At 64.5% G+C, this 56,492-nt stretch carries 54 protein-coding genes (1 of these 54 running past the window's edge); 28 read left to right on the top strand and 26 right to left on the bottom strand.

The genetic code is table 11. The features are described 5' to 3' along the window. The 4 genes from XH88_RS08295 to XH88_RS08280 form a co-directional block, all read left to right on the top strand. On the top strand, window positions 1-6,368 hold the 3' portion of the coding sequence (locus XH88_RS08295) for a non-ribosomal peptide synthetase (RefSeq protein WP_271614923.1). Its footprint begins 61 nt before the window's first position; the window shows 6,368 of its 6,429 coding nt (coding positions 62-6,429); its start codon lies beyond the left edge, outside the window; the stop codon is at window positions 6,366-6,368. Then, a complete protein-coding gene (locus XH88_RS08290) occupies window positions 6,328-6,672 on the top strand; it encodes a hypothetical protein (RefSeq protein ID WP_271614922.1) in 345 nt (114 codons plus the stop codon). The genes XH88_RS08295 and XH88_RS08290 overlap by 41 nt, the downstream gene beginning before the upstream one ends. Window positions 6,673-6,903: 231 nt before the next feature. Next, window positions 6,904-7,635, top strand: coding sequence for a 4'-phosphopantetheinyl transferase family protein (locus XH88_RS08285; RefSeq protein WP_271614921.1), 732 nt, complete (start codon window positions 6,904-6,906; stop codon window positions 7,633-7,635). Next, complete coding sequence (locus XH88_RS08280; RefSeq protein ID WP_271614920.1) at window positions 7,632-8,612, top strand: LLM class flavin-dependent oxidoreductase; 981 nt, start codon at window positions 7,632-7,634, stop codon at window positions 8,610-8,612. The genes XH88_RS08285 and XH88_RS08280 overlap by 4 nt, the downstream gene beginning before the upstream one ends. 105 nt (window positions 8,613-8,717) lie before the next feature. Here XH88_RS08280 and XH88_RS08275 read toward each other — a convergent pair whose 3' ends face one another. The 3 genes from XH88_RS08275 to XH88_RS08265 form a co-directional block, all read right to left on the bottom strand. After that, window positions 8,718-9,743 carry a histone deacetylase family protein gene (locus XH88_RS08275; RefSeq protein WP_271614919.1) on the bottom strand — a complete coding sequence of 342 codons (1,026 nt, stop codon included), beginning with the start codon at window positions 9,741-9,743 and terminating at the stop codon, window positions 8,718-8,720. 122 nt (window positions 9,744-9,865) lie between these two features. Further along, on the bottom strand, window positions 9,866-10,807 hold the full coding sequence (locus XH88_RS08270; protein WP_271614918.1) for an SMP-30/gluconolactonase/LRE family protein: 942 nt from the start codon (window positions 10,805-10,807) through the stop codon (window positions 9,866-9,868). Beyond that, the gene (locus tag XH88_RS08265) at window positions 10,764-12,839 is read right to left on the bottom strand and encodes a PQQ-dependent sugar dehydrogenase (RefSeq protein WP_271614917.1); all 2,076 of its coding nucleotides are present in this window, start codon (window positions 12,837-12,839) and stop codon (window positions 10,764-10,766) included. The genes XH88_RS08270 and XH88_RS08265 overlap by 44 nt, the downstream gene beginning before the upstream one ends. A gap of 206 nt (window positions 12,840-13,045) precedes the next feature. Here XH88_RS08265 and XH88_RS08260 point away from each other — a divergent pair, with 206 nt between their 5' ends. Together XH88_RS08260 and XH88_RS08255 are read left to right on the top strand one after the other, a co-directional pair. Next, window positions 13,046-13,279: a DUF6894 family protein gene (locus tag XH88_RS08260; RefSeq protein ID WP_128968079.1), complete on the top strand. Its 234-nt coding sequence runs from the start codon at window positions 13,046-13,048 to the stop codon at window positions 13,277-13,279. 9 nt (window positions 13,280-13,288) lie between these two features. Beyond that, window positions 13,289-13,462 carry a hypothetical protein gene (locus XH88_RS08255; protein ID WP_271614916.1) on the top strand — a complete coding sequence of 58 codons (174 nt, stop codon included), beginning with the start codon at window positions 13,289-13,291 and terminating at the stop codon, window positions 13,460-13,462. Between the two features lie 151 nt (window positions 13,463-13,613). Here XH88_RS08255 and XH88_RS08250 read toward each other — a convergent pair whose 3' ends face one another. Continuing rightward, window positions 13,614-14,387 carry an enoyl-CoA hydratase-related protein gene (locus XH88_RS08250; protein WP_271614915.1) on the bottom strand — a complete coding sequence of 258 codons (774 nt, stop codon included), beginning with the start codon at window positions 14,385-14,387 and terminating at the stop codon, window positions 13,614-13,616. A 118-nt stretch (window positions 14,388-14,505) separates the two neighbouring features. On the opposite strand from XH88_RS08250, the gene XH88_RS08245 reads away from it, so the two are divergent. Further along, window positions 14,506-16,095 carry a gamma-glutamyltransferase family protein gene (locus tag XH88_RS08245; protein ID WP_271614914.1) on the top strand — a complete coding sequence of 530 codons (1,590 nt, stop codon included), beginning with the start codon at window positions 14,506-14,508 and terminating at the stop codon, window positions 16,093-16,095. Between the two features lie 189 nt (window positions 16,096-16,284). After that, window positions 16,285-16,503 (top strand): hypothetical protein, encoded by a 219-nt coding sequence (locus tag XH88_RS08240; protein ID WP_271614913.1) that lies wholly within the window; start codon window positions 16,285-16,287, stop codon window positions 16,501-16,503. Between the two features lie 54 nt (window positions 16,504-16,557). Here the strand turns inward: XH88_RS08240 and XH88_RS08235 are convergent, their stop codons facing one another. Genes XH88_RS08235 through XH88_RS08220 form a run of 4 tightly spaced genes read right to left on the bottom strand, consistent with a single transcriptional unit; the run spans window position 16,558 to window position 20,022 of the window. Next, entirely contained in the window at window positions 16,558-17,841 is a 1,284-nt protein-coding gene (locus XH88_RS08235) for an NAD(P)/FAD-dependent oxidoreductase (protein WP_271614912.1), read from the bottom strand. 12 nt (window positions 17,842-17,853) lie between these two features. Then, complete coding sequence (locus tag XH88_RS08230) at window positions 17,854-18,585, bottom strand: amino acid ABC transporter ATP-binding protein (protein ID WP_271614911.1); 732 nt, start codon at window positions 18,583-18,585, stop codon at window positions 17,854-17,856. Next, complete coding sequence (locus tag XH88_RS08225) at window positions 18,582-19,235, bottom strand: amino acid ABC transporter permease (protein ID WP_271614910.1); 654 nt, start codon at window positions 19,233-19,235, stop codon at window positions 18,582-18,584. Before XH88_RS08225 ends, XH88_RS08230 begins: the two co-directional genes overlap by 4 nt. Window positions 19,236-19,263: 28 nt before the next feature. After that, on the bottom strand, window positions 19,264-20,022 hold the full coding sequence (locus XH88_RS08220) for an ABC transporter substrate-binding protein (protein WP_271614909.1): 759 nt from the start codon (window positions 20,020-20,022) through the stop codon (window positions 19,264-19,266). Between the two features lie 179 nt (window positions 20,023-20,201). On the opposite strand from XH88_RS08220, the gene XH88_RS08215 reads away from it, so the two are divergent. After that, window positions 20,202-20,843, top strand: a complete 642-nt coding sequence (locus tag XH88_RS08215; protein WP_271614908.1) for a helix-turn-helix domain-containing protein — start codon at window positions 20,202-20,204, stop codon at window positions 20,841-20,843. A gap of 112 nt (window positions 20,844-20,955) precedes the next feature. Here the strand turns inward: XH88_RS08215 and XH88_RS08210 are convergent, their stop codons facing one another. Then, entirely contained in the window at window positions 20,956-22,221 is a 1,266-nt protein-coding gene (locus XH88_RS08210; protein ID WP_271614907.1) for a D-amino acid dehydrogenase, read from the bottom strand. A 70-nt stretch (window positions 22,222-22,291) separates the two neighbouring features. Then, window positions 22,292-23,620 (bottom strand): aspartate aminotransferase family protein, encoded by a 1,329-nt coding sequence (locus XH88_RS08205; protein WP_271614906.1) that lies wholly within the window; start codon window positions 23,618-23,620, stop codon window positions 22,292-22,294. A 149-nt stretch (window positions 23,621-23,769) separates the two neighbouring features. On the opposite strand from XH88_RS08205, the gene XH88_RS08200 reads away from it, so the two are divergent. From XH88_RS08200 to XH88_RS08190, 3 genes are all read left to right on the top strand, one after another. Beyond that, a complete protein-coding gene (locus XH88_RS08200) occupies window positions 23,770-24,318 on the top strand; it encodes a cupin domain-containing protein (protein ID WP_097665749.1) in 549 nt (182 codons plus the stop codon). 185 nt (window positions 24,319-24,503) lie between these two features. Further along, window positions 24,504-24,656, top strand: coding sequence for a hypothetical protein (locus tag XH88_RS08195; RefSeq protein ID WP_271614905.1), 153 nt, complete (start codon window positions 24,504-24,506; stop codon window positions 24,654-24,656). Window positions 24,657-24,757: 101 nt separating this feature from the next. After that, window positions 24,758-26,272: a lysozyme inhibitor LprI family protein gene (locus tag XH88_RS08190; RefSeq protein WP_271614904.1), complete on the top strand. Its 1,515-nt coding sequence runs from the start codon at window positions 24,758-24,760 to the stop codon at window positions 26,270-26,272. Window positions 26,273-26,332: 60 nt separating this feature from the next. Here the strand turns inward: XH88_RS08190 and XH88_RS08185 are convergent, their stop codons facing one another. Genes XH88_RS08185 through XH88_RS08175 form a run of 3 tightly spaced genes read right to left on the bottom strand, consistent with a single transcriptional unit; the run spans window position 26,333 to window position 30,136 of the window. Next, window positions 26,333-28,594, bottom strand: a complete 2,262-nt coding sequence (locus XH88_RS08185) for a xanthine dehydrogenase family protein molybdopterin-binding subunit (RefSeq protein WP_271614903.1) — start codon at window positions 28,592-28,594, stop codon at window positions 26,333-26,335. Further along, window positions 28,587-29,642, bottom strand: coding sequence for an FAD binding domain-containing protein (locus XH88_RS08180; RefSeq protein WP_271614902.1), 1,056 nt, complete (start codon window positions 29,640-29,642; stop codon window positions 28,587-28,589). Before XH88_RS08180 ends, XH88_RS08185 begins: the two co-directional genes overlap by 8 nt. Then, window positions 29,639-30,136 carry a (2Fe-2S)-binding protein gene (locus tag XH88_RS08175; protein WP_271614901.1) on the bottom strand — a complete coding sequence of 166 codons (498 nt, stop codon included), beginning with the start codon at window positions 30,134-30,136 and terminating at the stop codon, window positions 29,639-29,641. The genes XH88_RS08180 and XH88_RS08175 overlap by 4 nt, the downstream gene beginning before the upstream one ends. Window positions 30,137-30,380: 244 nt before the next feature. Between XH88_RS08175 and XH88_RS08170 the strand changes: the two genes are divergently transcribed. Further along, window positions 30,381-31,016, top strand: coding sequence for a TetR/AcrR family transcriptional regulator (locus XH88_RS08170; RefSeq protein ID WP_271614900.1), 636 nt, complete (start codon window positions 30,381-30,383; stop codon window positions 31,014-31,016). 13 nt (window positions 31,017-31,029) lie between these two features. After that, window positions 31,030-31,434, top strand: a complete 405-nt coding sequence (locus tag XH88_RS08165; protein WP_271614899.1) for a DUF4864 domain-containing protein — start codon at window positions 31,030-31,032, stop codon at window positions 31,432-31,434. On the opposite strand, the gene XH88_RS08160 is transcribed toward XH88_RS08165, so the two are convergent. Beyond that, window positions 31,431-32,618 carry an MFS transporter gene (locus tag XH88_RS08160; protein ID WP_271614898.1) on the bottom strand — a complete coding sequence of 396 codons (1,188 nt, stop codon included), beginning with the start codon at window positions 32,616-32,618 and terminating at the stop codon, window positions 31,431-31,433. The genes XH88_RS08165 and XH88_RS08160 overlap by 4 nt on opposite strands. A 250-nt stretch (window positions 32,619-32,868) precedes the next feature. On the opposite strand from XH88_RS08160, the gene XH88_RS08155 reads away from it, so the two are divergent. From XH88_RS08155 to XH88_RS08120, 8 genes are all read left to right on the top strand, one after another. After that, on the top strand, window positions 32,869-33,285 hold the full coding sequence (locus tag XH88_RS08155; protein ID WP_271614897.1) for a hypothetical protein: 417 nt from the start codon (window positions 32,869-32,871) through the stop codon (window positions 33,283-33,285). A 77-nt stretch (window positions 33,286-33,362) separates the two neighbouring features. Next, window positions 33,363-33,644, top strand: a complete 282-nt coding sequence (locus tag XH88_RS08150) for a hypothetical protein (protein ID WP_271614896.1) — start codon at window positions 33,363-33,365, stop codon at window positions 33,642-33,644. A 9-nt stretch (window positions 33,645-33,653) separates the two neighbouring features. Next, the gene (locus tag XH88_RS08145) at window positions 33,654-35,078 is read left to right on the top strand and encodes a TolC family protein (protein WP_271614895.1); all 1,425 of its coding nucleotides are present in this window, start codon (window positions 33,654-33,656) and stop codon (window positions 35,076-35,078) included. A gap of 13 nt (window positions 35,079-35,091) precedes the next feature. Then, a complete protein-coding gene (locus XH88_RS08140) occupies window positions 35,092-36,423 on the top strand; it encodes a copper oxidase (RefSeq protein WP_271614894.1) in 1,332 nt (443 codons plus the stop codon). 33 nt (window positions 36,424-36,456) lie between these two features. After that, window positions 36,457-36,912, top strand: a complete 456-nt coding sequence (locus XH88_RS08135) for a cupredoxin domain-containing protein (RefSeq protein WP_271614893.1) — start codon at window positions 36,457-36,459, stop codon at window positions 36,910-36,912. Window positions 36,913-36,928: 16 nt separating this feature from the next. Further along, window positions 36,929-37,228 carry a copper-binding protein gene (locus tag XH88_RS08130; RefSeq protein WP_271614892.1) on the top strand — a complete coding sequence of 100 codons (300 nt, stop codon included), beginning with the start codon at window positions 36,929-36,931 and terminating at the stop codon, window positions 37,226-37,228. A 325-nt stretch (window positions 37,229-37,553) separates the two neighbouring features. Further along, complete coding sequence (flhA, locus tag XH88_RS08125) at window positions 37,554-39,695, top strand: flagellar biosynthesis protein FlhA (RefSeq protein ID WP_271614891.1); 2,142 nt, start codon at window positions 37,554-37,556, stop codon at window positions 39,693-39,695. Between the two features lie 294 nt (window positions 39,696-39,989). After that, complete coding sequence (locus XH88_RS08120) at window positions 39,990-40,190, top strand: hypothetical protein (protein ID WP_271614890.1); 201 nt, start codon at window positions 39,990-39,992, stop codon at window positions 40,188-40,190. A gap of 482 nt (window positions 40,191-40,672) precedes the next feature. On the opposite strand, the gene XH88_RS08115 is transcribed toward XH88_RS08120, so the two are convergent. The 5 genes from XH88_RS08115 to fliI all read right to left on the bottom strand — a co-directional run bounded on the left by XH88_RS08115 (window position 40,673) and on the right by fliI (window position 45,607). Beyond that, a complete protein-coding gene (locus tag XH88_RS08115; RefSeq protein ID WP_271614889.1) occupies window positions 40,673-41,632 on the bottom strand; it encodes a helix-turn-helix transcriptional regulator in 960 nt (319 codons plus the stop codon). A 208-nt stretch (window positions 41,633-41,840) separates the two neighbouring features. Beyond that, window positions 41,841-42,929: an anti-sigma factor gene (locus XH88_RS08110; protein ID WP_271614888.1), complete on the bottom strand. Its 1,089-nt coding sequence runs from the start codon at window positions 42,927-42,929 to the stop codon at window positions 41,841-41,843. Window positions 42,930-43,003: 74 nt separating this feature from the next. Continuing rightward, window positions 43,004-43,549 carry a sigma-70 family RNA polymerase sigma factor gene (locus XH88_RS08105; protein ID WP_271614887.1) on the bottom strand — a complete coding sequence of 182 codons (546 nt, stop codon included), beginning with the start codon at window positions 43,547-43,549 and terminating at the stop codon, window positions 43,004-43,006. 179 nt (window positions 43,550-43,728) lie between these two features. After that, a complete protein-coding gene (gene fliJ / locus XH88_RS08100; protein ID WP_271614886.1) occupies window positions 43,729-44,148 on the bottom strand; it encodes a flagellar export protein FliJ in 420 nt (139 codons plus the stop codon). 133 nt (window positions 44,149-44,281) lie between these two features. After that, complete coding sequence (gene fliI / locus XH88_RS08095) at window positions 44,282-45,607, bottom strand: flagellar protein export ATPase FliI (protein WP_271614885.1); 1,326 nt, start codon at window positions 45,605-45,607, stop codon at window positions 44,282-44,284. Window positions 45,608-46,051: 444 nt separating this feature from the next. Here fliI and ctrA point away from each other — a divergent pair, with 444 nt between their 5' ends. Beyond that, window positions 46,052-46,753 (top strand): response regulator transcription factor CtrA, encoded by a 702-nt coding sequence (gene ctrA, locus XH88_RS08090; protein WP_016848562.1) that lies wholly within the window; start codon window positions 46,052-46,054, stop codon window positions 46,751-46,753. Between the two features lie 88 nt (window positions 46,754-46,841). Here ctrA and XH88_RS08085 read toward each other — a convergent pair whose 3' ends face one another. Next, window positions 46,842-47,912: a hypothetical protein gene (locus XH88_RS08085; protein ID WP_271614884.1), complete on the bottom strand. Its 1,071-nt coding sequence runs from the start codon at window positions 47,910-47,912 to the stop codon at window positions 46,842-46,844. A gap of 34 nt (window positions 47,913-47,946) precedes the next feature. On the opposite strand from XH88_RS08085, the gene XH88_RS08080 reads away from it, so the two are divergent. Then, a complete protein-coding gene (locus tag XH88_RS08080; protein WP_271614883.1) occupies window positions 47,947-48,378 on the top strand; it encodes a hypothetical protein in 432 nt (143 codons plus the stop codon). Window positions 48,379-48,493: 115 nt separating this feature from the next. Here the strand turns inward: XH88_RS08080 and XH88_RS08075 are convergent, their stop codons facing one another. Next, window positions 48,494-50,320, bottom strand: coding sequence for a CHAT domain-containing tetratricopeptide repeat protein (locus tag XH88_RS08075; protein WP_271614882.1), 1,827 nt, complete (start codon window positions 50,318-50,320; stop codon window positions 48,494-48,496). Between the two features lie 56 nt (window positions 50,321-50,376). Here XH88_RS08075 and XH88_RS08070 point away from each other — a divergent pair, with 56 nt between their 5' ends. The 4 genes from XH88_RS08070 to XH88_RS08055 all read left to right on the top strand — a co-directional run bounded on the left by XH88_RS08070 (window position 50,377) and on the right by XH88_RS08055 (window position 52,696). Beyond that, window positions 50,377-50,556, top strand: a complete 180-nt coding sequence (locus XH88_RS08070; RefSeq protein WP_271614881.1) for a hypothetical protein — start codon at window positions 50,377-50,379, stop codon at window positions 50,554-50,556. A 148-nt stretch (window positions 50,557-50,704) separates the two neighbouring features. Continuing rightward, window positions 50,705-51,109 (top strand): DUF350 domain-containing protein, encoded by a 405-nt coding sequence (locus XH88_RS08065; RefSeq protein WP_271614880.1) that lies wholly within the window; start codon window positions 50,705-50,707, stop codon window positions 51,107-51,109. 12 nt (window positions 51,110-51,121) lie between these two features. Further along, a complete protein-coding gene (locus XH88_RS08060; protein ID WP_271614879.1) occupies window positions 51,122-51,532 on the top strand; it encodes a hypothetical protein in 411 nt (136 codons plus the stop codon). A gap of 3 nt (window positions 51,533-51,535) precedes the next feature. After that, window positions 51,536-52,696, top strand: coding sequence for a glutathionylspermidine synthase family protein (locus tag XH88_RS08055; RefSeq protein WP_271614878.1), 1,161 nt, complete (start codon window positions 51,536-51,538; stop codon window positions 52,694-52,696). Window positions 52,697-52,753: 57 nt separating this feature from the next. On the opposite strand, the gene XH88_RS08050 is transcribed toward XH88_RS08055, so the two are convergent. From XH88_RS08050 to XH88_RS08030, 5 genes are all read right to left on the bottom strand, one after another. Next, window positions 52,754-53,179, bottom strand: coding sequence for a hypothetical protein (locus XH88_RS08050; protein WP_271614877.1), 426 nt, complete (start codon window positions 53,177-53,179; stop codon window positions 52,754-52,756). 313 nt (window positions 53,180-53,492) lie between these two features. After that, window positions 53,493-54,365 (bottom strand): CheR family methyltransferase, encoded by an 873-nt coding sequence (locus XH88_RS08045; RefSeq protein WP_271614876.1) that lies wholly within the window; start codon window positions 54,363-54,365, stop codon window positions 53,493-53,495. Further along, a complete protein-coding gene (locus XH88_RS08040; RefSeq protein WP_271614875.1) occupies window positions 54,362-55,555 on the bottom strand; it encodes a protein-glutamate methylesterase/protein-glutamine glutaminase in 1,194 nt (397 codons plus the stop codon). The genes XH88_RS08045 and XH88_RS08040 overlap by 4 nt, the downstream gene beginning before the upstream one ends. A gap of 74 nt (window positions 55,556-55,629) precedes the next feature. Continuing rightward, a complete protein-coding gene (locus XH88_RS08035; RefSeq protein WP_007600538.1) occupies window positions 55,630-55,995 on the bottom strand; it encodes a response regulator in 366 nt (121 codons plus the stop codon). Between the two features lie 71 nt (window positions 55,996-56,066). After that, window positions 56,067-56,492: chemotaxis protein CheW (locus XH88_RS08030; RefSeq protein ID WP_271614874.1), on the bottom strand; the 426-nt coding region annotated here is incomplete at its 5' end.

Raw genomic sequence — 56,492 nt, 5'->3', positions numbered from 1 at the left:
CCGATACGATCGGCGGCCTTCTCGCCTTCCATGCGCGAACGATACCGTCGGCGCCTGCCCTGCTTGCCCCTGGTCGGCCGCCTTTGAGCTATGGCAGGCTCGGCGCCACGATCGAGCATCTCGTCGGTACGCTACGCGGGCTCGGCATAGCACCTTCCGACCGGATTGCTGTTGCGCTGCCGCGCGGGGCCGACAGCGCGCTGGCTCTCATCGCGGTTGCCTCGGCCTGTGCCTGTGTCCCCGTCAATCCCGATCTGACCGGCGACGAGCTGCAACGCTATTTCCGCGAGATGAAGCTGACGGCGCTGGTGACGCGGTCCGACGCGAATTCGCCGAGCCGCGACATCGCCCGGACGCTCGACATTCCGGTGATCGATTTCGTGCCAGGACCGGAGACGGATCTCGGCGACTGCGGATTCTTCGGCCCGACAATCGGTCCAGCCAGCGCAGGCGGCAGCGCGCGCGCCGAGGACGATGCATTCATCCTGCTGACATCGGGCACGGCGGCGCGACCGAAAATGGTGCCGCTGACCCATCGCAACGTTTGCCTCTCCGCCCAAAATGCCGGCCGCGTGCTGTCGCTCGCATCGCAGGATCGCCTGCTCAACGTCCTGCCGCTGTTTCACGCCCACGGCCTGATCTCCGGCTTGCTGACGGCGCTCGCGGCGGGCTCCAGCGTGATCGTGACTGGCGGATTCGACGCACCGTCCTTTTTCGGCTGGATGCGCGATCTGCAACCGACCTGGTACACGGCAGTGCCCACCATTCATCGCGCACTGCTGACGGCTGCGGAAGCCAGCCCCGAACGCGTCCGATCGTCATCGCTACGCGTCATTCGCTCTGCTTCGTCTTCGCTCGCGCCCGCCATCCTCAACGGGTTGGAGGCAACGTTCGGTGTTCCCGTGCTCGAGACCTACGGGATGACCGAAGCGGCTTCGCAGATTGCTGCCAATCCGTTCGAACTGCGCAAGGTCGGATCGGTTGGCCGCGCCGCGGGTCCTGAGATCGCGATCATGGACGAGACCGGCCGCACGCTCGCGCCCGGCGAGCGGGGCGAGATCGTGCTGCGCGGACCGAACATGAGCCGCGGCTATTATAATGACGAAGCGGCCACACAGGCCGCCTTCCGCGATGGCTGGTTCCGGACCGGCGATCTCGGCCATCTCGATCCCGACGGCTATCTCTTCATCGTCGGCCGCATCAAGGACATCATCAACCGCGGCGGCCAGAAAGTGTCGCCGCTGGAGGTGGAAGAGGTTCTGCTGGCCCACCCGGCGGTGCTGGAAGCCGGAGTCTTCCCAGTTCCGCACGCAAAGCTCGGCGAGAATGTCGCCGCCCTCGTGGTTTTGCGTCCCGATTCCGAGGCAACCTCCGATCAATTGCGCCAGTTCGCACGCAAGCGTCTTGCCGCCTACAAGGTGCCGAGTCTGATCCGCAGCGTGGCGGCGCTGCCGAAAGGCGCGAGCGGCAAGGTCAAGCGCAATGCGCTGGCCGAGCTGATTTCGGCCGCACATCATGACGATCATACGGAGCTGCCGCGCAACGCGCTGGAGGCCCAGCTCGCGGATATCTGGGCCACTCTGCTCGAGCTTCCGCAAGTCGGCGTCGATCAGGACGTGTTTGCGCTCGGCGCGGACTCGCTCGCGGTGACGCAAATGCGTTCGCGTCTGCGCGAGCGCTTCAACGTGGACTTCTCGTTCGAGGACATTTTCGATTGCGCCACCGTCGGTGCTCTTGCGGCCCGGATCGAGGCGACGACGCATCGCGATGGGGTGCTACCGGCATGGCGCCAGACGGCTTCCGAGGAAGACGCGCCGCTCTCGTTCCAGCAGCAGCGGATGTATGTGCTCTCGCGGCTCGACCTGACGCGCTATAATTACAACGTGGTCGAGGTCGCTCTCCTCAAGGGCGCGGTGGACTTCGCCGCGCTCGAGGCCGGCCTTGCTGCAATCTGCGCACGTCACGAGGCGCTGCGCTCGGTCTTCGTCGAATGCGAGGGCGAGCCCGTGCAGCGCGTGCTTCAGGCCCGGCCGCGGCTCGCGCGGATCAAGCTCAAACCCTGTCCTGCGCACCGGCGGCCTGCGGTCGTCCGGCGCGAGGCGCTGAAGCTCGCGCAATACGCATTTGATCTTGCCCGCGAACCGCCGCTGAAGGTCACGCTGCTCTCGTTCGACAAGTCCGGCCATGCGTTGGTGGTCAATATCCATCACCTCGTCACCGATGGCTGGTCGCAGCGGCTGTTCTGGGAAGCACTCGCCGCCGCATATTCTGCGGCACGCAAACAAAGCACGGCGGAGCTGCCCCAGCCGAGCTTCCAATATCGAGACTTTGCCTGTTGGCAGCAAAGCTGGGCGGAAACGCCCGCAGCAAAGGAGCAGCTCGATTACTGGCGAGTGCAGCTCGACGGCGTCACCACGCTGCCGCTGCGCACCGACCGGCCGAGGCCCGAAATCTGGAGCGGCCACGGTGCCCGCCATTATTTCGAATTACCCAGGAGCCTTTCGGCCGGCGTTCGCGCGCTGGGCCAGGATCAGGGGGTAACGCCTTTCATGACGCTGCTCGCGGTCTTTCAGTGTCTGCTGTTCCGTCATACCGGGCATGAGGATGTCGCGACCGGATCGTTGATCGCGAACCGCAACCAGATCGAGAGCGAGCGCCTGATCGGTCTGTTTGCAAACACGCTGATCCTGCGCAATGATTTCGGCGGTGACCCGACCTTCGGCGAAATGCTGCGGCGGGTGCGCCAGGTCACGCTCGATGCCTATCGCAACCAGGATCTTCCGATCGAGGAGGTCCTGCGCGCATTGCAGATCGCGCGCAGGACGGATGGCAATCCGCTGTTCCGGGTCATGTTCATCCTCCAGAATGCATCGATTGAGGCCGCGCGTTTCCCCGGGCTGTCGACGCGCCGGCTGGAGGTTGACCCGCAAGTCGCGCGCTTCGACATCACGCTGGAGCTGGTCGAGGCCGAGGGCCGCTTCACCGGCTTCTTCGAATATGCCACCGATCTGTTCGACGCGGGTACGATCGAGGGCATGGGGGATCAGTTCAAGACCCTGCTCAAGGCCGTCATCGCCAATCCCGAGCAGCGCATCTCGCGCCTGCCCCTGCTGACGGAGGCTGAACGCCGGCGGTTACCGGCAAAAGGCAGACCAGCCAATTTCGCCACGCGCGGCAATGTCTGCGAACTGTTCGAGCTGCAGGCGAAGAAGACGCCGAACGCCATCGCGGTATCCGATGGAGATCTCGTCCTGAGCTTTCGCGAACTGGCGCACCGCAGCCAGGCGATCGCGCGCTGGCTTATCCGCGAAGGCGTCGGTGCGGAAACCGTGGTCGCACTGCTGGCAGACCGGGGGCCCGATCTGCTCGCGGCGATGATCGCGGTGCAGCGCGCCGGCGCGGCTTTCCTGAATCTCGATCCCGAGCAGCCGCCGACGCGGCTCGCAACCATCCTCGGATCAAGCTGCGCAAGCGTGCTGCTTGTGGGGCGCGCACGGTCCGCCATGGTCGATGCGCTGCTCGAGCCGCTGGTCGGGGGCATCCGCGTGGCCAAGCTCGAGGACGCGATTGCGCTCGAACCGACGAAGGTCGCCCGTGCGGCGCAGCGCACAAGCTCGGACCTTGCCTATCTCGTCTACACCTCCGGCTCCTCCGGTGCGCCAAAGGGCGTCATGATCGAACAGCGCGGGCTGTCGAACCATCTGGCGTCGCTCATTTCCGCGCTCGGCCTGACGAGCAAGGACGTGATCGCGCAAACCGCACCGCAGAGCTTTGTCATCTCGGTCTGGCAGTTCCTCGCCGGTCCCATGACCGGCGCGCGTGTCCATGTCTGCGGCAATGCGGTCGTGCAGGATCCGATGCTGCTGGCGCGGGAGATCAAACGCGAGGGCATCACGGTGCTCGAGATCGTGCCTTCGCTGCTCCGCGTCATCCTGGAACGTCTCGACGAAGCGCCGATGCTGCGCGCCTTTGCCGAGCTGCGGCTGCTGATCTCGACCGGCGAGCCGCTGGCGATCGAGCTCTGCCGCGCCTGGTTCGCCCGCTGCCCGAATGTGCCGCTGATCAACGCCTATGGCGCTTCGGAATGTTCCGACGACGTCTCCCTGCACCGGCTGACCAAGGCGCCGGACACGGCGACGATCAATGTTCCGGTCGGAGCGCCACTGCCCAACACCCAGCTCTACGTGCTCGATCCGAACCTTGAGCCGCAGCCCATCGGCGTCGTCGGCGAGCTCTGCATCGGCGGCGCCGGCGTCGGCCGCGGTTACATCAACGATCCCGCGCAAAGCCGGCAACGCTTCATCCCCGATCCGTTCGCGCGCAGGCAGGGTGCGCGCCTGTATCGCACCGGCGACCTCGCCCGCCGGCGCGCCGACGGCACCATCGAATGCCTCGGCCGCGCCGATCTTCAGGTCAAGGTCCGCGGCTATCGCATTGAGCTCAAGGAGATCGAGGCCGCGCTTGCCGACCACGCAAGCGTGCGCGCCGGCATCGTCGAGCCGCGCCGCGACGCCAGTGGCGATGTCAGGCTGATCGCCCATGTCGTCGCCAAACCCGGCATACAGACCAGCGCCAGCGAATTGCGCGACTTCCTCAAGAGCCGGCTGCCTGTTCATGCGATCCCGTCCGCATTCCTGTTCCTGGACCGGGTGCCGCTCAATGCCCACGGCAAGCTCGATCGCTCCGCGCTACTGGCGCCCGCGGAACAGGAGAGCGTCGGGACCGAGGCAGCCGTGCCGGCGCGACGCTTCACCGAAAAGGTGCTGTCAGACATCTGGATCGATCTGCTGAGGGTCGAGAGCCTCGGTGTCACCGACAATTTCTTCGACCTTGGCGGTCATTCCCTGCTGGCGGGTCAGGCGATGGCGCGCGTGGCCCGCGCGCTCGGTGTCTCGCTGCCGATCAAGACCATCTTCGAGGCGCCGACGATCGAGCAGCTCGCCCGGCGGATCGATGAGGCCGTGGCAACGAAACCGCAAAGGCCTGCGGCCGGCATCCCCCGCCTCGCCGACAGCGGACCGCCCGCGCTGTCGATCACACAGGACCAGATGATAAGGATCGAGCAGAACCTGCCTGATCTACCGCTGTTCAACCTGCCCTTTGCCTTCAGGCTCGACGGTCCGATCGATCCGCACCTGCTGGCGCAGGCCTTCGATGACATCGTGCGTCGCCACGACTCGTTGCGGACCGCGTTCGGCTGGAATGGCGAGGAGCCGGTCAGCCACATCGTCGCGCCCGCTACGCTGGGCCCGGCGCTGACCGTCGAGACTATCGGCGACGGACAGCCCCACAACAACAAGCGGCGCAGGGCGCTCGAAGCAAAGAAGATCGAACTCCTGATCGCGCAGGAGGCATATGTCCCTGTTAACACCGCCCGGGCACCGCTGCTGCGGGCACGGCTCCTCCGGCTGCATGCCGACAATCACATCCTGCTGTTGACGCTGCATCATGCCATCGCCGACGGCTGGTCGATCGGCGTGCTGTTCGAGGAATTGTCGTGCCGTTATGCCGCGCTGGCAGGCCGTCCATCGGCGCCTCTGCCAACGGTGCCGCTCGCGTTCTCCGACGTCGCACGCTGGCAGCGCTGGTGGTGCAGCACCGAGGCGGCCCGCCGGCAGGCGGTCGACTGGACCGAGAATTTGCGCGGCGCAGCCCCCCTGTTCGAGGGCGAAGCGCGGCCGGGTGCGTCGACGGGCCATCATCCGTTGAGCTTGGAGCGCGATCTCGTCGCCCGCCTCACGGCCTATGCGCGCCAGCACAGCGCCACGCTCTTCATGTGTCTGCTGACCGGCCTGAAGGCCCTGCTGATGGCGCAGACCGGACGAACCGACATTTCGGTCGCCACCGCCATGGCCAACCGCGCCCAACCTGACACCGAACGGATCGTGGGTCCGTTCGAGAACACCGTGATCGTCCGCAGCCGAATCACGCCGGATCTGTCGTTTACGCAAGGATTGGCGCGGGTGCGCGAAGGCGTGCTCGAGGCCCATGCGCGACAGGAGCTGCCGTTCAACATCCTCGCCGACCATCTGGAGCAGGAGGGCATCGACCCGGCGTCGCTGCTCCAGGTCTATTTCACCTTGCAAAATCCATTGCGCCAGCCGCTCGACCTGCCCAATGTCGCAGTGCGATCGACCGGAGACGTCGCACGCGAGGGCCAACCCGTGCTGCCGGTCGACCAGACCTGGCTGTCGTTGATGTTGAAGGAGCGCCCGAGCGGGATCACCGGTTCATGCAATTACAAGCGCGAACTGCTCGACGGCGGTATGGTCGGCACGTGGATGGAGGATCTCGTCACGCTGCTGGGAGCGGCCCTCGCCCAGCCCCATGCACCGCTCCATCGGCTGCTCGATCGCCGCGCGGCGTGACCGGCCGTTCGTCGGCGCCGAACGGATTTCCACTCGCCAAAGCTGTGCATGGTCAAGTTGCATCTTGATTATTTGGCGCCAGCGCGCAAGATTATTCCCGTGTTTTGATCGGGACGATATTTTCAACCGGGGGAGTGTTATGGGTTTCATCAAATTTACCAAAGGCACCTCGTTGAGCGACAAGGACCGCAAGGCCCTGCAAAAGCTGCTCACCGACGAAAAGAAGAAGCTCCAGTCCGCGCTGAAGGAAGTCGATGCCAGCCTTTCGGTGCTGGGCGGAAAGAAGGCCAAGAAGAAAAAGTAAGACTCGTCGGCCGGGACGCCGCACGATTCTCCGGATTTAATTTTCGAATTTCGGCCGCTCGCCTGTCGAGTTGGGGTCTCGCACAAGCTTGCGGCTGTAAACCGGCCAGCAATTGACAAGAATTTGCCCGGATGGACCGCTAGGAGCAGTCCGCTCAGTCGCTTCCTGTTCGGTTGATTCTTCGGTCAGGGCCGGATTTGGCCTCCACCTGACACTATGGGCCCATTTTTAATGGCAGACGACGAGATCGAACTGTTTGTCGGACTGATCGAGAGCATTGGCTCGCCGGGTGTGGTCGATGGCTGCCGGCGACTGCTCTCGGCCGACGAACGCATGCGCGCCGACCGCTTCAAGTTCGAGCGGCATCAGCGGCAATACATCTTCGCGCACGCAATGTTGCGCATGGCGCTCTCGCATGCGGCGCCCGATGTCGCGCCGACCGACTGGTTGTTTTCGACCGGCCGCTACGGGCGGCCCTTTGTCGCTGCGCCCAGGCAGACAACGGCCCTGCATTTCAGCCTGTCGCATGCCGATGGCTGTGTCGCTTGCGTCGTGTCAAAGCACGAGGCGGTCGGCGTCGACGTCGAGACCGTGTCGCGGCGCGTCGCGCCGCTATCGACCGCGCTCCGCTTCTTTGCGCCGGAAGAAGTCGAAACGCTGCGTGGCCTGCCCGAACCGGCCGCAATCGAGCGCTTCTTCGACTATTGGACGTTGAAGGAGGCCTATCTGAAGGCCCGGGGTTTTGGGCTCAACCTGCCGCTCGATGCGTTCGCGATGCGGGTATCGCGGGATGCGATCGGGATCAGCTTCAAGCCCGACATCGCCGACGATCCCGCAGGCTGGCGCTTTTCGCTATGCTCGCCGTCGCCCTCGCACCGTCTGGCGGTCGCCGACGGCTCCCGTGCGGCTGGCGGCCTTCGCATCATTCGCAACACCTGGCCGCTCCAGGAAGCGGCGGAATGACGCCGGCGCGGCTGCGCGTCTTTCCCGCGATCTCGCGCAACCGCGATCCGAAGAAATATGTCGGCGAGCTGATGCAGGTGGCGGAGTTCGCCGACCGCAACGGCTTTGAGGGCATTCTGCTGTTCGAAGGCAACGACGTGTTTGTCGAGCCTTGGGCGATGGCCCAACACATCATGGCCGCGACGACGCGATCTTCGCCGCTGATCGCGGTCAATCCGGTCTACATGCACCCGTTCACGGCGGCGAAGTTCGTGTCGTCCTTGGCGCAGCTCCACGGCCGCAAGGTCTATCTCAACATGATCACGGGGACCGCGATCAGCGACCTGCGGGGGCTGGGCGATGAACAGTCGCATGCCGACCGCTACGTTCGCCTCGGCGAGTTCGTCGCCCTGATGCGACAACTGCTCACGAGCCCGCGCCCGGTGAATGTCGAGGGCCGATTCTATCGCGCCAGCAATTTGCAGCTGCGGCCACGCCTGCCGGCCGAACTGATGCCGGAATTTCTCATCGCGGGCCAATCTGATGCGGCACAGCGCGTCGCAGAGGAGACCGGCTGCATCAAGATGCAGATGCTGCCACCCGACCTCGATCGCGGTCTCGGAGCATCAGGCATGAATTTTGGTATTTTCGCGCGCGAGAGTCGCGACGAGGCGCGACGGGCGGCCAAGGCGCGCTTTCGCGACAACCCTGACGATCGCGAGCTGCTCGCGCTCACGGTGGAGAATTCGGATTCCGTCTGGAAGCGGAAGCTCTATGAGGGCCAGAGCGGCGAGCTTGCCGACAACGGCTATTGGCTGCTGCCCTACCTCACGTTCCAGTCCGACTGCCCCTATCTCGTCGGCAGCTATGCCGAGATCGGCGCCAAGCTGAAGGATTTTGCTGCGAAGGGACTGACCACTGTCATGCTCGACATGGTCGCAGACGAGACCGAGATGCAGCACGTCTGCAAGGCGCTCAGGGCGAGCGGGATGTTTTAGGTATCTTTCTCGTCATAGCCGGGCCTGTCCCGGCCATCCACGCCTTGCCACACAGCACGACGAACGTGGCGGGACAAGCCCGGGCAGGACGACCTTCGGCGCGACTCACCGCGCTTCTTCAAACCCCACCAGCACCGAGGTCAGGTTGGCACCGAGAATATCCGAGAGATACCCGCCCTCCTGCACGAACACGGTCGGCAGGCCCATCCTAGCAATAGCCTGGCCGATGCGGCGGAAGCCGGGTGTGGTCACGGCGAGGCCCTTCAGCGGATCATGCTCGGACGCATCGAGGCCGAGGGCGATCACGAGCGCGCCGGGCGCAAAGGATTCGATCGCCTTGCGGGCGACGTCCATCGCTTTGAGGTAGCCGTCGTCACCGGTGCCGATGGCCAAGGGAATGTTGAGATTGGCGCCGAGGCCGGGGCCCTCGCCGCGCTCATGCGCGTAGCCCCACACATAGGGATAATAAGCAATCGGATCGGCGTGGATCGAGATCGTGTAGACATCCGGGCGCGCGTAAAAGATGCCTTGCGTGCCGTTGCCGTGATGGACGTCGACGTCGAGGATCACGACGCGCTCGTGCTTCTTCCGCAGATGCGCGGCCGCGATGGCGCTGTTGTTGAGGAAGCAGAAGCCGCCGGCCATGTCGCGATAGGCGTGATGACCGGGCGGGCGGCAGAGCGCATAGGTCGCATCCTCGCCGTCCATCACCAGCTGCGCTGCGGTGACGGCGACATCCGTTGCGGCACAGGCCGCCGCCCATGTGCCCGGACCAATGGGAGCTGCGGTGTCGGCGGTGTGCCAGCCGAGCTTGCCGACGATATGGGTCGGATAGGTCGCAGCATGGCGCACCGGATGGATGTTGCCGATCATCTCGGGACCGGAATCGCCCAGCGCCGTCCAGGCCTCCCAGGCTTCGCTCAGGAACGACAGATATTCCGGACTATGAATGCGCGCGCGCGGCCCCTGCCCGAATGTGGTCGGCTCGACCAGTTGATGCTTGCCGTCCTTCAAGCCCTGCAGCAGACGATCAGCGCGCTCGGGCTGCTCGGTGGTGCGCTTGACGACGCCGCGAACCAGGAAGAATTGCGGATCGTGGCTGCGGTGCAGTTCGGTATGGACGGCTTTCACTCAAGACTCCGTGCTCTTCAACAGCGCCGCAGAGTACTTGATCCCTGCGGCGGCCAGATGCAAGCAAGAAGAATGCCGCCCGTGTCATTCCGCCCTGCACCGGAAGCAGATCGGCGTAAGGTTCAGCATCGCCCACGCTGGAGACAGGTCTCGCGGCCCTGCCTATCGGTGCGGAAGGACTCAATGAAGCCGCCCTGGCGCTGGGTGACGAAGACAGTCTTGCCGTCGCTGCCACCAAAGGCGAGATTGGTCGGCTCCTTGGCCTTCAGCGCGATCTCGCGCTCGACCGCACCGTTGGGCTTCATCAGCGATATCGTGCCCTTGAGGATGCGCGCGATATAGAGGCGACCGGCGACGTCGGTGCGCAGGCCGTCGATCGTATCAGGCTGAAACGCCTTGACGAGCTTTGCATCGGTGAGCGCGTTGCCATTGATGGTGTAGGACCAGACCTGGCCATTGCTGGATTCACCGACATAGAGCGTCCTGCCGTCTGGGCTGAGGTCGATGCCGTTGGTGGTGCCCATCGCACGCGGTGCCGACATGATTTGTCCTTGCACCATTCCATCGACGCCCTTGGCGATGCGCCAGATGTGGCCTTCCCGGCCCTTCCAGTTCGGATCGCTCGCATAGATCGTGCCGTCGCGGGCGATCGTGATGTCATTGGGCTGGTTCATCTCGTCCGAGTGAAACCAGACGACCGGCTCGGTTGCGCCCTTCGGGATCGCAAAGATGTTGTGCTTCTTGTAGTCGGCGATGAACATCGTGCCGCTGCGATCGAATCGGATGGCGTTGCCGATGCTGCCCTCGGGGAGTGTCGTGAAGGTTCCCGATGCTGCGCCGCCCGCGGGCAATCGACCGATCGTGCCGGGCGCGCCGAAATTGACGACGAAGAGGTTGCCATCGAGATCGACGGCGGGCCCCTCAATGCCATGTGTGTACTCGCCGGCGGGCGTCACCTGCACGCTTTCGAACAGCTTGGTCTCGGCTGCGAGAAGCGGCGTTGCCACAACAAGCAGAAGGCTACTGCACGGGCACCAGAAACTCCTGCCGGATGTAATAGCCATCGTCGTCGCTGCACTCGCCATTCAAATAAGGATCGGCCGGCCGGAAGAATCGACTGAAGCCCGGTTTGTCTACAGCGTTCCTTTGTGTCACGACGACGACCTTGGCAGCCGGTATTTCGCCGCATTCCTTGTTGGCTTTGCTGAAGAACTTACGCTGCGGCAGGCCGAGCCTGATGCGCATCGGTGTTCCCGGAACCATCTTGGCAACGAAGAGATCAGCCGTATTGAGCAGGGCCGGGTAGCCGGGCTCGGTCTTCGGCAATCCCTCGCCGCCCGGCGGCATCAGCCTCTCCGCGCCGATACCGCGCAGGCGCGTGCACAGCTTGCCGGAGGCGGGATCGCCCGGATAGATCCAGCCATCCTGCGACAGCATGAAACGGAGCGCGGCCGCGTCCTTGTCTGCATCAGACTGGCCTGCCTTCAGGCCAAAATCGGAATGGCAGCCGACGCAGTGCTTTTCGACAAGGTTCTTGCGCAGCGCGGTGAGCCGCATCTTGGACTGCGTATCCCTGGCGACGAAGGCAGCAAGCTGGTCGATCAGCGCCTGACTGCGCGTGTCGCAGGGCAGCGACGGCGGCGGATCGTCCGCAGCGCGATCGATGCGGATGATGGTCTGGTTCTTGTCCTCGACCAGCCAGATCGCACCATCGTCCGCAACCGTCATGCCGGCCGGCGCACCTTGCGGCCGCGCGCCGTTGACGCGGTGCCAGCCGGCGATCAGCTCCTCGAATGGCGCAGCAGCGACATCGCCGGTGTCAGTCTGAAAATTGTGGGTCGGGTCTGCCGCACAACTGACGTGATAGCGCACCGGTGCCGGAGCTGGCTTGGGGAAGCCGTGGTCGTCAACGTCGTAGATCAGCACGCGGCTGCCGGTTGGGCGATAGCCGTGCAGGCCGACCAAGAGCTTGCCTTCGAGCTCCGGAAATTTTGCCCCGTGATAATACAGCATCGCGAGTGGCGCGCCGTGCGGCGGCAGCAGCGAGAGCGGAGGCTTGTAGAGCGTGTTACTCGTACAAAGCGATTTGTAGACGCCGGATTGCAGCACGAGTTTGAACTCCGGGCTCGGCGTCGACAGGTCGTAACAATAGGGCCAGCCATAATGTCTGCCCTGCTCGATCGCATTGATCTCCTCGTTCGGCTTGAAGATATCGGGCAGGTCGCGGCCGTTCTCGCCTTGCAGGAAGGCGTAGCCGGCATCGGGAAAATTCGGGTGCAGCGCCAGCGCCATTGAATTGCGCAGGCCGCGCGCGTAGATCGTGTGCGGCGGATCGGGATCGTTCGGCTTCAACCCCGGGAAGATGCCGCCTGACGGCGGTGTGAACAGCCAGATCGCGGCCATGGCGGAGGCGCCTTCGGCCGCAGCGCAAGGTTTGGTGATCGGCGCCGGTGTGATGCAGTCGTCGCTGTGGGCACCGACATTGACGAACAGCCGCCCGTTGCGATCAAATACGAACTGCTTGAGCGGATGCGCGGCCTCGTCGAGCTTCGTCCCATCCGGCAGCGTGATGCGACGGCCCGGCATGTGACGAATGATGGTCTCGACCGTGCTGCGTGGATTGTCAGCGAGCGGATCGAATCGGAAGATGGTCTCGGCGGTCGAGGCATAGAGCTTCTTGTCCGGCCCGATCACGAGGCCGAACGGATATTCCACCCCGGTCAGGAGCTCCTTGAATCGCTGGCCACCGGCCGCGTGGGGATCGAGCAGCAGCAGCCGTCCATCGACGTGTCCCCAACCGCCCATATCGGCAACCACGAACAGGTCACGGCCGGGCACCTGGATGATCGACCGCGGAAATTTGAGATGGTCTTCCTCGCTGGCGACAAGGCCGGCGCAAAAGCCCGCCTTCATGTCGATCTGGAGCCTGGGAAAGGCGAGACCGCCGCCGCCGCAGGTCTCCGTTCCCAGCGTGTAGCCGCTTTTTCGCACAGGTTCGGACGCGGCCGGCGAGGCAAAGCCGAGAATGATCACGGCCAAGGCGGCGACACTGACACGCAAGCTTCGCCGTCCATTCCGGAATGTGAGCTGATTCACGGTGCCCCCCGACTTTTCGGTCGAAGCTTGTTCCACGCCATACGGGCGTCGTCCAGTTGAAGATCACTCCCCTGTGATCAAACCCGCGGAGTCCTTCGTGCCGACCAAACTCCGTAGATTTCCTTACCGGGCTTGACCCGAATATTTTTCGTTCGTTTCGGCTGGTATCGATATGCCATCCAAATCGCTTTCCAGAGGAGGCGTGTATGGTTCAGATGTACTTCCACTGCTCGAATGCCGAAGGCACGTTGATCGATCGCTACGGCACCGCAGTCGCCAACCTGACCGAGGCGCGGGACCGCGCCGCCCAGATCATGCGTTCGATGATCCTGACGCCCGGCGCTGAAGACTGGCGCGATTGGGTGATCCATATCAGCGACGACGACGGCGAAGAGATTCTGGATCTCCCCTTCACCGCCATGCTCGGCAAGCCGCATTGAGGTGATGCCATGCTCGCTTCCCTGAACCTGTTTCGCCAACCGCTCACCTTCGTCGCCAGCAAATGGCAGAAGCTGGTGCAGATCGCCGGCAACCCCTATCGCCCCGAGCTGCACTACATGCGTGGCCCTGGCCCGAAATGGCACGCCAAATATCAGGCCAGCCGGCTGAACCGCGGGCTCTGAATCGGGTTCGCAGCTTTTTTCTCAAATGATGTCTCTACGTCGCGATGGCCGGGCATGTCCCGGCCATCCACGTTTTTGGAGCGCGCGGCAAGACGTGGAGGCCCGGGTCAGGTCCCGGGGCATCCCGGGTGGGAGAAAAGCGCGGGCCGCCTCACCTTCCCGTGAACTTAGCCTTACGCTTCTCGACGAAGGCTTTGCGGCCCTCGATCGCGTCGGCGCTTTGGCGAATGGTGGCCTGAAGCTCGATCTCGCGGCGGAACTGCGCCTCGTAGCTGGTGTGCTCGCTCTCCTCGAGAAGCGTGCGGGTGGCCACCAGTGCACGGGTCGGCCCCTGAGCCAGACGGCGCGCCAGCGCCAAGGCCTCCGCCATCAGCTTCGCGTCCTCGACGACCTGCCGCACCAGGCCGATCTCCTGGGCGCGCTCCGCCGTCAGCGGCTCGTTGAGCAGCATCAGTTCGAGCGCGCGCTGCCGGCCGATCAGCCGCGGCAACAGCCAGGTCGAGCCCAGGTCGGGCACCAGCCCAATGCGGCTGAAGACTTGAATAAAATTTGCCGAACGCGCTGCAAGAATGATGTCACCGGCCATCGCGAGACTGAAGCCGCCGCCGGCCGCGACACCGTTGACGGCAACGACGACCGGCACCCGACATTCGCGCAACGCTCTGAAGGCCGGCCAGTAGAAGCGCGTCACGCCGGCGGCGAGGTCCTCTCCGAGCGCTCCGGCTGCCTTCAAATTCTGCCCTGAGCAAAATCCGCGCCCGGCACCGGTGAGGATGAGGGCGCGAACCTCCGCATCGGCCGTCATCTCGGCGACTCCGTTTGCGAGCGCACCGAGCAGGTCCGGCGTCATCGCGTTCAGGCTGGCCGGCTCGTCGAGCGTCAAGATCCCGACCGCGTCATCCCGCGCCTGTTTCACACCAGCCATGTCGTGCCTCCCTTTCGATGTTCTCGTTGGCGTCAATGTGCCATTCTTCGCGTGCTCCGCCAATTGCGGAGCTTCGACGTCCGCGCAACGAAGCCAAGACAGAGGTCAAGACGACATCATGCCTCATCAGTTCAGCCTCAACCAAGCCGTCCGCAAACCCGCCGTCACATCCAAGGGCGGCATTGTCGCTTCGCAATCGCGACGGGCGGCCGAGGTGGGAGCGCAAGTGCTGGCGGCGGGCGGCGACTGCGTCGATGCGATCGTGGCGACCACCTTTGCGCTGAACGTGCTCGAGCCCTGGAACAGCGGCATCGGCGGCGGCGGTGCGATGGTGCTCTACCGCGCCAAGGCCAATCGCTATGAGGTGATCGACTACGGCATGTGCGCGCCGCAGAGCTTGCGCGCCGCCGATTATCCCATCACCGGAGATCGCGTCGCTACCGACCTTTTTCCATGGCCGCGGGTGAAGGACGATCGCAACGTGCACGGACCCGGCTCGATCGCGGTGCCCGGTGTCGTCGCCGGCATGGAGGAGGCGCACCGCCGCTACGCCACCATGCCGTGGAAAGACCTGGTTGCTCCGGCCGCGGCGCTCGCCGGCGAAGGCCTGCTCGTCGACTGGTGGACCACATTGACGATCGCGGGCGCGGCGACGGATCTTCGGCGTTATCCGGCAAGCGCAGCTGCCTTCTTGAAGGACGGCCTGCCCCCGAGCGCGCCCTGGAGCATCGAGGCCGAGACGAGACTGCCGCAGGACAATTTGAAGGCGACACTGTTGCATCTCGCCGAGGCCGGACCACGGGACTTCTATCAGGGCGATCTCGCCAAGAGCATCGCATCCGACGTCAAGGCCGACGGTGGCTCGCTGTCGATCGAGGATCTCGCCGCGTTTCGTGCGCATCTGCGCGAGCCGCTGGCGATCCCCTATCGCGGCGGCAAGGTGCTTGCGACGCCTGAGCTCACGGCCGGGCCGACCATGGCGCATGCGCTGCGCCTGTTGCAGCAGAATTTGAAGCCGACAGGCGCGCCGGATACGGCCGCCTATGCCGAATATGCCGTAGCCCTGCAAGCGGCCTATGCCGAGCGGCTCAAGGACATGGGCGATGCCGAAGGCAAGCGCTCGCTCGGCGCCGAATATCTGGCGCCGGCCTGCACCACCCATTTCTCCGTGGTCGACCGGGACGGCAACATTGCCGCAGTGACACAGACACTGCTCTCTTCCTTTGGCTCGAAATATGTGACGCCGCACACCGGTATCCCCATGAACAACGGCATCATGTGGTTCGATCCGACGCCCGGCACGACCAACTCGCTCGCCCCGGGCAAGCGCTGCCTCACCAATTACACGCCGGTGATCGCCGAGACCAGGAATGGCAAGCGCCTCGCGGTTGGTGCCTCCGGCGGCCGCCGCATCCTGCCTTCGGTCATGCAGCTCGTGTCCTTCGCGATGGATTTCGACATGGACCTCGATGCCGCCATCCACCAGCCCCGCATCGATTGCAGCGAAGGCGCGATCGTGCTCGGCGACATCAGGCTGCCGGCAGATACACGCAAGGCGCTTGCCGCCCGCTTCGACTACAAGGAAGCGCCGGTGCAGACCTTGCCGATGAAATTCGCCTGCCCGAGCGTGGTGATGCGGGACGGCGACACAAATTCCGGCGCGGTCGAAATCTTCCAGCCCTGGGCGGACGCGGTGGCGGAAGGCTGAGCATCCGCGGGACAAGCCCCCGCCGGCGGCAACGACCCATGGATCAATGTGAGACGGTACCAGCGCGCGCTTGCGCATCTGCGCGAGAGCCACGACTTCCCCACATTTGCGGGGAACTTAGCTGCTCACGATTCGTTCATTGAACGGACGAATGCGCTTGCCCTGAATCGGGCCCACCTGGAGGACATGATGAAAAGACTCGCGCTCGCCGCATCGCTGATCGTTGCAGCCGGCCTCACGCTGAGCAGCCCCGCGCTCGCCAAGGGCGGATATGGAGGCGGTCACGGTCATGGTCACGGGATGGGCCATTATTACCATGGCACGCCGCCCGGCTGGTATCACGGCCGAAAGGTCGGCTGGCGCGGTTACGGGTGTCCGCCGGGCCTGTGGAAGCAAGGCCGCTGCTGATACTCAATCCGCTCGTCGTGCAAGGCGTCGCTCCCCGGTGGAGCGGCGCCTTCTTCAAATGCCGAGCCGGTCGCGCACACGCCCTGCGATGACGGCCGTCGTCACGGCCACCGGCCAGAACGCATGAATCGGGATCGGCTTGATGCCGGTGATGGGCATGTCGATCTCGGTCTTGGCGCCGCCGATCAAGCGGCGGGCAAGCTGCGCGCCCATGGCCGTTGCAAGCGCGACACCCCGACCATTGCAGCCAAGCGAGATCAGGATGCTCTCCGCCGGCTCGTGCACGTGCGGATAGTGATCTTTCGTGATCGCAAGCCGGCTGTTCCAGCCATGCGTCCAGGCGACGCCCTTCAGCTGCGGCCACAGACGTTCGGCGTAGCGCATCAGATAGGCAACGTCATCGGGCGAGTTGATCCAGCGCATCGGGCCGCGCCCCCCCATCAAGAGACGGTTGTGCTGGTCGATGCGGTAATAGACCGTGATATGGCCGCTCTCGTAGAGCACCGGCCGCGTCGGCATGATCGAGCGAGCGACGTCGTCGGACAGCGGTGCGGTCGCAGCGATCGAGGAAAATACCGGCAAGATGGTGCGGCGAAGCGCCGGCCAGAGATCGTCGGTAAAGCCGTTGGTCGCAAGCAGGACCTTGTCGGCGTGGACGATCGCGCGCGGCGTCTCGATACGCCAGCGACTGCCGTCGCGACGGAGCAACAGCGCTGGCGTCTCGCCATGCACCTTCGCACCCGCCGAGATGGCCGCACGCGCAAGGCCGCGCGCGTAGCTGAGCGGATGCAGGTCGCCGCCGCGGGTATCAAGCATGGCACCGATGTAGCGGTCGGTGCCGGTCATCTCGCGCAGCTGCTCGCGGCCCAGATAGGTCACAGGCATGCCGCGACGGATGCATTGCTGCGCAGTCTTCCCGATCGCGGCAGCACTCGCCTCGTTATAGGCCGCGCGCAGCGTACCGTTCTGCCGCGCCTCGCACGGAATCTGGTAGCGGCGAATCAGGTCGTGGGTGAAGTTCGTGGTGCCGTAGGAAAACGCGATCATGCGGCGGCCGAGCTCGGGGCCGAAATCGGCCTCGATCTGATCGGGATCATGTTTCAGGCCGGGATTGGTGTGGCCGCCATTGTTGCCCGACGCGCCCCAGCCCGGCTCCTGCGCCTCCAGCACCAGCGCATCGACACCCCGCTCCGCCAGATGCAGCGCCGTGGACAGGCCAGTGTAACCACCGCCGACGATTGCGACGGAAACACTCTTGTCTGTATCGAGCGGCGGCGTTGCCACTGGAGCAACAGCGGTGTCGGCATAGAGCGAGGGCGGCAGCGGCAGGCGCGTCATGGCGAGAACCGGTCAGAGCGGATGCAGCACGCGGCGCAAGAAGTCCTGCGTGCGCGGGTGCTGGGGTTGGTTGAGCAGTGTCTTCGCCGGCCCCTGCTCGACGATGACACCGCCATCGATGAACAGTACGCGGTCGGCAACGTCGCGGGCAAAGCCCATCTCGTGGGTGACGACGACCATGGTCATACCGTCGTCGGCGAGCTTGCGCATCACGCCGAGGACATCGCCGACCAATTCAGGATCCAGCGCCGAGGTCGGCTCGTCGAACAGGATCGCCTTGGGCTGCATGGCAAGTGCACGCGCGATCGCGACGCGCTGCTGCTGGCCGCCGGAGAGCTGCGGCGGATGCGCGTCGGCCTTCTCGGCGAGCCCGACCTGGGCGAGCAGCGCCCGGCCTCGCTCGAGCACCTGCGCACGCGGCTCCTTCTTCACGAAGAGTGGTCCTTCAACGACATTCTCCAGCACCGTCCGATGCGGGAACAGATTGAAGCGCTGGAACACCATCGAGACCTGGGTGCGGATGTTCACGATCGACGGCGCATCGCGGTCGACTTTCAATCCCTCGACGCTGATCTCGCCGCGGTCGTAGCTTTCCAGCCCGTTGATACAGCGCAGGATGGTCGACTTGCCGGAGCCTGATGGGCCGATAATGCAGACCACCTCCCCCTTCTGCACGGAGGCCGTGATGCCCTTGAGCACCTCGACCTTGCCAAAGCTCTTGTGGACGTCGGTGAGCTCGATCATTTCTTGCCGGCCCGCTTTTCGAAGTGGCGGACCAGCAGGATCAGCGGGATACTCATGGTGAGATACATCAGCGCCACCAGCGTGAACACGCTGGTGTTCTTGAAGGTCGAGGACGCGATCAGCTTGCCTTGCAGCGCAAGCTCGGCGACCGTGATGGTCGAGGCTTGCGAAGAATCCTTCAGCATCATGATCATGACGTTGCCGTAAGGCGGCAGCACGATACGCACGGCCTGCGGCAGCACCACGCGGCGCATGGTGAGCCACCAGCCCATGCCGATCGACTGCGCCGCCTCGATCTGACCCTTGTCGATCGCCTCGATCCCGGCGCGGAAATTTTCCGCCTGGTAGGCCGAATAGGCGATGCCGAGGCCGAGGATGGCCGCTTGTAGTGCGCTAAGCGTGACGCCGAGATCGGGCATCACGAAGTACAGATAGAACAGCAGCACGATGATCGGGATGCCGCGGATCACGTTGATCAGGCTGGCGCTGAGCATCGACAGCGTCTTGATGCCGGAGACCCGCATCATCGCCCAGATCAGGCCGAGCACGGTCGAGAGCAGCAGCGAGCCGATGGTGACGACGATCGTCAACGCGACGCCGTTCATCAGGATCGGGAAGAACTCGGCGGCGTCGTGCCAGAAGCCTTTCATCGGGCAGCCTACGATCAGCCTCTATCGATCACCCCTGAGCCTTCAGGCCCCATTTATTGAGGATCTTGTCGATGGTGCCGTTGGCCTTCAGCTTCGCCAGCGAGGCATTGATCTTGCCGAGCAGCGCGGTCTCGCCCTTGCGCACGCCAATGCCGACCGAACCGATCGTAACCGGCTTGTAGCCGTCGACGAGACGGACTTCGGGGAAGCCGCCCTGCTTCAGATTGTAGGCCAGGATCGGATAGTCGGCGTAACCGGCCTTGAGGCGACCGGTGTTCACGTCGCGCAGGATGTCCGGAATGGTGTCGTAAGCCTTCACCTCGGCGAACAGGCCGGTCTTCTTCAGCGCGTCGACGAAGGCGGTGCCGACCTGGGCACCGACGGTCTCGCCCTTCAGATCGTCCTGCGTGGCATAGGCCTTGGTGTCGCTCTTTGGCACGACCAGGCCTTCGCCATAGGTGTAGATCGGGTCGGAGAAGTCGATGACCTCCTTGCGCGGCGCCGTGATGAACATTGCGGCCGCGATGATGTCGATCTTGCTCGAGGTCAACGACGGGATCAGCGCCGAGAACTGCATCGGCTCGATCTGCACGTTGAAGCCGGCATCCTTGCCGATCTCGGTGACGAGATCGACCATGATGCCCTGGATGGAGTTGGTCTTGGTGTCGAGGAACGTGAACGGAATGCCCGTCGGCGTCGACCCGACCTTCAGCATCTGCTGTGCTCGAGCCGGCATCACCGCAGCAATCGCAAGCGCCGCGATCGCGGCCAGACCAAAACGCTTCATCGCATCCCCCTTTGGGTCTGGCCGATGGCGGCGCTCGCGCAAGTCGTGATCAGACGTTGCGGGCCAAGCCGTTTCGGCCTATTTTCACCAATATGAAAATTTGGCCACACTTTTGCGGACGATGCAAGCGGTTTTCATCCACATGAAGGAAGCGGTTTGACGTGAGCGGTGGCAAGAGAATGCGCAGGCCGGCCGCCGCGAAGCCGGCCAGGAAGGCGAGAGCCAAAGCTACCGCCAAGCCGGCGGAGCCTGCAATGGACGTCGCCGTCGGCCGCCGCATCCGGGATCTCCGACGGGTCAGGCGATTCTCGCTGGAAACGGTCGCGGCGCGCACGGATCTGTCGATCGGCTTCCTCAGCCAGATCGAGCGCGGCCTGTCCTCGCCGTCGCTGCGCGTGCTGGCAACGCTCGCCGACGTGCTCGGCGTCGGCATCGCCGCGCTGTTCGGCGAAAGCCCGAATGCAGACGGCGCGTCGGATCAGGTGGTGACACGCCGGCTTCAGCGGCCCGAGCTGAAACTTTGGCGCACCGGCGTCTCGAAGCAATTGCTCAGCCCGGCCAGCGCCGACAACAAGCTCAACTTGTTCCTGGTGCATCTCGAGCCTGGCGGCTCCACGGGCGACGAACTCTACACCCATGACGGCGAGGAAGCCGGCCTCGTGCTCGAAGGCGAGATGATGCTGACGGTGGACAGCGAGACATGGTCGCTGAGGACGGGCGACAGTTTTCGATTCGCCAGCCGCAGGCCTCACCGGTTTTCCAATCCGGCGCAGGATGCGAAATCGGTCGTGCTGTGGGTGAATTGCGTGACGGGGGCGTGAGCTTCTTTCCCTCGTCATTGCGAGCGCAGCGAAGCAATCCAGAATCGTACCGTGGAGGCAGTCTGGATTGCTTCGTCGCAAGAGCTCCTCGCAATGGCGCGTAGAGAGATCGCTACCCAAACCGGTGCTGATACCGCTCTACCGACAGCGCACTCACGTCGATGTCCGGCTTCTTGCCCGACAGCATGTCGGCGAGCACGCGCGCCGAACCGCAGGACATGGTCCAGCCGAGCGTGCCGTGGCCGGTGTTGAGGTGGAGATTGGCGTATTGCGTCGGGCCGATGACGGGCGGGCCGTCCGGCGTCATGGGGCGCAGGCCGCTCCAGAACGTTGCCTTGGAGAGATCGCCGCCGCGCGGGAACAGGTCGGTGAGCGAATGATCGAGCGTGGCGCGGCGCGCATCATAAAGCTTGTCCGAATAGCCGGAGATTTCGGCGGTGCCGCCGACGCGGATACGGTTGCCGAGGCGGGTGATCGCGACCTTGTAGCTTTCGTCCATCACGGTCGATTCCGGCGCGCCGGAGGCGTCGCTGATCGGCACCGTGATCGAATAGCCCTTCACCGGATAGACCGGCAGCGAAATGCCGAGCGGCGCGACGACGCGCGACGACCAGCTGCCGAGCGCGAGGACGTAGTTGTCGGCTTGCAGCAGGCCGGCGCTGGTCGCCACACTGCTGACGCGACCGCCTTCCGTAACGATGCGCTCGATGCAGGTGTTGAACAGGAAGCGCACGCCGAGCGCCTGGGCATGCTTGGCCAGCGCCTGCGTGAACATGTGGCAGTCGCCGGTCTCGTCCTGCGGCAGGCGAAGGCCGCCGACGAACTTCTCCTTCACGCCCGCAAGTGCTGGTTCGACCGCGATGCAGCCTTCGCGGCTCAGCGTCTCGTAAGGCACGCCATATTGCTTGAGCACCGCGACGTCGTCGCCGGTGCCGTCGAGTTGTGCCTGATAGCGGAACAGCTGCAGCGTTCCTTGCGAGCGCGCGTCATATTGGATGCCGATGTCGCGGCGCAGATCGCGCAAGGAATCGCGGCTGTATTCCGCGATCGGGATCATCCGGCTCTTATTGATCGCATAGCGCGCACTGGTGCAGTTGCGCAGCATCTTGAGCAGCCAGACCCACATCACGGGATCGAGCTTCGGCCGGATCACCAGCGGACCATGCTTCATCAGGAGCCACTTGACCGCCTTCACCGGCACGCCGGGGCCGGCCCAGGGCGAGGAATAGCCGGGTGACACCTCGCCGGCATTGGCAAAAGAGGTCTCCAGCGCCGGCTCGGGCTGACGGTCGACGACCGTCACGTCGTGGCCGGCGCGGGCGAGATAGTAGGCAGAGGTGACGCCGATGACACCGCTGCCGAGGATCAGAACTTTCACGCTTGGTCAAACTCCCGCGGCATCACACTCACCGCTGCAAAAGAAAACTCCGCAACGGCGAGAGCAATTATCAGGCCACCTTCTTGATGGCATCGCCGAGGATCGAAACCATCTGGTCGATGTGGCTCTTCTCGACGATGAGCGGAGGCGACATCGCGAAGCTGTCGCCGCTCATGCGCAGGTAAAGGCCGGTATTGAAGCAGTCGACCATGACGTCATAGCCACGCGCGCCGACCACGCCGTCGCGCGGCGCCAGTTCGACTGCGCCCATCAGGCCGCAATTGCGGATGTCGACGACGTTGGGCAGGCCCTTCAGCGAATGCAGCGCATCGCGCCAGTATTCGGCCATCGTCGCTCCGCGCGTGAGCAGACCCTCGTCCTTGTAGATGTCGAGCGTCGCGATACCGGCGGCGCAGGCGGTCGGATGCGCGGAATAAGTGTAGCCGTGGAACAGCTCCATCTGGTTCTCGGGGCCGACCATCATGCCGTCATGCACCTTGCGGCTCGCGAACACCGCGCCGCAGGGAATGGTGCCGTTGGTGATACCCTTGGCCGTCGTCATCAGGTCCGGCGTGACGCCGAAGAAATTGGCGGCGAACGGCGTGCCCAGGCGGCCGAAGCCGGTGATGACCTCGTCGAAGATCAGGAGAATGCCGTGCTTGTCGCAGATCTCGCGCAGGCGCTGCAAATATCCCTTCGGCGGCGGCAGAACCGCGGTCGAACCGGGCACCGGCTCGACGATGACGGCGGCGATCGTCTCGGCGCCATGCAAACCGACCAGACGCTCGAGATCGTCAGCAAGCTCGGCGCCGTGCTCGGGCTGATCCTTGGCAAAGGCGTTGCGGGAGAGATCATGGGTGTGGCGGATGTGGTCGACGCCCGGCAGCAGGGTGGTGAAGGCGCGACGGTTGGCGACCATGCCGCCGACCGAGGTTCCGCCGAAGCCGACGCCATGATAGCCGCGCTCGCGGCCGATCAGGCGGGTGCGGCTCGCCTGGCCGGTGGCGCGGTGATAGGCCAGCGCGATCTTCAGCGCGGTGTCGACCGATTCCGAGCCGGAGTTGGTGAAAAAGACGCGATCGAGCCCCTTCGGCGCGATCTCCGCGAGACGCTCGGCAAAGTCGAACGCCAGCGGATGGCCCATCTGGAACGTCGGCGCGAAGTCGAGCGTCATCAGCTGCCGCTCGACGGCGGCGGCGATCTGCTTGCGGCCGTGACCGGCATTGACGCACCAGAGGCCAGCGGAGCCGTCGATCACCTTGCGGCCGTCGACCGTGGTGTAGTGCATGCCCTCGGCCGAGGAAAACAGGCGCGGCGCCTTCTTGAACTGCCGGTTGGCCGTGAACGGCATCCAGAACGAGTCGGTCTTGATAGTGTTCGGAATCTGATGAAGGGTCACGGCCGCGCTCCTTTGCTGACCATCTAGCAGAGCCACGGCTTCGATAGGGCAACAAGTCCTTTTTTGATGACCTGCAAGCCATTGATTTTGCTGAGGCCGCCGGTCCATATTTGCACGATCCGCAACACCTGCAACACAGGACCTGGCCCATGAGCGTCGACATCGGTGGACGGCTGCGATTCATCCGGGCGCGCCAGAAATTGTCGCAGCGCGAGCTGGCGAAACGCGCCGGCGTCACCAATTCGACCATCTCGCTGATCGAATCCAACCAGATGAACCCGTCGGTCGGCGCGCTCAAGCGCATCCTCGACGGCATCCCGATGGGGCTTGCCGAATTCTTCGCGCTGGAGCCGGAGTCCCGGCGCAAGATCTTCTACCGCGCCGAAGAGCTCACCGAGGTCGGCAAGAAACCGATCTCCTATCGGCAGGTCGGCGACAATCTGTTCGGCCGCAGCCTGCAAATTCTGAAAGAACGCTACGAGCCCGGCAGCGACACCGGGCGCGTGCATCTCGTTCACGAGGGCGAGGAAGGCGGCATCGTGATCTCGGGCAAGCTCGAAGTTACCGTCGAGGACGAGCGGCGCATCCTCAATCCGGGCGATGCCTATTACTTCGAAAGCCGGCGACCACATCGGTTCCGATGCGTCGGCGGCAAGCCGTGCGAAGTGATCTCGGCCTGCACCCCGCCGACGTTCTGAAGCGCGGCCGTCCCCTCCGCAATCATACGGAGCACCAGCATCTTACGGTGCTTGAGCCAGCTCAATTTCCGCGGGCCTGGCCGCTCTATATTACTGATGTAGCCGAGCAGCCTCGCGCAAAGGTGCTGAGGTTATGGCCCCGGACTCCTAGGCACTCCGGGGCCGCTTTGTCGGAGGGTTCGCAGATGAAGCTCGCACTCGCCAAAGCAGAAGCAGCACTCGATCAGGTCCAGCGTGATGCCGACAAGCTCCACACGCAAGAGCTGCGCAAGGCGATCGAGAAATACATCGAGGACCAGAAAGAGCAGGTCAAGGCGCTGCGACGGATGCTGAACTGACGCATGTCCAAAGTGCGCGGGGAATTGGCAATCGCCTGAACCACGGAGAGGTGGCCGGCGACCAAGAAGCAGGCACTCCAGCTTCGATCCAAGAGCCGCTCATGCCCGCATCTTTCCGCCTCGCGCTGCTCGCAGCCGCGCTGCTCGCTCCCGCTTCCGCACAGGCCATGGACGATTTCCTGCGCGCCAGCAGCAGCGGGCCAACGGCGATGACGCTCTGCGCGGCGAGCTCCGACGGCGGCAAGACCGAGGGCCCGAGTAAATTCTGCCGGGAAGCCGGCTACGACAAGCTCGTCGCCGCGGTCGATCGGTCGTTTGAGGCAGCTCTCGCCAGGGCCCCGGCCAACATCCGACCGCTATTCAAACGCGATCAGGCCTGGTTCAACGAGATGATCGGCGAGGCCGCCGATACCGTCGAGCAAGCCGACGAAGCAGAGCTCCGCGACGGTCTGGCCGACGCGCTCCGCCGGCGCGCGGCCACGCTCGACGACATCGCCCGCGGCTTCGGCCGCGGCGGCCTGAGCGGCGCATGGGCCAACGCCCTCGGCGGCGTCACGCTCACGGCGACCGAGACAGGCGCCTATCGCCTCGATGCGGAGTTGAACTCCAACTACGGCAGCGACAAGCATTGGCACTGCAAGCTCACCGCGATGGTCAAGCCGGGCGCCGATGGCTGGCACGTCGGCGTCACGACGCCGGCGCAACCGTCCGAGCCCGGCGCAAAGCAAGCCGTTTCAATCTCGATCAAATCGCGACGCCAGGGCGATACGCTCCGCATCGTGCTCCTGGCAAACGAAGAGCAATGGTTCTCCTCCAACGATCCGGACTGCGGCCAGCTCGGCCAGGTGACTGGCACCTATTTCGCCCGCGCCAACCAGGATGGGACCGACAAGGCCGACACCGGCTTCGTGACGCCGACGTTCGACTGCACGCGGCCCGAGACGGCGACCGACGAGGAAATCTGCGCTGACCCGGATCTGGCCGCGAATGACCAGCGGTTGAACCGCGCCTGGAAAGCGCTACTGCCGCGCCTGGACGATGCGACACGGCGCGCGCTCACGGAAGACCAGCGCCACTGGGTGAGCAGCCAGACGCTGCAATATCCGGAATTCCTGCATCCGGCCTGGGAGAAGCAGACCTCGGCGATGCACTACACGGTATTCGGACGCGATCGTCTCAACGGCCTGCAGCGCGAACGTATCGCACTGCTCGAAGGTTTCGACGACAAACGCATCGGTCTCGCCGGCACCTGGCTCGCCTACAACGCCATCATCAGGATCACCATCGACAAGGACGGCTCGGTCGACGCCCAGGGCTGGAAGTGGTCACAGGCCGACTGGAAGGGTGGCTGCGACTACGAGATCAGCGGCGACCTCAAGGGCACCACCTTCCGCTCGAGCGAGCAGCGCAAGAACCCGGACACGCTGGAGCGCGACCACGCCATGCTGGTCGTCAACAGGCTCGACGATGTCTTTGCCAGAAAACGCGAGGGCAAGAACGACAACGCCGACGACGAGCCGAAATGCAAGCGCAGCACCGTGCTTTCCTCGACCGCGCGGCTGTTTCCGGTCAAACCGTCCCAAGACGTCGACAATCCGCCAGGCGCGATACGCTAAAGTGCGATGCGATTCCAATGAATCGTCATAGCGCTTTGCGGCGTGATAATCTGCAGGGCTTCAGAGCTGCGTCAGCAGCTCCTCGATCCGGATCGGGAAACGGCGCACGCGCACGCCGGTCGCATGCCAGACGGCATTGGCGACCGCGCCGGCGCTGCCGGTGATGCCGATCTCGCCAACCCCCTTGATACCAAGCGCATTCACATGCGGATCGCGTTCCTCGACCGTGATCACGTCGAGCGGCGGCACGTCGGCATTCACGGGGATTTGGTACTCGCCGAGATTGGCGTTCATGATCCTCCCGCTGCGGCGGTCGGTGATGGCCTCCTCGTGCAGCGCAAAGGACATGCCCCAGATCATGCCGCCGAACAGCTGGCTCTTCACCAGGTGCGGGTTGACGATGCGGCCCGCGGCGAAGGCCCCGACCATGCGGGTGACGCGGACCTGGCCGAGTTCGGGATCGACCTTCACCTCCGCAAACACCGCGCCATGCGCATGCATCGCGTACTCCTCCATCGCCGCGGGGTTCGGCGCGCCCGTCCCGCGCGCCTCGACCTCCACAAGCCCGGCGCGCGCCAGGATCTCGGGATAGCTTTCGCTGCGGCTTTCGTCGTCGCGCCGGATCAACCGCCCGTCGCGGGCGATCACGCCGGCATTGCCGGCGCCGTACAGCGGCGAGCGCTCGTCATTGGTGGCGAGATCGGCAAGCTTCGCGATTACGGCCGCGCCGGCACTGTGGATCGCAGCCCCGGCCGTTGCCGTGTGCGCGGAGCCGCCGGCAATACCGGCATCGGGCAGGTCGGACGTGCCCGCCTTGAACGTGACGCGATCGATATCAAGGCCGACAGCATCGGCGGCGATCTGGGCCAGCGCCGTCCAGGCGCCCTGCCCCATATCGTGGGCGCCGATCTCCATCGCGCCGGTGCCGTCACGGCGGATGGCCGCGCGCGCTTCGGCCTGGAACATCAGCGCCGGAAAGGTCGCGGTGCCCATGCCCCAGCCGACCAAGAGGCCGGCATCGTCGCGCATCTGCCGCGGCTGAAGCGAGCGTTTCGCCCAGCCGAAACGCGCCGCGCCCTGCTCGTAACAGGCGCGCAGCGCCTTCGACGAGAACGGCTTGCCGGTGATCGGCTCGACCTCCGCATAGTTCTTCAGGCGGAAGGCGAGCGGATCCATGCCGCAGGCCCAGGCCATCTCGTCGATGGCGCTTTCGAGCGCGATCGATCCCGTCGCTTCGCCCGGCGCGCGCATGAACAACGGCGTGCCGGTGTTGACGCGCACGGCATCGTGCGAAGTGCGGATCGCGGTCGATGCATAAAGCGTGTGCGAGGCATCGGCCGCCGGTTCATAGAAATCGTCGAACGTGCTCGACACGGTGCGCGCGTGATGATCGAGCGCGGTCAAACGCCCGTCAGCGTCAGCACCGATGCGCAAGCGCTGACGCGTCGGCGCGCGATGGCCGACCGGGCCATACATTTGCTCACGCCGCAGCACGAGCTTGACGGGCTTTCCGACCAGCTTTGCGGCCATGATGCCGAGCACCGGAGGACCAGCCATCAGACCCTTCGAGCCAAAGCCGCCGCCGAGAAACGGGCTGCGAATGTGAATTTTGTCGTGCGGGATGCCGAACAATTCGGCCACGCGCGCCAGTGACAGCATCAGGCCCTGGGTCGGCATGTCGATCTGAAGACCGTCGCCGTCCCAGCTAGCGACGATCGCATGCGGCTCCATCGCATTGTGATATTGCGGCGGCGTCTCGTAGGTTGCCTCGATCCGCTTGTCGGCCGCGGCAAGGCCAGCCTCGACATCGCCGCGGTGATTCTCGGCGGGATTGCCGACACCGACGACGGGCGGCACGTAGCTTTCACCGGCATCGAGGCCGACGAGCGCCGGCAGCGTCTCGTAGCGCGGCGCCAGCAGCGCCGCGCCCTCAGTCGCGGCCTCGAGCGTCTCGGCGATCACGACGGCGATGGGCTGATTGGCGTAGCGGATCTCGTTGCTCTGCAACACTTCCATCCGGAACACGAACGGGTTGGTCTTGATCTCCGGATCGATCGCAAGCTGCGGCTTGTGGTCCGGCGTCATGACATCGACGACGCCGGGATGGCGCCTGGCAGCAGCAACATCGAGCGAGGTCACGCGGCCATGTGCGATGCTCGACACCGCCATCACCGCAAACAGCATACCGGGCGGATGATTGTCGGCGGCATAGGTCGCCTGCCCCTTCACCTTCAGCACACCGTCGCGGCGGGTCAGCGGCTGGCCGATGTTCGAGCCGTGACGGAGATGGGCGGGAGCGCTGGTCAGATTGAGCTCAGGCATGAATGGCTCCAGAGATCGAGGCAAAGGGAGAGGCCGGCAGCGCGGGGATGCGCGCAGGCGTGCCGGCTGCGGCAAGGCTCAGCGCGCGCACGACGATGCGGCGCGCCAGCTCAATCTTGTAGGCATTGTCACCGGACGGCATCGCATCCGTGAGCGCGCGCGATGCCGCTTCCTGGAAGGCGTCTGCCGTTGGCGCGAGACCCTTAAGCACGTCCTCTGCAGCGCGGGCACGCCAGGGCTTTGCGGCAACGCCGCCAAGCGCAAGCCGCGCCTCCGCGATTTTGTCGTTCTCGATCCGCAGCGCCGCCGCGGCCGAGACGATGGCGAACGCATAAGATGTCCGCTCGCGGACCTTGAGATAGCGCGCATGCGCGGCAAGGCCGCGCGCGGCCGCCGGCAGACGCAGCGCGACGATGAGATCGCCGGGCTCGAGCACGGATTCGTGCTCGGGTGTGTCGCCGGGCAGACGATGCAACGCCTCGAGCGCGACCTCGCGGCGACCGTTCTTGCCTTCGATCTCGACGACAGCATCGAGTGCGACCAGGGGTACACAGAAGTCGGACGGGTGCGTGGCGATGCAGCTCTCGCTCCAGCCGAGCACGGCATGCGATCGGTTCACGCCGTCGCGGGCGTCGCAGCCGGAGGCAGCCTCGCGCTTGTTGCAGCGGCTGGCAGTGTCGTAAAAATACGCGCAGCGCGTCCGCTGCAGCAGATTGCCGCCGACGGTCGCGGCGTTGCGCAGCTGTGCGGACGCGCCGGAGAGCAGCGCTTCGGCAACGGCTGGGAAGGTTTTCGCAAATTCCGCGTCATGCGCGAGATCGGCATTGCTCACGAGCGCGCCGATGCGCAGCGATCCGTCGGCGAGGCGTTCGGTCCGATCGAGCCCGTCGAGATGCGTGACGTCCACCAGCCGATCCGGACGGCTGACATTGCACTTCATCAGGTCGAGCAGATTGGTGCCGGCGGCAAGATATGCAGCGCCGGGCTGGGCAGCGGCGGCAACGGCCTCAGCAACCGTGGCAGGCCTGACGTATTCAAACTGTTTCATGCGGAGCGCCTCTGGTTGGATTCGTCGGCACCTGCCTGCGCCTCGAGCACGGCATCGACGATGCCGGCATAGGCGCCGCAGCGGCAGAGATTGCCACTCATGCACTCGCGAATGCGTTCGGGATCGTTGCCGGCCTGGGCTTCCTGCATCATGCCGATGGCGCTCATGATCTGGCCGGGCGTGCAGAAGCCGCACTGGAATCCGTCATGGGCGATGAAGGCGGCCTGCACCGGGTGAAGCTGGTCGCCGCGGGCGATGCCCTCGATGGTCAGGATGTCGGCGCCGTCATGGCTGATGGCGAGCGCAAGGCAGGAATTGATGCGCTTGCCGTCGACGAGAATGGTGCAGGCGCCGCACTGGCCGCGGTCGCAACCCTTCTTTGTTCCGGTGAGATGGAGGCGCTCACGCAAGAGATCGAGCAACGTGACGCGAGGATCGTCGAGGACGACATCGCGCCGTGCACCGTTCACGGTGAGGCTGATGGAGTGGGTCATACAAGGCTCCGATCAGAAAAAGGACATGGCTGATCGCTCGGCGCGCCACCGCCGTGGCCGCCGTCGACATCGCGCCGTCGGGGAAGTGGCCCGAACCGGCGTGTCACGGAAGATACGGAGGCACCCTCCGCTTAACAAGGGCCGCCGAAAAATATTTGGAATTCGTCAAAAGCCCGTGCGCCGACAACGCGATGCAGCCAGCGAAGGGTTCAATCTAACCAATTCGTGATCTACATTGCCCGACATGGACGACCAGACCGATCAGACCCGCAAGCCCCGCGCCGACGCCATACGCAATCGCGAGCGCGTGCTCGAAGCCGCCAAGGCGGTGTTCAGCGCGGGCGGCCCGGAGGCGAGCCTGGAGGCCGTGGCCAAACGCGCCGGCGTCGGCATCGGCACGCTGTATCGGCATTTTCCGACGCGCGAGGACCTGTTCGAGGCGGTGTACCGGCGCGAGGTCGAGCAACTCAGCGAGCTCGCCGAGCAATTGAAGAGCGCAAAGGATCCGGTCGATGCGCTCAGGCGCTGGCTGCGCTCGGGCGTCGAATTCGTTGCGACCAAGAAGGGCATGGTGGCCGCCCTGGCGCTCGCGGTGCAGAGCGGGTCCGAGCTGCACGCCTTCTCGTTCGATCGGCTGACGAAGGCGACCGGCTCGCTGCTCGACCGCGCGGTTGCGGCCGGCGAGATGCGCGCGGACATCAGTCCCGAGGACTTGCTGCGCGCGTTCTTCGGCATGTGCTACATTCATGACCAGCCCGGCTGGCAGTCGACCGCGCTGCGGCTCCTCGACGTGTTCGTCGACGGCCTGCGCGTGCAGCCCAAATCGTCCCCGCGCGGCCCCGCCAAGACGAAGAGCCGGGCGACCAAGCGAAAGCGCTAGTATGGAGCCTGTGATGCGCATCATCGCGTTGCTGACCATGCTTCTTTTCGGCCTCGCTCCCGCTTGCGCCGCCGACGACATCGCCGCCGCGCAGGGCGTGATCCGGGCCCAGGAACAGGCTTTCGGGCGCGGCGATGCCGCGGCTGCCTATTCCTACGCGGCGCCCGTGATCAAGGAGATCTTTCCGGCGCCCGATATCTTCATGGCAATGGTGGAGAACTCGTATGCACCGGTCTATCGGCACAGGAGCTTCGAGTTCGGCGAGACCAAAATGGATGGCAACTGGATCGGCCAGCACGTCCACATCATCGACGCCAATGGCGAGGCCTGGGAAGCGCTCTACACGCTCGAGCAGCAGGCCGACGGAAGCTACAAGATCACCGGCTGCTCGCTGCTCAAGATGGGACAGGCGGTTTAGGTTGCGAAATTCGGTCCGGTCTTGGCCGCATTCATGCGCGAGCGGATCAACAGTGTCAGCACGATGCCGACGTTGAGCGCGTTCCAGGCCACGCCATTGGCGAAGGCCGCAGCGTAGGAGCCGGTGGCATCGAAGATGACGCCCGACACCCAGCCGCCGAAGGACATGCCGAACACGGAGGCGAAGATCACGATGCCGACGCGCGTGGCGGCTTCGCTCGCCGGCATCGCCTCGCGCACGATGATGGCATAGCTCGGCACGATACCGCCCTGGAACAGCCCGAACATCGCGGAGATCAGATAGAGCGAGGTGAGGCCGTCGAAGAACAGATAGAACACCAGCGCAAAACCCTGCGCCAGCGATCCGATCAGCAGCGTGCGGATGCCGCCGATCTTGTCGGCGAGATAGCCGGAGCCGATGCGGCTGATGATGCCGCAGCCCATCATCAGGGACAACATCTCGGCGCCGCGCGCTACGCCATAGCCGAGGTCACCGCAATAGGCCACGATATGCACCTGCGGCATCGCCATGGCGACGCAGCAGGCGATGCTGGCGATCGAGAGCAGCACCGTCAGTGTGTTGGTCGACAGTTTCAGATCGACCCGCGGCGGCGGCGCATTGGCGTGATTGCGAACCTTGTCGTTGCCCATCTGGGCCCGCAGGACGAGGACCAGAAGCGCCATCGTGCTCGCACAGACGACGCCGATGCCGATATGGGTGGTGCGCCAACCGGCGGCCTGCGTGCCCCAATTCACGATCGGCGGCCACATCGTGCCGGCGACGTAATTGCCGCTCGCAACGATGGTCACGGCGAGGCCGCGATAGCGCTCGAACCAGTGTGAGGCCTCCGCCATCAGCGGCGCGAAGGTCGCGGACGTGCCAAGCCCGATCAGGAAATAGGCTGCCACGAACTGCCAGAGCTGCGTCGAGAGCCCCGCCAGCACATTTGCGACGCCGAGAAAGACGATGCTGATCGCCATCGCCGGCACGATGCCGAACCGGTCGGTGATCTTGCCGGCGATCACACCGCCGAGTCCGAAGCCGAACATCATTAATGTGAAGGCTAGCGACACCGCGCCGCGCGTGGCGGCGAATTCGGCCTGCACGACGGGAATCACCACCACGACCGCCCACATGCCGACGGCGCCGATCGAGCCAATCACAAGCGCGATCGCGAGTCTCACCCAAGCCTGACGCGAGTCAGGGGCGAAAGAACCCGGTTTCTGTCCTGGGTGATTTGGTGCGTGCACTGGCGGACCATGTTCGTTGATGAGCCGATGGTCAAGCATTGTGCCGCGATATTGGGCATGCGCGGTGCACTGCGGTAAGAAGAGCTTGGCGGAACCGCGCTTTGCCATTAAGTTGCAATCTGCGTGTGCAGTATTGTCGCGCGACGAGCATGACGGCGGGATGTTGTTGCATTTGACGAGATCGATGCGGATCAGGGTGGGGCAGCTTGTTGCCTTCGCCTATCTGTTCTGCGTACTCGCGCCTGCTGCAGCGCTGGCCTGGGGTCATGGTCCGGCGCCATGTCTTGATGAGACGGTGCTGGCTGATGTCGCTCCGGTTCATCAAGCGATGCCGGCCAGCCACGCCCCCGGCGCTTCATCGCATGATCATGCCGGCATGCATGCGCACCATCAGGCCGCGCAGGACGCGCCTCGCCAGCACCATCACGACGGCAAGGGCAAGGCAGGCCCCTGCTGCGGAATGATGTGCGTGAGCGCGCTGCCGGCCGAGATGCCCGGCATCGCCAAGCCGCTTCAGCCGATCTCCGCCTGCACGGTCGAGATCACGGCCAGCCTGCATAGCGAGGCGCCGCCCCTGCTCTACCGTCCCCCCATCGCCTGATCCGACGCGACGACCTCAGGCCGAGCGCGCGCCTTGCGCGCTTAAGCCTTTGTCATCTGACAGATCAGGGATGAATCATGCTTACGCTTTCCGGGGCGAAGTCCGCCGCCGCATCCGCGGCGCGTGGACGAGATGTGCTGTTTTACTGGCTGCTGGCCTCAGTCGCGCTGGCGCTGTCCGGCTGCATGCCGGCAACGACGTCTGTGGCCACCGCGGATCCGGCCGATCCTGCGGCAAAGGTGGCGCGCGTCGGCTACCGGTCGACCATCGCGCCCTATACGACCCTCCGGCCTGCGGCTCCCTCCCCTTGGCGCGAGCGCAACGATGCGGTGACGCCGCAGCCCAAGCAGGACCGGTAGGAGCGCGCCATGGCACACCATTTTGCGCGCAGCCTGTTCGTCCTTGCCACGCTCAGCGTCTCTGGCTGCGCCGCGTTCTCGCCTGATAGCGGCATGACCGATGTCTCGGACCTGACCAGCCGGGCCATCAGCAAGGATGTCGCCTTCGTGCGGACAGCCGAAGGAGCCGGCGCGGTCGACGCGCGCGTTCGCCAGTTGCTGTCGCGGACGCTGAGTGCTGAGGCCGCCGTGCAGATCGCCCTGCTCAACAACAAGGGGCTGCAAGCCGCCTATAACGAGATGGCGCTGGCCGAGACCGATCTCATCGAGCAGAGCCTGCCGCCCAATCCAGTGTTCTCGATCTCGCGGATATCAGGCAGTGGCGCCAGCGAAATCGAGCGCCAGGTGGTGGGCGACATTCTGGCGTTGGCCACGCTGCCGTTCCGATCCGACATCGCTCGCGATCGCTTTCGCCAAGCGCAGTTGCGCGCGGCACTGGCGACGCTGCGGCTCGCCGCCGACGTGCGGCGTGCATATGTCCGCGCGGTCGCCGGTAACGAGATGGTCGTTCTGCTGACGGATGCGAAGGCGACGGCGGAATCGACCGCGCAACTCGCTCTCAAGCTCGGCGAGACCGGCGCGGTCAACAAGCTCGACCAGGCCCGCGAGCAGGTGTTTTACGCCGAGACGACCGCAGATCTCGCGACCGCTCGGCAGGCGGCGACCAGCGCGCGCGAAAGATTGGCACGGCTGATGGGGCTGTGGGACGCCGGGCTCGACTTCCGCCTGCCCAATGCGTTGCCGCTGCTGCCACGACGGCCGCAGGCATTGCCCTCGATCGAGGCCGATGCGGTCACCCACCGCATCGACTTGCAGATTGCGCGACTGGAACTGGCGGCGCTGGCGAAATCATTGAACCTCACGGAAGCGACACGCTTTGTGACGCTGCTTGATCTCGCCGGCATCTCCCGCCGCACCCAGGACCCTGAAGGCGCCCCGTTCCGCGAACGCGGCTTCGACGTGCAGTTCCAGATCCCGATCTTCGATGGCGGCGAGGTGCGCATGCGGCAGGCAATGGAAACCTACAACCTCGCCTTTAATCGCTTGACTGAACGCGCCGTGAACGTCCGCTCAGAAGCGCGCGACGCCTATCGCGTCTATCGCTCCACCTACGACATCGCGAACCACTATCAGCGCGAGATCCTGCCGTTGCGAAAAATCATCACCGAGGAGATGCAGCTGCGCTTCTCCAGCATGCAGGTCGACATCTTCGCGCTTCTGACCGAAGCGCGGCAGCGACTGGCATCGCTGCGTGGTGCGATCGATGCGAAGCAGAACTTCTTCCTCGCCCAATCTGAATTGCAGACTGCCGTCAACGGCGGCGGTGCGCCTGCGGACCGCGGCGGGACTCCAACCGCCATCGCCGCGGCAGCGCCTGCCGATGGCGGCCACTGACATGGAGACCAGCATGTTTTCCCGTCGAGGATTTCTGGGCACCGCAGCGCTCGTTGGTGCCGGCGCGATCCAGGGCCGTGTCGAGACCGCTTCGATTCCGGAGGCCGCGCGTATGGACAAGGCGGTGATGCAGCCGCCGCTGCACCCCGCCAGTGGCCCCGATTATCGCCCGGTGGTCACGCTCAACGGCTGGACGCTGCCGTTCCGCATGAATGGCGACTGGAAGGAATTTCATCTCGTCGCCGAGCCCGTGGTGCGCGAATTCGCCGAAGGCATGAAGGTGAACCTGTGGGGCTACAACGGCCAGTCTCCGGGCCCGACGATCGAGGCCGTCGAGGGCGACAAGGTCCGCATCTTCGTCACCAACAAACTTCCCGAATACACCACCGTGCACTGGCACGGCATGATCATCCCGAGCGGCATGGATGGCGTCGGAGGGCTGACGCAGCCGCACATCCAGCCAGGCAAGACCTTCCTCTATGAGTTCGAGATGAAGAAGAGCGGGACCTTCATGTATCACCCGCATTCCGACGAGATGGTGCAGATGGCGATGGGGATGATGGGCATGGTCGTCGTGCATCCGCGCGACCCGAACTTCCGTCCCGTCGATCGCGACTTCGTCTTCGTGATGAGCACCTATCGCGTCGATCCCGGCACGTACCTGCCGCATGTCAACGAGATGACCGACTTCAACATGTGGACCTGGAATGCGCGTGTCTTCCCCGGCATCGATCCGCTGCCGGTCCGGCTTGGCGACAAGGTGCGCGTGCGCATCGGCAATCTCAGCATGACCAACCATCCGATCCATCTGCACGGCCACAGTTTTGCGGTGACTTGCACCGACGGCGGCTGGATTCCCGAGAGCGCCCAGATCCCCGAGACGACGACCGACGTCCCGGTCGGGGCGGTCCGCGTGTTCGACGTCCTCGCCGACAATCCCGGTGACTGGGCCTTCCACTGCCACAAGTCGCATCACACCATGAATGCCATGGGGCACGAGGTGCGCAACCTGATCGGCGTCTCGCGCAAGGATCTCGCCAAGGCCGTCGGCAAGCTGGCGCCGGATGCGATGGCGATGGGCTCAACCGGCATGGCGATGGGCAACATGGAGATGCCGAGCCCCGACAACACGCTTCCCATGATGACCGGCGCCGGCCAGTTCGGCCCGATCGAGATGGGCGGCATGTTCACCGTGATGAAGATCCGCGAAGACATGGCGCGCGACGATTATCGCGATCCCGGCCCCTACAAGTTCCCGCAGGGCACCGTCGCCTGTGAGGTCGCCTCGCCCTCGGCGGAGCCGGTGCGGCAGCCCGCCGCGCCGATGCAGAAGATGAAAATGTAGCAACGCCCGATCAACCACCAACCGGAGACTTCAATGACAAGAACAATCGGCACCGTCCTGGCGCTGGCCGCGCTCTCGATCGCACCCGCGATCGCGCACGAGGGGCACGGCCACCACGGCTTCTCGGCCGGCGAACCCGGCGATCCCAACAAGCCGGCCCGCACCGTCGAGATCGCGATGAGCGAGATGTCGTACGAGCCCTCGAACATCGACGTGAAGCGCGGCGAGCAGATCCGCTTTGTGTTGCGCAATATCGGCAGGGAGGATCACGAATTCCTGCTCGCCACACCAAAGGAGAATCTCGCGCATGCCGAGGTGATGAAGAAGCATCCGCACATGGAGCACGACGATCCGAACGGGGTGCGGCTCGCGCCGAACAAGACGGCCGAGATCGTCTGGAAATTCACCAAGGCCGGAACATTCGAATTTTCCTGCCTGATCCCCGACCATCGCGACTACGGCATGGTCGGCCACGTCACCGTGAAATGAACCAGTGGAGACAACCATGAACCCGATCATCCGCTTCGCCGCAGCGCTCGCGCTGACGCTGGGCCTGACCGCGGGCGCGCTCGCGCAAGCGGCATCCATCAGCGGCGAGGTCAAGAAAATCGATGAAGGTGCCGGCAAGATCACGCTCAAGCATGGTCCGGCGAAAAGCCTCGGCATGGATGAGCCCATGACCATGGTCTACCGCGTCAAGGACCCCGGCATGCTCAAGCAGGTGAAGGTCGGCGACAAGGTGACGTTCGAGGCCGAGGAGGCGGCCTCGGGCTACACCGTGACCACGATACAGAAGGCGAAATAGCCGAGCGGCCCCTCAGCCGTCATTCCGGGAGCGCGCCGCATGACGCGACCCTGGAATCCATCCCTCCACGGCACCTACGGCCCGATGGATTCCGGGCTCGCCCTTCGGGCGCTCCGGAATGACACCCCGGGCGTCCTCCGTTAACCCTTTGCTAACCATACACCGGGCAAAAATTGCCGGGTGAAGTCGAGTGTCGTCGGCCGCGTTTAGAACGGGAGCTCCCGTGGACGCCAGTGCGGTGCCTCACTTTCGGAACGGCGGCCCATCGGCCGCCGCGCAGACGTTTGGGGCGCGCGGACGGCAGTCGCGCGGGGAGGCAGCTACCATGGTCGACGTCACCGCGGGACAGGGCGTAGGCCCAGCGAAACCCGGCATCCCCTCCGTCTCGGACATCGTCACCATCCTCAAGCGCGGCGACATCGCGCTGGCGCTCGGCATCCTGACCATCCTGGTGGTGCTGATCCTCCCCCTGCCCGCGATCGTGCTGGACCTGTTCCTGGCGATCTCGATCACCCTGTCGATCCTGATCCTGATGACCTCGCTGTTCATACAGGCGCCACTGGAATTCTCCGCCTTCCCGACCATCCTCCTGATCTCGACCATGCTGCGCCTGTCGCTCAACATGGCTTCGACCCGCCTGATCCTGTCGCACGGGCACGAGGGCACGGATGCGGCCGGTCATGTCATCGAAGCCTTCGGCAGCTTCGTGATGGGCGGCAATTTCGTCATCGGCATCATCGTCTTCGCTATCCTGATCATCGTCAATTTCGTCGTCATCACCAAGGGTTCGGGCCGTATCGCGGAAGTTGCCGCCCGCTTCCACCTCGACGCCATGCCCGGCAAGCAGATGGCGATCGACGCCGACCTCTCGGCCGGCCTGATCGACGAGAAGATCGCCAAGGAGCGCCGCAAGGCGCTGGAGGACGAGAGCGGCTTCTTCGGTGCCATGGACGGTGCCTCGAAGTTCGTCCGCGGTGACGCCATTGCGGGCCTGCTCATCGTCTTCATCAACGTCGTCGGCGGCATGATCATCGGCGTCGCGCAGCAGGGCCTGTCCTTTGCCGATGCCGGACGCAGCTACACGCTGCTGACCGTCGGTGACGGCCTCGTCACCCAGGTGCCGGCGCTGATCGTCTCGACTGCGGCCGGCCTGCTGGTCTCCAAGGCCGGCGTCTCCGGCGCGGCCGACAAGGCACTGATGAAGCAGTTCTCCGGCTATCCGCAGGCGCTGGCGATGTCCTCCGCCGTCATGCTGGTGCTGGCGGCGCTGCCGGGCATTCCGACCATCCCTTTCCTCGCGCTCGGCGCCGGCGCCGGCGCGCTGGCCTGGACCGCACGCAACCACAAGCGCACCACCGTCAAGGCCGAGGAAGCCGCCAAGGCCGCGCCCGCTCCGGGTCAGCCCGGCGCGCCCGGCGCTGCGGCAGCGGACGAGCCGATCTCGGCGGCGCTGAAGATCGATGACCTCAAGATCGAGCTCGGCTATGCACTGCTGCCGCTGGTCAACGGCCCCGACGGTACCGACCGTCTCACCGAGCAGATCAAGGCGCTGCGCCGTTCGCTCGCGATCGAGATGGGCTTTGTGATGCCCGCGGTGCGCATCCTCGACAACGTCCAGCTCGAGGCCAACACCTACATCATCAAGATCAAGGAGGTCGACGCCGGCACCGGCAAGATCTGGCCGAACCAGTTCATGGTCATGGATCCCGGCGGCAGCCAGGTGCAGGTGCCCGGCATCCACACCACCGAGCCGACCTTCGGCCTGCCCGCCACCTGGGTCGACGCCAGCCTCAAGGAGGAGGCTTCGCTCAAGGGCTATACCGTCGTCGACGCCGCGACCGTGCTCTCGACCCACCTCACCGAGCTGCTCAAGGCCAACATGTCGGATCTGCTCTCCTATGGCGAGGTGCAGAAGCTGCTCAAGGAGCTGCCGAAGGAGCAGAGCGAGTTGGTCAAGGACATCGTGCCCGGACAGGTCACCGTCTCCGGCATCCAGCGCGTGCTGCAGCTGCTGCTCGCCGAGCGCATCTCGATCCGCGACCTCTCCACCATCCTCGAGGGCATTGCCGATTCGCTGGCGTTCTCGCGCAATCCCGCGACCATGGTCGAGCACGTTCGCGCCCGCCTCGCCCGGCAGATCTGTGCGCAAAATACCTCCTATGCCGGCTATCTGCCGCTGATCGCGCTGTCGGCGAAATGGGAGCAGGCCTTTGCCGAATCCATCATCGGCCAGGGCGAGGAGCGCAGCTTGGCGATGCAGCCCTCAAAACTGTCGGAGTTCATGACCGCAGTGCGCGAGGCCTTCGAGCGCGCTGCCCGCGAAGGCGAGGCGCCCGTGCTGGTGACCTCTGCGGCAATTCGTCCCTTCGTCCGTTCCCTGGTCGAGCGGTTCCGCGCCCAGACGACCGTGCTGTCGCAGGCCGAAATCCACCCGCGGGCGAGGTTGAAAACAGTCGGAAGCGTCTGATTTGCCTTAAGAAGCCGTGTGTTTTTTGGCCACAGGCAAATGGTTTTTGAGTTCCTGGCGCTTGGTCGACCAGATGCTAACACGGCGCCTTTCTGGCACATTACAAGATTGAAATAATTGGATAATTTTGCGATCACGGCAGGCTCTTGATCGCGATCTTTCACGTCACATCACGCTCTTGTGATCGCCACTTGGGAACGAATCCCGCCAATACTACGTTGTTGGGCACCGGAAGCATGAACCTGCCTGAACAGGCGGGCGACTACTTCGGGTAGATGGCGGCAGGAGGCTTCCATGAACCACTCGATCTACAGCGCGGATCGCTCGACCCATCTGAAGATCGTGGTCATGGCCCTCGTCGTAGGGATCGCGGTGGCTGGCTTCGGCATCACGGCACGCACGGGTTCCGATGACGGCCTGACCCAGACTGCCCGCGTCATCAAGGCCGGCAAGCCGGTTGTGATCACCAGTTCAAACGCAACGCTGGTTCGCTAAGGAGATTTTGAGTTTCAGGAATTCACGCGGCTCTTTACCAGCCCCCCAAAGTCGCCACGTGGATATGTAGACGACCCCAACCCCAAGTCGACTACAGAAAGCGCCCGCCCCCCACGGGCGCTTTCTCATGTCTGGGTTACCCTGCATCACAGCGGGCGCGCTTGCCCGCGTTCGTGACGATCGCGATACGCCCCTCTTCCTTGGGCCGGGTTGCCGCAACATATACGCCATTTCCGAATTTCGGTAAAGCGGAATATTTTTGGCGAAGGGAATTGCCCCACGGCTGGCGTGTTTTGCCCGTCGGGCAACGCAAGGCGTTGGCTCAACTGCCCCCCCATTCGTCATTGCGAGCGCAGCGAAGCAATCCAGAATCTCACCGCGGAAGGAGTCTGGATTGCTTCGCTCCGCTCGCAATGACAGCGTGGCGAGAGTTCAGACCCACCGCGTCGACGTCAACGCAGCGGACCAAAACGAAGCCGGCCTCACGCCTCGCGCAATTCCGACGGTGTCGCACCGAAACGCTTGCGGAAGGCGCGGTTGAAATAGGACAGATCGGAGAAGCCCGAGGAATGCGCGATGTCGCTGATCTTGCGTGCCCGCGCGCGCGGATCGCCGAGCAATTTTCGCGCCAGCAAGAGGCGCTGCTCCAGCACGAACTCGGTGAAGGTGGTGCCGGCCTGCTCGAACAGGCGCTGGGCCTGGCGCGGGCTGAGGCCCGAGCGGGTTGCGACCTCGGACAGGCAGAGATCGTTGCGGCCGAGGGCGGCCATGACGTCGGCGCGCATGAGATCGAGCCGGGCCGCCGCATGGCCGCGACCGCGTGCGAGCGCGGCGTGCTCTGCGTCCGTGCCGAGCAGGAGACCGACGAGATCGACCATGTGCTGTGCGGTCAGGCGCTGGCCGACGGCGTCGAGATGGGGCGCGTGATGGGCGGCAAGTGCGTGATAGCGGAAGATGGTCTCGGCGACCGCGCCATCCGACAGCACCTGTGACAGCTTCTCCTCGGCACGCGGATTGATCTCGAGCAGCGCGCGGCGCGGCATGCGGATGGTGGTGAAGCGGTTCTCGTCGGTGTGACCGACACTGCCGGTGATGCTCATGTCGGCCAGCACCATCTGCTCCGGCGCCAGTTCCACAGTATGGCCGTTCTGGCGGACGCTGACGAGGCCGGCATGCGCGGCGATCAGCACCAGATCGTCGCTGCCGTCGGCAAGGCCGCTTTGCGTGCGCGAATATTGCGCGGAGGCCCCTTCCGGGATGGCGAGTGCGATATTGTCGACCACGCTGACCTGCAACCGGCAATCGATGCTGTCGCCGTGGCTCGGCCCGATCTCGAGGCCACAGGAGCCTAAGGCCCGGTCGCGCCAATGCTCGAACGCCGGCCCGTGCGGCAGGCCTGCGTATTGGTGGATAAAGATGCCCGGCGATCTGGCTGCATCCATCTGATTTCTAGCCCCTCTCCGGCACCATGATCGGCCGTGCCGACTGCAAATTCCGGGCATTTGACGCCGCGAAACGGAGAGAGGTTCAAATCGGGGCTGGATTTGGCGGGACTTGTCGGGTTGCGACGGTGGAATGGACCGTGGCGACGGTTGCGGCCCTGTAGCACGAAGGTCCCGGATTGCGCTTCGCTCCATCCGGGCTACGACGTTACTTCTTGGCGGGCGCCTGCGGGGACGGCGGCACGGTCTCGATCAGCTTGCCGGAAAAGACCGGCGCCGAGGTCGGCTGGCCACTCGGCGAGCCGCCGGACGGCTCGATGGTGACGGCATAGGTCGCGCCGTTGACGAGGTCGGCATCGTAGCCGGCGAGCACCGGACGCGCCGTGAAGTCGCCGCCGCCGATCACGCCCAGCGAGCGCGGGCGCGGCAGCCTGTCGGAGATCAGCCAGAGCTCATAGCTCTTGCCGGGCTCCGGCGTCGCGCCGACCTTGCGCACCGTGAAATTTCTGGTTGCGCCGTCGATCGTGAGGATGAAGGCCGGACCGCCGCTCTGCCCCTGCAACAGGGCAACGTATTGTGCGGAGGAGGACAGCGGCGCGGCCGGTGTCTTGACCTCGACCGTCTGGATGCGCGGTGCCGGCCGTAGCGCGCCCGGCAGCGCATCGGGCAGGAAGATCTGAAGCGACAGCGTCACCAGTAGCGCGGCCGCGAGCGCGCCCACGGCGGAGGCGATCGTGCGCCAGCGCTTCGCGCGGCTCTCGAGCCGGATCACGTTGGTCTCGTCGACAACGGGCGCCTGCGCCCCGGGTGCGACGCTCGGGTCGGGCGCATGGGTCTGCGGCACGAACTGCGGCGGGAAGATCGGAATGGCGTCGGAGTTGGGTCCGGACGGCTCCGATGGCTGCGCAGCCGGCGACGAGGATTCCGGCGCAGGAGATTCCGGAGTTGAGGGCTCCGGCGTTGAAGGCGCGGGCGATGAAGGCTCCGGCGCGGGCGGCGGCGCATCCGACAGCGCCGGCGGCTGTTGGGACGATTGTTGAGACGATTGTTGAGACGATTCCTGCGTCGATGCCGTCAGCGCGATTTCGCGCCTGATAATCTCCCACACGATCGGCCGCGGCTCGATGGTGCCGACCATCTGGTTGAGGACGCCGAGCCGGAATTCCCAGGCTCGCACGATTGCGGCAAACTCCTCGTCCACCGCCATCATGGTCACGACCTGCGCGCGCTCGTCGGCATCGAGCGTGCCGAGCGCATACTCCGCGGCGAGCGCGATATGGTCCTCGCTGTAGGCCATCAGCTGCTCTCACCCCTCCCATGGGGAGAGGTGAAGCAAGAACGCTGCGCCAGCATATGCATTCTCATCATCCTCTAGAGTCCGAGGCACTGCCGGATATCCAGCATGCTGCGCCGGAGCCACGTCTTCACCGTGTTGACGGGCGCTGCGAATTTTTCCGCCAATTGCTCGCGGCTCCAGCCGTTGTAGTAGGCGAGAAGCACCAGCCGCTGGCGGTCCGGCTCGAGCCGGCCGATACATTCCAGGAGCCGCTTCAGCTCCTCGGTCATCTCGCGGCGCGCCAGCGGATCGGGACTTTCGGCGGCGACCTCCATCGCCTTCGGCTCCTCCTCGAGAGAGGCTTCCGTCTTCTTGCGCACGATATCGATGGCACGGTTGCGCGCGATCGACGCCATCCACGTGATTGGCGATGACAGTGTCGGATTGAACTGGCCGGCACTGTTCCAGATCTTGACGTAGGTCTCTTGAATGACCTCCTCTGCGAGATCCTGTCGGCGCAAGATACGGAGCACGATGCCATAGAGTTTCGCACGCGTGGCGCCATAGAGGCGCTCGAACGCGGCCTGATCGCGCTGCGCCACCGCCTCAATCAGCCCGACCAGCTCTGCTGGCGTCAGCATTCAGCCCCCCAACGCTCAGGCCCCGTCGCATCCACGCGGACCCTGGCACTGCACCACCATAGCGCGCGGCCAAGGCCGTCACCAAGGGGCGGTGCGCCACACTGTGGACAGCGCAAGCAAAAACCCGGACCTTGCGGTCCGGGCTCGCAAATCGGAAAGGTCTTGACGCGGGCTGCCGCTTACGCGACGGCGCCGATGCGGGAGCGCATCAGGCCGATGCTGTCGAGATCGGCCTGCTCGCGGGCGTTCTCCTCGGCGCGCTCGCGGGCCTGGTCGCGCTCGTCCAGGAGCTCGACCTTCTTCAGCTCCTCGAAAGCTTCGCCGAGCGCGGCCTTGGCTTCCTCGAGCTGGCTCTTCAACTCGTCGGCCGAGCGGGTCAGGTTCTCGCGGCGCTGGATGGCAGCCTTGGCATAGGTCGGATAGGCGAAATGCGAGGGATCGTTGATCCCGGCGCGGTCCTGCTCGGTCTGGATCTCGCGTTCAAGATCGACCGACATCCGCTGGAAGTCGGCGATCATGGACTCGATCTGGGCGACCCGGCGGCGCTTCTCGTCGACCTGAAACTTCTTCAGGCGGATGAGGGTATCACGTGACTTCATCGACTCGTACTCCCCAGAAGTCCCTTGGCTGCAAGACATACACACATTGGGACGGCACCGGTCTCCCCACAGGCCCTGATGGGGCCAAGACCGGCTCTGCTACTCTGTGGGAACGGATGATGACGTGACAAAGTTAGCGTTCCGTTTCCAAATTGCCGAGGATTTGCGCCAATTGGCGGTAGCCGTCGGCCAGCGAGGCGTTTTCGTCCTTGCGCTGGCGCAGGAAAGCCTCCAGCGGCTCGTGCAGGCGGATCGCCTCGTCGACCTCGGGGCTGGAGCCGGCCCGGTAGGCGCCGAGCCGGATCAGTTCCTCCATGTCGGCGTAGGTCGCCATCACCGTCCGCGCCCTCTGGATAACCGGCCAGAACTGCGGATCGGCCGATTTCGGCATGGTGCGGGATACGGATTTGAGGATGTTGATGGCGGGGTAGCGTCCGCGCTCGGCGATCGCGCGCTCCATCACGATGTGGCCGTCGAGGATGCCGCGGACCGCATCCGCGATCGGTTCGTTGTGATCATCGCCGTCGACCAGCACGGTGAAGATCGCGGTGATGGCGCCCTCGCCCAAGCCCGGTCCGGCGCGCTCGAGCAGCTTCGGCAGTTCGGTGAAGACGGTCGGGGTGTAGCCCTTGGCGGTCGGCGGCTCGCCGGCGGACAGGCCGATCTCGCGCTGGGCCATGGCGAAGCGCGTCACCGAGTCCATCAGGCAGAGAACGTCCTGGCCCTCGTCGCGAAAATATTCGGCGATCGCGAGCGTCAGATAGGCCGCCTGCCGCCGCATCAGGGCCGGCTCGTCGGAGGTTGCGACCACCACGACGGAGCGCGCGAGCCCTTCCTCGCCGAGATCGTCCTGCAAGAATTCCTGCACCTCGCGGCCGCGTTCGCCGATCAGTCCGATGACGCTGATGGCGGCATCGACGTTGCGCGCGAGCATCGAGAGCAGCACCGATTTGCCGACGCCGGAGCCCGCGAAGATGCCCATGCGCTGGCCGCGGCAGCAGGTGAGGAAGGTGTTCATCGCGCGCACGCCAAGATCGAGCGGCGCGCCGACGCGCTTGCGTGAATGCGCCGGCGGCGGCGTATTGCGGAACGGCATCGGCGAGGCGCCTTGCGGCAACGGCCCCTTACCGTCGATCGGCTCGCCCAACGCGTTGACGACACGGCCGAGCCAAGCCGGCGACGGCCGCACCAGATTGGCGGCATTGGCGATGACGGCCTTGCAGCCGCGGCGCACGCCCTCAAGCCCGGCGAACGGCATCACGACGGCGTTGTTGCCGGAGAAGCCGATCACCTCGCAGGGGATCGAACGGTTGGCGCCGGTTTCGATCACGAGCCGTGCGCCGACCGACATCGCGTGAATCGGACCGGCGACCTCGACCATCAAGCCGCGCACGCCGACCACACGGCCATAGATGTTGACGCCGTCGATATCGCCGATCTGTTCGGCAAGAGCTTTCATTGACCGGCCTTCATAGAACAGCCTTCATAAGAGGGCCTTCACAGCAGCGCATGCCTTCATGATTTCGGCCTTGTCCGGGAAACTCTTAAGTTTCGCCATATTTCTGAACGGCGCTTAACTTCGTGTTTACCCGCATCGTTAATCATTGCGTCACTGTCTTTGTGACTGAGCGTGGCTCCCCTTCAGAAGAAGGCTGAGTCGCGGGAGTCGGTTAGGCCCGTCTCTTAAAGTGGAACTTGAACGGAAACGGATAACGAAAGCTGCTTCGCGCACAAGACCTTAGGGCGATTCGACAAAAATTGCACCCGGGGGACTTGCGTTCCAGAATCAGGATTTGTTAACCATCTGTTGTCAGGATCCGAATCAGTTGTTCAAAGGCGTTTTGTTGAGTGCCGCGAATGCGGCCGACCTGACGCCCAGGAGCGGCGACTATGGGGAACTGGCATGCGCGTTTTGCTGATTGAAGATGACAGCGCCGTCGCGCAGTCGATCGAGCTGATGCTGAAGTCTGAGAGCTTCAACGTCTACACGACCGATTTGGGGGAAGAAGGCGTCGATCTCGGTAAATTATACGATTACGACATTATCCTTCTCGACCTTAACCTGCCCGACATGTCCGGCTACGACGTGCTGAAGCAGCTTCGGGTCTCCAAGATCAAGACACCGATCCTGATCCTCTCCGGCCTTGCCGGCATCGAGGACAAGGTCAAGGGTCTCGGCGTCGGCGCCGACGATTACATGACCAAACCCTTCCACAAGGACGAGCTGGTTGCCCGCATCCACGCGATCGTGCGCCGCTCCAAGGGCCACGCCCAGTCGGTCATCCAGACCGGCGACCTCGTCGTCAACCTCGACACCAAGACGGTCGAAGTCGGCGGCCAGCGCGTGCATCTGACCGGCAAGGAATATCAGATGCTGGAGCTGCTTTCGCTCCGCAAGGGCACGACCCTCACCAAGGAAATGTTCCTCAACCACCTCTATGGCGGCATGGACGAGCCCGAGCTGAAGATCATCGACGTCTTCATCTGCAAGCTCCGCAAGAAGCTCGCCAACGCCTCCGAGGGACGCAACTTCATCGAGACCGTGTGGGGCCGCGGCTACGTGCTGCGCGAGCCGCACGAGGCCGACGAGCGCATCCCCGCCTGATCCGTTTACGTCGCGAGCCGCTTTCCGGCTCGCTCCTCCCAGCCTGGACCCCGCCGCAACTGGCGGGGTTTTGTTGTTTGGGTGCGTGTCAGACGCCGACGAGGGACGGCGTCGCGAGGTCCTGCTTCCAGACCGGGTAGCGCGCGGCAGCCTCGCGCAGCCAGCCGATCATCAGATGGCCAATGATGAATCCGAACAGGAAGCTTGGAACCGCCAGGTTGGCAAAGAACCTCGATGCGGTCATACCGTCGACGAGCCGCATGGCCGGCATTGGGACGACCTGGTAGATGGCCATCGATATCGCCAACATGGCCAGCATGCCGCCACCAAAAACCAGACCGTCGCGCATTTGCCTGGTCTGCCTCGAGCGCCTGCCCCAGGTCGAATCCTGCACCAGGAGTGCCGTCATCGTGCCGAAGCCCCAGGGGAAGATCAACAGCGGCAAATCGTACAGCACGACCCTTGACGAAGGCTCCCCGGGAAACTGGTAGAGGTCAAAAAGCACCTGAACCGGGAGGAATATGACGACCGTGCCAACGAGGCCGATCGACAGGATGAATTGCATCGGAAGCCGGCCGAAGATGTTCTCGTTCGCGAACGCGTAGCGCTGCTTGAAGTGATAGACGAGCGGGAAGTTCACCAGCGGGTACAGCGTCGTCATGATGACGGCGCGCAGCGAGGCGATCGACGGATCTCCGGGCTCCTGGATGAACTGCCCCGAATACACCAGCCACGCCAAGGCCCAGCAGAACGCGAAAGCGGCGACACCGGCGACAAATGTCGGAAAGCCCGGCGACGAGGGCTCCAGCGTGAATCCGATCGAGCCAAGCCGTCGCTTGCTGCGTGCCAGCGTCCACTCGCCGGCCAGCGCCGCGCGCACGACGAACAGCAGCAGATTGTTGAGCAGGGAATCCATGTCCTTGCGCAGATCCTCCAGCATGCATCCCGCCGCTGTCTGCCCCGCCAGCTGGAGCTGGCTCACCGTGCTACGCCGCGTGGAGAGAGAATCGAGCGCCTCCCAATTGTCCGGCTCGATCTCGTTGTCCTCCATGATCGCGCCGTAGATTTCGGCGCTGCTCCTGAGCACGCGAACAGTCCGGAAGCACACGGCGTCGTAGGCCGTCAGCAGCTCCGCATAGATGTCGGAATTGCGCTTCATGAATCTTTCGCCGGCCCAGCGGTCGAGATGCAGCATGAGCGCCGAGATCTTCAGCAGGCGCGACTGGATCGCAGTCGACCGCGCGGAAATCGTCGATCTGGTAGCCGACCCGGGCAAGCTTGCGCTGAAGGCTCGGCATGTCGTCCGCGCGAACGTCGAAGGCCGCCTTGGCCAAGGCGTCGCGCAGTCCGTGGGCGCTGGCGGGAATGCCCGCGAATTGGTGGCAGAAGCCTCGCCACAGCGCCGGAAGGGGCGGAATGAGCCAGGCCAGGATGGTGAACCAGATCGCGGCGAGCGGCCACAGCTTTTGCACCAGCAGCCAATAGAGCAGCATGAACGGCGTGATGAAGACGGCGACGCCGAACACGAACAAGGGCCAGGTGGTAAACGAGCGCGTGCCCTTGAGCGTATGGAAGCGGAGCCAGAAGAACAGCGCGACGATGAGCGGAGCGCCGGCCTTGTCTGAGAGCCAGTTCAACCAGTCGATGACATAATCGAGCGACACGATGAACTCCTATCGCCGGGGTTCACGGGTGGAGGACCATGCCGGAGGCCGCGGCCTCCGGCGGTCCTCGTGAAGATCACGCAGCCTGGGCGACCATCTTGGCCTTCTGAAGCGCGAGATCGATATTGTCGGGCGCAAGTGCGATGGCGCTGTCCATGTCGTTCTGGGCGCTCGTCAGGTCCTTGATCTGTACATAGGCGTTGGCGCGCGACACCAGATATTTCGGCTCGTTCGGGCTCATCGAGACCGCCGCGCTGAAAGCCTTGATGGCTTCTTCCAGGTAGCCCCGCTTGTCGTCGATCCCCGAGGCCGTCATGCCGATGATGCCCTTGATCCAGAAGAATTCAGGATTGTCCGGTTTCAGCCTGATGGCCTCGTTGATGTCTTTCAACGCGTTCTCGTACAGCCCGACCGTCACGTTGAAATTGGCCCTGCGCACCCGGTATTCCGCCTTGTTCGGGTCCAGCTCGATCATGTAGGCGAAGCTGGCCGCCGCTTTCGGGATCTGCTTTTGCTTGTGCTGGAGCGTGCCGAGATCGAAATAGATCTTGGCGAGCCGGGCCGAGAGCTCTTCGTCGTGCGCGAGCAGGCCGTGCAACTCCCGTCCGCGTCGCGTCAGCTCCTCCAGCGCCTCGATCGCGACCGGCGTGGCATCGAGCTCGCGCAGAAATGCGTCGCGGCGCTGCCGCAGGTCGTCCTTCGACAGGCACGTTGCCTCGGGCGGACCGGCCGCCGGTTGCGGACTTTCCACGTTGAAGATTCTGCCGTCGGACGAGCGCATGTAGAGAACCGGGATTCCCCATTCGACGCGGGACTTCTGCTGGATGAACTGGCGCGCGTAGGTCACGGCATCGTCGATCGACCTGTTGCCGGCGAGCGCCGAATAGAATCCTTCCGACATCGAGATCGCGGCATTGTCGGTGATGGGAAACTGCATCGCGACCACCGCGGGCAGCCACCCGGTCTTCATCAATCCGATGGCCGGATTTCCGAACCTGTCGCCGACATTGACCTTGGCGCTCTCGCAGCAATTGAGCACGATGAGCCGCAGGCTCCGCCTCGCCCCCGACAGCATCATCGCAAGATCGGAGGCGAACTTCTTCACCGGCTTGCCGTCCTCGTCGACCATGACGACGAAGCCGCGCTCGTCGAAGCAGTCAGCGTCGGCCCCCGGACGCAGATCGACCACGCCGCCATGCCCGATGAAATGGAAGATGTGCCACTCTCCCTCCAGCAGCTTCTTCATCAGGTCTTTTCCGGTCCCGCCCGGGACCCACTGGAAGTCGACCTTGCCGTCATGCTGGAGCGCATCGATGCCCTTGTTGATGCGGTCCCTTTCCTTGACGACGTCGAGCTTCGGCCACTCGCTGGTCGAGGGATCGGAGATCATGCCGAGAATGCGTAAGGGTCCCCTGACGCCCATGCGCGTCACGCTGCCCGCCGTCTCCAGATGGCGAACGATCGGCCGCGTCAGGCTGACATAGTAGGGAATCTCGTCCTCGTCATAGAGATATTCCCACGGCAGCCCGGCGAGTTCGTCTGCCTCGATCCTCAGCTTGATGCGCAGGTCCTGCGTCGCGCCCTTGCTGCGGTCGTAGACCTGCCGGATCAACGGCACCTCCGTGAAGACGCTGCGGAAGACACCCCGCCCGAAATCGCGCAGGACCTGTTCGCCGCGCGTCACCGGGCCTGGACGGGTCCGGTCGTCGATCTCCAGCACCGCGCTTTCCAATTCGCCCCGCAGCTTGGCCAGTTCGCCCGGCGCGGAGAACCAGAATTTCACCTGGCTCCTCGGCGCCTCGCCGCCCGGCGACTTGACGACACGTCCGTAATACTGCTGAGGGCCGCCGCCCCCCGGCAAGTAGGAGCCGATCTCGAGCTCGAAATCTTCGTAATCAGGCATTTGAGCCTCACTCAAACAAGATCTCTTCAGCCGGCGAAAAAATGTCTCGAAACTGGATGGCGCACGTCGCCACGGCCGCGCGCAAATGGACGATCGTCATCGCCGGTCAGATCATGCTGGTCTGGCCGATCATGCGCCGGAGAACTGATCTCAGCGAGGGCGCAATTCATCGGCTCCTCCCGGACAACGGCGAACGGTGCCAGACTATCACACACAACCTCCAGACGCATTTGTGAAGCATGTCTCATACGGCCCGAAAAATTTGTGCGGCGGCCGGCGCACACCACCGAGCCGGACTTGTTTCTGGGGATCGAACCAGAAGGCCGGGTGCGGCGACCAAGCGATCGTGCCAGACTTCGCGGGCGCCAACGTTGGACCTCTCCCATGATCCTGCAATCGCTCGCCGGCCTGCCTGCCTTCCTGGTCTATTTCTGCACCGGGCTGATCGCGATAGTGGCATATCTGTTCGTTTACACGCGGATCACCCCGCACAACGAGTTCCAGCTCATTCGCGACAACGATCCTGCCGCAGCGATCGCGCTCGGGCTCAGCCTGCTCGGTTTCGTGGCGCCGCTGTTCAGCGCGATCGCGCATTCGGCCAATGTGCTGGACTGCCTGATCTGGGCTGCGATCGCGCTGATCGTGCAGGCGGCAGTGTTCTATATCGTCAAGATCCCGGTACCGAACCTGTCGGGACGGATCGCCGCCGGTGAGCTCGCACCCGCGATCTGGCTCGGCCTGTCCTCGCTCGCCGCGGGCCTCCTGAACGCCGCCTGCATGATCTACTGACATGGTGGCGAAGTGACCAACAAGCCTCCCGGCAAGGAGTTCGGCAAGCGCCGGCCGCGCCAGCCTGCGGCACTGCCGCTGCCGCCGCGCGAGCCGGTGAAGCGTTCCGGGCATGTGGCGCTGCTGGTGATGGGGACGATCGCGGTCGGTACCACCGCCTTCATATTGACGCCGCGGCGAAACTGCGATTCCACCCCTCTTGGGGCGACCGTCCCCGGAACGACGGCGCCTGCGCAGACCAGCACCAACTGTAGCAGCAGCTCATCCAGCGGCAGTGGCTCACACTGGTCGTCGCGATCCAGCTTCTACAGCAGCGACTCCTCCAGCCATTCCTCGTCGGGCGGCTCGTCGGACTCGGGCTCCGGCGGCGTCAGCCGCGGCGGCTTCGGCTCGTTCGCGCATGCGTTCTCGGGCGGCGGCTGACACATGCAACGCATCAGCTGCCCCGAGCGCGACGACTGGCAACAAACCGCCGAGCAATGCGGCTTCGCCTTCCACACCATCGACGGCGAACGCTATTGGGACGAGCGCGCCTATTACGCCTTCACGCTCGACGAGATCGAGCGATCCATCGAGACGCCGACCGGCGAGATCGACGCGATGTGCCTGGAGCTTGCCGGCCGCGTGATCGGCGACGAGCGCCATTTGCGGCGGCTCAGGATTCCCGAGGCGTTCTGGAATTTCATCTCCGAGAGCTGGGAGCGCGACGACCGCAGCCTCTACGGTCGCCTCGACCTGAAATACGACGGCGAGGGTCCGGCAAAGCTGCTCGAATACAACGCGGACACGCCGACCTCGATCTTCGAGGCCGCGGTGTTTCAATGGACCTGGCTCGAGCAGGCAATCGAGCGGCGCATCATCCCCGCGCGCGCCGACCAGTTCAACTCCATCCACGAGCGGCTCATCGCGGCATGGAAGGAGATTGCCGCCGGCCGTCATCTGCATCTCACCGGCTCGACCGGCAATGAGGAAGATGCCGGCACGCTCGCCTATCTTGAGGACACCGCGCGTCAGGCGGGCCTCTCGACCACGCTGCTGGACATCGGGCAGATCGGCTGGCGCGAGGAGGCCGGCGGTTTCGTCGATCTCGATAACAACGACATGGCACGCGTCTTCAAGCTCTATCCCTGGGAATGGATGTTTCACGACGCCTTCGGCGCCAAGCTCAAGGAGGCACCGACGCGCTGGATCGAGCCGCCATGGAAGGCGGTGCTCTCCAACAAAGGCATCCTGCCGCTGCTCTGGGAGATGTATCCGAACCATCCCAATCTGCTGCCGGCCTTCTTCGAGGACGATCCACGCGCCGCCGAGCTCGGAGGCTCCTATGTCCGCAAGCCGCTCTTGTCGCGCGAAGGCGCCAACGTCACGCTGGTGTCGGGCGGGATGTCGCTCGACGAGCACGAAGGTCCCTACGGCGCCGAAGGCTTCGTGCGTCAGGCGCTGTCACCGCTTCCAAATTTTTCCGGCGCCTATCCCGTGGTCGGAAGCTGGCTCGTCAATCACGAGCCCTGCGGGCTATCGATCCGCGAGGACGAGAGCCCGATCACGGGAAACAGCTCGCGGTTCTTGCCGCATGCGATCTTGTGAAACGCGCTCGCGACCCCCATCGGTGAAGGCGCGCGAGCGCGAGGGTTATCGCGTGGGTCAGGGGGTCTTGACGATGAATCGTCCGTCATACAGGTAGGCGCCCTTGAATCCGCTTTGGGTACTTTCAAACCCGCCAGTGCCCGTCGCGTTCGCGTACATTCCGGTGCCCGACAGGATCGTGTATTCGCCTTTCGCCTTGCCGTCCTTGATCGTACCGGTGTAGCGCGCCGTGATCGAGGACCCGTCGTCGAAGGTGTAGGTGCTGTAGCCGAACATCGGCCCTGAGCCCTTCAGCAGGTCGGAGGAATTGACGAAGTCCTTCACGGCAATGCGGCCGTCCTTGAACAAGGCAACCCCGAACATCTTGCCGGACATGACTGTCTGACCTTCGACGTTCGCGACCTCGGTGACTTTGACGTCCATCGGTTTGGTGACGAGCCTGAATTCGAGCACCTGCTCGCCGGCGAGAGCCGTCGCAGGCAAGGAGAGTGCTGCCAACAGGAAACAAGAGGAGCAAGACATTCGCATAATATGTCCTCCACAAAACAGGTCACGATCTTGAATAAAATCCCGTCTCCGTAGGGCGGGCGATCGAGACCATAGCACAACCGCCCGATGCGGATGAGGGCCGCGATCGCGTCGCAGCGCGCCCTCCGCACTTCTGGGCGGTAGCTGAGTAATCCGCGCTACTCAAATGCTGGTGACATACCGCGCACCCTGTCGAGGAAAGAGCCGGTAGGTACTGGCGCTTAGTCGCGACAACGTCGCTCGCTCCGACCGTCGGTCGTACGGCAGATCACCGCGTCGCGGCGACCTTCAGCGGTTGCGGCATCAGTCCGCCCATCGGCCGGCCCGAGCGCGCTGGATTGAGCTGGTAGAGGCCGCGGCGATCGGACATAGGGCGGAACGCGTCGGTGATGCCGACGACGGATTCCGCCGCGCCCAAGAGCAGCGTGCCATCGGCTTCCAGACCCTTCGCCATCCGCTCGAAGATCACTGCCTTGGTGTCTTGATCGAAATAGATCAGCACGTTGCGGCAGAAGATCACGTCGAACGTGCCGAGATGGGAGAAGTCCTGCAACAGATTGAGCTGGCGGAAATGCACCATCGCGCGGATATCGGCGTTGAGCTGCCAGACGTCGCTGACTTGCGTGAAGTATTTCATCAGGAACTGGATCGGCAGACCGCGCTGCACCTCGAACTGGCTGTAGACGCCGGCCTTGGATTTCTCCAGCACTTCCTGGGACAGATCGGTGGCGACGATCTCGATGCGCCAGCCGGCGAGCGCCGCGCCCATTTCCTTCAGGCACATTGCGATCGAATAGGGTTCCTGCCCCGTCGACGAAGCCGCCGACCAGATGCGCAGGCTCTTGCGCGCGGCGCGCGCCTGGATCAGGCCCGGCACGATGCTGTCGCGCAGATGATCGAACGGAATCTTGTCGCGGAAGAAGAACGTCTCGTTGGTGGTCATGGCCTCGACAACGTCGGTCGCAAGCCGGCCATCGCCGTTCCTGATCTTGAGGACGAGATCGGGGATGCCTGACAGACTCTCCTTGCGGGCCAACGGCAAGAGACGGCTCTCGACCAGATATTGCTTGTCGGGCGACAGATCGAGACCGGAGCGCTCCTTCAGGAACTTGCGGAGATAGTCATAGTCAACGGGCGTCACGAGCGGTCTCCCGCAAACAAGCGGTTGACCTTGGCGCCGATCTGGTTGAGCGGCAGGATCGCCGCGCAGATGCCGGCATGGGCGGCAGCTCCCGGCATGCCCCACACCACGCTGGAAGCCTCATCCTGCGCGATCACGCTGCCGCCGGCGGCCACGATGTCCTTGCCTCCGCGCATGCCGTCCGAGCCCATGCCCGTCAGGATCACGGAGAGGATATTGCCGTGCCAGATGTCGATCGCCGAGGTGAAGAGCGGATCGACCGCGGGCTTGCAGAAATTGACGGCAGGGCCGTCGTCCAGCGCGATGACCGTCTCAGCGCCGCTGCGGGCGACGCGCATGTGCTTGCCGCCGGGCGCGAGATAAATCCGTCCCGGCTTCACCGGCTCGCCGTCGACCGCCTCGGCGGCCGGGCGGCGGCTCGAACGCGCCAGATGCTCGGCGAGAATGGTGGTGAAGGTCGGCGGCATGTGCTGAGTGATCAGCACCGGGAAGCGGTCGATGACGGGGCCGAGCTCGGTGACGAGCGCCATCAGGGCCTGCGGGCCACCGGTCGAGGAGCCGATCAACAGCACCTTCGGTGCCTGCGTCGAGAACGGACGCGTGGTGAGCGGGCCTGACGGGACTGCCGGAGCCGGCGCCGGTGCAGCAGGTCGTACCACGGCCGGTGCGCGCGTAGCCGGCGCAGCGGGGCTCGCGGGTGCCAGCGGCGGACTCGCAACGGCCGGTTTCCGACGCAGCCTTGCGCCGAGGTGCCGGATCTTCTGGATCAGATCGTGATGGAAGATATCTGCTGCGGACATCTCGCGGGTCGATTCCGGCTTCGGAATGTAGTCCGCCGCGCCGAGCGACAGCGCCTTGAAGCTGATCTCCGCGTTGCGGCGGGTCAGCGTCGAGGCCATGATGATGATGAGGTCGCGCTTCTTTGCCAGCAGTTGCGGCAGCGCCGAGATGCCGTCGAGCTCGGGCATTTCGATGTCGAGTACGGCGATGTCGGGATTGATGCGGCCGAGCTGGTTGACGGCCTCGAGCCCGGTGCGCAGCGACGCTGCGACCTCCATGTCGTGCTCGGCCCCGACCCAGCGCGAGATCAGACCGCGTATCACGACAGAGTCGTCGACGATCATCACCCGCAGCGGCCCGGCCTCACGCGACGGGCTCATGGTCGAATTGCCTGCGTACGCCACACTCATTACTCACCAACTCAGACTGAAACGGTTTAGTTGAATACGAACGCCGAAGGAGCCGTCCAGCCTCCGGAGTTCGCTCAGATCAAGCCGACTTCCTGGAACTTCGCTGTCACGATGTCCTTGTCGAAGGGCTTCATGATGTATTCGTTGGCGCCGGCGTGCAGGGCGCGCGCGATGTGCGCGACATCGTTCTCGGTGGTGCAGAACACCACCTTCGGCTGGTCGCCGCCGGGCATGCGGCGCAGATGGCCGAGGAACTCGTAGCCATCCATCACTGGCATGTTCCAGTCGAGCAGAACGGCGTCTGGCAGTCCGCGCTTGCAGGCCTCCAGTGCCTTCTCACCGTCCTCTGCTTCGAGAATCTGGAAGTCGAGGCCTTCCAGGATCCGGCGGGCAACCTTGCGGATGACGCTGGAATCATCAACGACGAGACAAGTTCGCATGTGAACCTCCGCTTCCTGCCCCTGCGCGGGGCACTTTCAATTGCGGGTCTGTCGGCGGCAATGCCGCCGTATCAGGCCGCCATCATCTCGGGCGCGAGCTCGAGAACGCGATCGACGTCGAGGACGACCATGAGCTGTCCGTCGAGGCGGTGGACGCCGCCGGCGAGCTTGGCCATGCGGGGGTCGAGGTTGACAGGGTTCTCTTCCTTGCTGTCCTCGGGCAGGCGCAGCACCTCGCCGATCTGGTCGATCAACAGGCCGTAGGATTCACCGCGCAGGTCGACGCCGACCGCCATCGGCGTCTTGCCGTCCTCGTCCCGGGGCAGGCCGAGACGGGCGCGCATGTCGACCACGGTGACGATGCGGCCGCGCAGGTTCAACACGCCCGCGATCTCGCGCGAGGCCAGCGGAACGCGGGTGACGCGCTCGGGCATGAACACGTCCTGGACGCGGGAGATCGGCAGGCCGAACAGCTGGCCGCCGATCATCGCGGTGAC

The organism is Bradyrhizobium sp. CCBAU 51627 (assembly GCF_028128765.1).
Taxonomy (GTDB): Bacteria; Pseudomonadota; Alphaproteobacteria; order Rhizobiales; family Xanthobacteraceae; genus Bradyrhizobium.
The sequence above is the reverse complement of the archived record's forward strand: the minus strand, read 5'-3'. Positions and strand labels throughout refer to the sequence as shown.

Excerpts from the sequence above, each read along its gene's own strand:
- XH88_RS08190 (WP_271614904.1), top strand. The coding sequence starts at position 24,758 with ATGCCCGCATCTTTCCGCCTCGCGCTGCTCGCAGCCGCGCTGCTCGCT.
- XH88_RS08175 (WP_271614901.1), bottom strand. The coding sequence starts at position 30,136 with ATGACCCACTCCATCAGCCTCACCGTGAACGGTGCACGGCGCGATGTC.
- XH88_RS08185 (WP_271614903.1), bottom strand. The coding sequence starts at position 28,594 with ATGCCTGAGCTCAATCTGACCAGCGCTCCCGCCCATCTCCGTCACGGC.
- XH88_RS08260 (WP_128968079.1), top strand. The coding sequence starts at position 13,046 with ATGGTTCAGATGTACTTCCACTGCTCGAATGCCGAAGGCACGTTGATC.
- XH88_RS08245 (WP_271614914.1), top strand. The coding sequence starts at position 14,506 with ATGCCTCATCAGTTCAGCCTCAACCAAGCCGTCCGCAAACCCGCCGTC.
- XH88_RS08255 (WP_271614916.1), top strand. The coding sequence starts at position 13,289 with ATGCTCGCTTCCCTGAACCTGTTTCGCCAACCGCTCACCTTCGTCGCC.
- flhA (WP_271614891.1), top strand. The coding sequence starts at position 37,554 with ATGGTCGACGTCACCGCGGGACAGGGCGTAGGCCCAGCGAAACCCGGC.
- XH88_RS08225 (WP_271614910.1), bottom strand. The coding sequence starts at position 19,235 with ATGAAAGGCTTCTGGCACGACGCCGCCGAGTTCTTCCCGATCCTGATG.
- XH88_RS08280 (WP_271614920.1), top strand. The coding sequence starts at position 7,632 with ATGACGCCGGCGCGGCTGCGCGTCTTTCCCGCGATCTCGCGCAACCGC.
- XH88_RS08130 (WP_271614892.1), top strand. The coding sequence starts at position 36,929 with ATGAACCCGATCATCCGCTTCGCCGCAGCGCTCGCGCTGACGCTGGGC.
- XH88_RS08290 (WP_271614922.1), top strand. The coding sequence starts at position 6,328 with ATGCACCGCTCCATCGGCTGCTCGATCGCCGCGCGGCGTGACCGGCCG.
- XH88_RS08230 (WP_271614911.1), bottom strand. The coding sequence starts at position 18,585 with ATGATCGAGCTCACCGACGTCCACAAGAGCTTTGGCAAGGTCGAGGTG.
- XH88_RS08155 (WP_271614897.1), top strand. The coding sequence starts at position 32,869 with ATGCGGATCAGGGTGGGGCAGCTTGTTGCCTTCGCCTATCTGTTCTGC.
- XH88_RS08220 (WP_271614909.1), bottom strand. The coding sequence starts at position 20,022 with ATGAAGCGTTTTGGTCTGGCCGCGATCGCGGCGCTTGCGATTGCTGCG.
- ctrA (WP_016848562.1), top strand. The coding sequence starts at position 46,052 with ATGCGCGTTTTGCTGATTGAAGATGACAGCGCCGTCGCGCAGTCGATC.
- XH88_RS08135 (WP_271614893.1), top strand. The coding sequence starts at position 36,457 with ATGACAAGAACAATCGGCACCGTCCTGGCGCTGGCCGCGCTCTCGATC.
- XH88_RS08110 (WP_271614888.1), bottom strand. The coding sequence starts at position 42,929 with ATGGCCTACAGCGAGGACCATATCGCGCTCGCCGCGGAGTATGCGCTC.
- XH88_RS08200 (WP_097665749.1), top strand. The coding sequence starts at position 23,770 with ATGAGCGTCGACATCGGTGGACGGCTGCGATTCATCCGGGCGCGCCAG.
- XH88_RS08165 (WP_271614899.1), top strand. The coding sequence starts at position 31,030 with ATGCGCATCATCGCGTTGCTGACCATGCTTCTTTTCGGCCTCGCTCCC.
- XH88_RS08075 (WP_271614882.1), bottom strand. The coding sequence starts at position 50,320 with ATGCCTGATTACGAAGATTTCGAGCTCGAGATCGGCTCCTACTTGCCG.
- XH88_RS08055 (WP_271614878.1), top strand. The coding sequence starts at position 51,536 with ATGCAACGCATCAGCTGCCCCGAGCGCGACGACTGGCAACAAACCGCC.
- XH88_RS08115 (WP_271614889.1), bottom strand. The coding sequence starts at position 41,632 with ATGGATGCAGCCAGATCGCCGGGCATCTTTATCCACCAATACGCAGGC.
- XH88_RS08250 (WP_271614915.1), bottom strand. The coding sequence starts at position 14,387 with ATGGCTGGTGTGAAACAGGCGCGGGATGACGCGGTCGGGATCTTGACG.
- XH88_RS08150 (WP_271614896.1), top strand. The coding sequence starts at position 33,363 with ATGCTTACGCTTTCCGGGGCGAAGTCCGCCGCCGCATCCGCGGCGCGT.
- XH88_RS08085 (WP_271614884.1), bottom strand. The coding sequence starts at position 47,912 with ATGAAGCGCAATTCCGACATCTATGCGGAGCTGCTGACGGCCTACGAC.
- XH88_RS08235 (WP_271614912.1), bottom strand. The coding sequence starts at position 17,841 with ATGACGCGCCTGCCGCTGCCGCCCTCGCTCTATGCCGACACCGCTGTT.
- fliI (WP_271614885.1), bottom strand. The coding sequence starts at position 45,607 with ATGAAAGCTCTTGCCGAACAGATCGGCGATATCGACGGCGTCAACATC.
- XH88_RS08270 (WP_271614918.1), bottom strand. The coding sequence starts at position 10,807 with ATGGCTATTACATCCGGCAGGAGTTTCTGGTGCCCGTGCAGTAGCCTT.
- XH88_RS08040 (WP_271614875.1), bottom strand. The coding sequence starts at position 55,555 with ATGAGTGTGGCGTACGCAGGCAATTCGACCATGAGCCCGTCGCGTGAG.
- XH88_RS08140 (WP_271614894.1), top strand. The coding sequence starts at position 35,092 with ATGTTTTCCCGTCGAGGATTTCTGGGCACCGCAGCGCTCGTTGGTGCC.
- XH88_RS08195 (WP_271614905.1), top strand. The coding sequence starts at position 24,504 with ATGAAGCTCGCACTCGCCAAAGCAGAAGCAGCACTCGATCAGGTCCAG.
- XH88_RS08080 (WP_271614883.1), top strand. The coding sequence starts at position 47,947 with ATGAGCGCCGAGATCTTCAGCAGGCGCGACTGGATCGCAGTCGACCGC.
- XH88_RS08215 (WP_271614908.1), top strand. The coding sequence starts at position 20,202 with ATGCGCAGGCCGGCCGCCGCGAAGCCGGCCAGGAAGGCGAGAGCCAAA.
- XH88_RS08065 (WP_271614880.1), top strand. The coding sequence starts at position 50,705 with ATGATCCTGCAATCGCTCGCCGGCCTGCCTGCCTTCCTGGTCTATTTC.
- XH88_RS08180 (WP_271614902.1), bottom strand. The coding sequence starts at position 29,642 with ATGAAACAGTTTGAATACGTCAGGCCTGCCACGGTTGCTGAGGCCGTT.
- XH88_RS08170 (WP_271614900.1), top strand. The coding sequence starts at position 30,381 with ATGGACGACCAGACCGATCAGACCCGCAAGCCCCGCGCCGACGCCATA.
- fliJ (WP_271614886.1), bottom strand. The coding sequence starts at position 44,148 with ATGAAGTCACGTGATACCCTCATCCGCCTGAAGAAGTTTCAGGTCGAC.
- XH88_RS08035 (WP_007600538.1), bottom strand. The coding sequence starts at position 55,995 with ATGCGAACTTGTCTCGTCGTTGATGATTCCAGCGTCATCCGCAAGGTT.
- XH88_RS08145 (WP_271614895.1), top strand. The coding sequence starts at position 33,654 with ATGGCACACCATTTTGCGCGCAGCCTGTTCGTCCTTGCCACGCTCAGC.
- XH88_RS08070 (WP_271614881.1), top strand. The coding sequence starts at position 50,377 with ATGGCGCACGTCGCCACGGCCGCGCGCAAATGGACGATCGTCATCGCC.
- XH88_RS08120 (WP_271614890.1), top strand. The coding sequence starts at position 39,990 with ATGAACCACTCGATCTACAGCGCGGATCGCTCGACCCATCTGAAGATC.
- XH88_RS08285 (WP_271614921.1), top strand. The coding sequence starts at position 6,904 with ATGGCAGACGACGAGATCGAACTGTTTGTCGGACTGATCGAGAGCATT.
- XH88_RS08240 (WP_271614913.1), top strand. The coding sequence starts at position 16,285 with ATGAAAAGACTCGCGCTCGCCGCATCGCTGATCGTTGCAGCCGGCCTC.
- XH88_RS08105 (WP_271614887.1), bottom strand. The coding sequence starts at position 43,549 with ATGCTGACGCCAGCAGAGCTGGTCGGGCTGATTGAGGCGGTGGCGCAG.